Raw genomic sequence first — 56,574 nt, 5'->3', positions numbered from 1 at the left:
AATTTTCAGAACGGGTATGTGCTGCAATCAGCGAATATACCGGAAAAAATTTTGTTCCTGCACCAAATAAATTTCATTCTTTGACAAGCTATGATGAGGCAGTCTATGCCCACGGCGCCTTGAAAGCACTGGCGGCAGACATGATGAAGATTGCCAATGACGTCCGCTGGCTGGCGAGCGGTCCGCGCTGCGGAATTGGGGAAATTACGATTCCTGCCAATGAACCGGGAAGTTCCATCATGCCTGGAAAAGTAAATCCGACTCAAAGCGAAGCCGTTACAATGGTTGCTGCCCAGGTGATGGGAAATGATGCAACGATTGGCTTTGCAGCCAGTCAGGGAAACTTCGAACTGAACGTATTTAAGCCGGTTATCGCTTATAACTTCCTGCAATCTGCCCAATTGCTCGCTGACAGCATCGTATCTTTTGACGAGCGCTGTGCGAAGGGCATCGAGCCAAATCATGAACAAATTAAGAAAAACTTAAATGAATCTTTAATGCTCGTCACTGCATTAAATCCGCATATCGGCTATGAAAATGCAGCGAAAATTGCTAAAAAGGCGTATGCGGACAATTCGACGCTCAAGGAAGCAGCGGTCGAATTAGGCATTCTTACAGCCGAAGAGTTCGATCAATACGTAAAACCGGAAGAAATGACCCATCCAAAATAATACAATTCACAATGAACCCGCTAAATTTGGCGGGTTCATTTTTATTGGAGATATAGCTACAATTTACCAGCGATAATTTGTTATAAGATACAGCCTTCTTGAGGACAATAGGGAGTACAAAAGGAGGTGAATAACATGGCAACAAACAATTCGAACCAATTGTTAGTTCCTGGTGTTCAACAAGCAATCGACCAAATGAAAATGGAAATTGCGCAAGAATTTGGCGTAAATTTAGGTGCTGACACAACTTCCCGTGCAAACGGTTCTGTTGGCGGAGAAATTACGAAACGCCTTGTCCAAACAGCTCAACAGCAGTTAGGTGGAGGAAACTTTTAACAAATTCATATAGATGGAGAGTGGGGGAAAGCATGTCGCTTTCCCCCTTTGCATGCTGGTATAAGACAAAAGATTAATCGTTTCAGTATACTTTACATATTCTGTTTGTTATAGTTAAAAGAAATATTGAAGGAGGAAAATAAGTGACAAATATTCAGGAAAGTGCAGCCCAATTAGAACAAGCAATCCGGGAAAGCGAAGAATTTCAAAATTTAAAGCAGGCATATGAACTTGTCATGACGAATGCAGATGCAAAAGCCATGTTCGAGAATTTTCGCCGCATCCAATTTGAACTGCAGGAAAAACAAATGCAAGGTTTAGACATTACGGAAGAAGAAGTGACGAGAGCAAGGGAAATTGTTGAACAGGTGCAGAAGCATGAAAATATTACCCGGCTCATGGAAGAAGAACAGCGGGTTAATGGCGTCATCCAGCTGATCAGCCAAGTGATTATGAGACCGTTGGATGAACTGTATGGAAATCCAGATAGCATGTAAGGGAAAAAACTTCATTCAGCGGTGAATTCCGCCTGAATGAAGTTTTTTTATGAATGAAAAAGAATTAATTTAGCATCTGGTGATACGCAACGGTACGTTTTTTCCGTATAGCCTTTTTCTTCCAGCTTTTTCTGGCCAATCATTTTAGCTTCCTCGGCATTTTGAGCAGTGAATGTTTCATCGAGCAGCTTTTCTCCTGACTTTTCAAACACGGTTAATGTATATTCCTGCAACTTGCTTCCCCTCCAAAAAAACGAATTATTCTAAATTTATTATAAAATATATGACGGAAAAAGAAAATGATAAGGATAGTTTGTAATCACGGGCTTATCGTTTAGAAGCTGACATTCTTATTGCAATTGGATTTGATCTGCACAATATAGAACGTGCATTCTCATTTTATGTTTGCTACAATAAATCTATTATGAAATAAGAGGAAAGCGGGGGAATGGGGTGGAACAAATAACTTTTATCCACGCTGCTGATCTGCATTTGGACAGCCCATTTCAAGGATTTGGCAAAATGCCGGAGGAACTGTTTCAAGATGTAAAAGAAAGTACGTTTTCAGCCTTGGACAGACTCGTCCAAATTGCCATACAGAAGCAGGTGGATTTTGTCCTGCTTGTCGGGGATTTATTTGATAATGCAAAGCAAAGTTTAAAGGCGCAAATCCGATTGAAGCGGGCCTTTGAACAATTGGAGCAACATCGTATCAACGTCTACCTTTCCTATGGAAATCATGACTATATTCAAGGAAATATTCACCCGGTTACCTATCCGGACAATGTGTTTATTTTTCCCGAAGAAGGCGTATCCCATTTTACTTTTGAAAAAAACGGAAAACGGCTGGCAAATATATATGGCTTTAGTTATGAACAGCAGGCGGTAACAGAGAACAAAACACGGGAGTATTGCGTTCAAGATGAGAACATTCCCTTTCACATTGCTACCTTGCACGGGAGTGTTCAATCCAATACAGAGCATGATACATATGCTCCTTTCACGTTACGGGAACTATTGGAGAAACCTTTCCATTATTGGGCTTTAGGCCATATCCATAAACGGCAGACACTCCATTCGGACCCGCCTGTCGTCTATCCGGGGAATATCCAGGGAAGAAACCGGAAAGAAACTGGAGAAAAGGGCTGTTATTACGTGACCTTATCAGAAACCGGAGCAGAACTGGCGTTTATTCCGCTGCAAGCATTGGAGATTGTTCCTGCAGAAGTTGACGTTTCCCATTGTCGTGAAATTCAAGAATTGGAAAAGGTTGTTTTAAACAAATTACAGGAGAAGCAGCTTTCTTCTCCACAATTAATCGATTTGCAGATAAGAGGGAAACATCCTTTATTGACAGAATGGGAAAACAGTCATCGTTTGGAAGATATGATTGAGCTCGTCAATGAAATTTTAGCTGTACAGGTGCCTTGGCAGTATATTTTCCGTGTAACGACAAAAACAGAGCACGATTTTGAATCCGATTCAAACAATCCGTTTCTAAACGAAATGATGCAACATATGGAAGAGGCTGCCGTTTTACCGTATGTATCCGAATTATACCGACACCGGCATGGTAGAAAATTCCTTGCTACTTTGACCGAAAAAGATGAACAAGAAATTAAAATGAAAGCAAAAAAATTACTGCTCCATGGACTGTTGGAGGAATGACAGATGAAATTTATTAGCGGGAAAGTTATCGGATTTGGGAAGTGGCAGGACGTCACGTTTGATTTTACCGGCCGGTCCCTAATTTGCTTTTATGGGGAAAACGAGTCGGGAAAATCCACATTACGGAATTTCTTTTTATTTATGTTATTTGGTCTTCCGCCAAAACAGCGGGAATTTTACCGGCCGAAAACCGGGGGGAACATGGGCGGGAGGTTAACGATTTGGGAGGAAGAAACCGGCCTCTATACAGTGGAGCGGCTGGACCATGTGCAAAATGGCGCTGCCGTCTGTTATTTGGAAAATGGCATGACGATGTCAGAAGACTGGTTTAAGGAACGGTTGCGGGGAATGACGAGAAAACAATACGAAGCCATCTTCTCTTTTTCCGCAACGGAATTAAATGAATTGGATAAAGTGGATGAAAGGGACCTCGGTGAGATTTTGCTGAGCGTCAGCATTTCCGGCTCCCAACGGATTTATTTCCTCGAAAAAGAACTGGAAAAGAAAATGTCCGATCTTTTCAAGCCTTACGGGAAAAAGCCGGTTATTAATCAGCAATTGGAAAAGTTAGTCCAGCTTCATCATTCCTTAAAAAAAATGCAAAGCGAAGAAGCGGCTTACCGGGAAAAAGTCAATGCTTCCGAACAGACGGAGAAACAAATTCTTAAGCTAAAAGGAGACATTGAACAGAAAAAGCAAAAGCTTTATGAATTGGAAAAAGTAAAACAGTTGCTGCCGGTGTTGGAGGACTATCGTAATGCCGCCCTTCGATTAAAGGCAGACGAATGGCAAATTTCTTTTCCAGAACATGGACTGGAACGGCTGCAACATATCCGCTCTCAGCTTTTGCCGCTCTGCAGCGAATTAACAGTATTAAAGGAAAACGCCAAAAACATAAACAAAAAAATCGAAACGTTGGCAGCAAAAAGGCTGGAGGAAAATATTTACCAGAAAGCGCAGTCCCTCGGTCAGCGGATCCCGCTATTTCAGCAGCAGCAGGAGAAATATGCACAATTAAACGAAAAGGCAAAGGAAATAAAAGTACAGCTCGATACCGAATTGGAACGGTTAAATTTGCCGTTGACGCAAGAACAGCTGCTATCCGTCACCATGCCTTTTCACTTGGAACAGCAATGGAATCAGCTGAAGCAGGAACAAAGTCAGGTGCAGCTGGAAGAAAAACGGCTGCAGGAGGAAGAAATCAGCTGGAAACAGGAAAGGCAAGCTTTATCGGCGAAAATGGATGCGCTGGCAGAAGAAATGCAGTCTGACGAGGAGTACTTATCTTCAAAAAGGAAGCTGGAGGAAGAAAAAGAAAAACATTATATGCAAAAGCTCCAATCGGAGTGGCAGCGTCAGCAGGCAATGTGGAAAAAAAAGACGAAGAAAAAAGAAAAGCTGGCTAGAAATTTTTTATTCCTTAGTATCGTTATATCAGTATCGGCCGCTATTTTCGGCTTCTTCCAGGAAGAAACGGCATTTTATTTATTTAGTATATTTTTCTTTTTGACCGGCTTTATTCCATGGCTATTGCAAAAACAGGCTGCAAAAGAAATGGCAAATGTTTTTCAGCAGCCCCTGAATGCTCAAGGAAGAACCGATTTGAAGGAAGACAAAAGTCTGGCCGAGGAAGTCAGAAAACAGGAAAGCCTCCGGCAGGAATATCAAAAATTAAAGGATATGCTGCTGGAAAATGAATTAAGGCATCGGAGAATTAAGGAACAGCGAAAAGTGGTGCTGATGAAAAAGGAGGCAATAGCGGAACAGCTGCGGAAACAATATGTTGCATACCCTTTTCTCAAAGAAGTGGACGTTACATACTGGCCGGAGCTTTATCATGCGGTGAAACGGCTAATTGCAAAAGGTCAAGAGCTCCAATATGTGGAAGAACAAATAAGCTTCATCCAATCATCTCTCCTTGCATTTGAGAAAGAATTGCAGCAATTTTTCCAGTCGGAGGAAAAGGCATCTTCTCTATTAGAACGGCTCAATACATTATTAACAGCCGAGGAACGGTACGAAAAAGAAATCACCCATTATCGTGAGCTGTTAGCAGAGATTGAGCAAAAGCTGCAACAGCTGCAAAAGAAATTGGAAGTGTATGAAAATGAAAAGGACCAGCTGCTTCTTTCTGCCGGGGCAGAAACGGAAGATGATTTTTATGAGAAGGCGAAAAAGCTGGAAGAAAAGCAGGGCATGGTGAGGGAGATGCGGCAATGCAAGAGGCAATTGAACACGGTATTTCCTGAAGAAATTTGGCAATTATGGCTGAAGAGAAATGTCAATGAAGCATCGATAGAATATGAATTTAATTTGTTGTCCGAGGAAATCGACCGGCTGGAAAAGGAACTGGAACAATTACAGGAAAAAAATGCATTTTATCAGGCAGAGATTCAAAAGATGGAATCGTCAGAAACTTACTCAACCCTTCTCCATCAATTTACATTGGAAAAGGAAGAGCTGGAGCATTTGGCGAAGCAATGGTCCGTATATAAGACTGCGATTGAAACGTTAAACGAAACGAAACGGCAGTATCAGGAAAAGTATTTGGTGAAAGTAATTGAGAAACAATCCGAAATTTTCCGTTCCTTAACCGGCGGCAAATATATAAAAGTATACCCGCCGATGGAAGGGATGCCATTTCAAGTGGAAGATGAACAAGGAACAAGGTTTGTCCTTCCAGAATTATCCCAAGGAACGATACATCAGCTGTACATTGCATTAAGGCTGGCAATCAGCATCATGTTTCAGAAAACCTATCCATTCCCGTTTATTATTGACGATGCATTTCTTCATTTTGACTCTATCCGGCTGCACAGGATGATAACACAAATTCAGAAGCTTTCCGAAACACAGCAAGTATTATTGTTTACGTGCAAGGAAGAAATAGTGGCAAGTTTTAGTGATAATGATAAGATAATTTTGGAAAGCCAATTCGCATAATCAAAAAAATAGTGATAAACTATTTTCATATTACAGTAGGTGGAGGGACTAGCATTGTCAGAACGTATGGATGAAAAAAGCTGGGAAAAACATGAAGAAATCATCGAAAAATTTATCCAAGTCATTGCAAAAAATATGAACCTATATGGAATAACACCTTCTGTAGGGCGCTTATACGGTGTTTTATATTTCGCCAACGAACCGATGACACTGGATGATATGCGGGATGCATTATCGATGAGCAAAACGAGCATGTCTACAGGTGTCAGGGCTTTAGCTGATATGAAAATGGTGGAATCTACTTATAAAAAAGGAATTCGGAAAGACCTCTATCAGTCTGAAGAGGATTGGTATAAATCCTTTACTTCTTTATTTGGAATCCGCTGGAGAAAACAGACAGAAACAAATATAGAAGAGGCGGAAGAGACGATTGAAAAATTAGAAAAATTACGGCAGGCAACGAAAGATGCCCGGCTTATTGAACAGATTGAACAAGATTTAAACAAGCTCCATTACGCGAAAAATTATTATGAGTGGCTAATGAACTTTATTAAAGTAGTAGAATCGGGGGAAATTTTTAAGTTTATACCGAAAAAACAATAGGATTGGCTGTAAATTGTCAATCCTATATTTTTTTAGGAGAGGGGATAACAAGATGAAAAAAGGAATCGGCTATGCTGGTGTCGGCACGTCCTTTGACGATTTTTTGCTGATTAAAGAAGCGCGAAAAGGAATTACGAGTACGGGAAATCCATTTTTGACATTGATTCTCCGGGACCAGACGGGGGAAATCGAGGCAAAACTATGGGATGCGACGAAAGAAGACGAGCTTGCTTATGTAGAAGAAAAAATTGTCAAAGTGACAGGGGAAATTAATCAATTTCGGGGGAAAAACCAGTTGCGCATTTCATCGATAAGACTGGCAGATCCTTCGGATGGCGTTTCTATTTCCCAATTTATCGAAAATGCCCCGGTCGATAAGGATACGTTATGGAAGAAAATAACGGAAGCATTATTTGAAATCCAAAATCCATCCATTCAGCGTATGACAAGGGCCATATTAAAAAAATATCACGAACCGCTGCTCGATTATCCTGCAGCAGCAAAAAACCATCACGAGTACGCATCCGGTCTAGCCCACCATATTGTCAGCATGCTGCAAATTGCAGGCAAACTTTGCGAACTGTATCCGGAATTAAACAAAGATTTGCTGTATGCCGGAATTATGCTTCATGATTTAGGAAAGTTAAGGGAATTATCCGGCGTCGTATCGACAACATATACGCTCGATGGAAAACTGCTTGGCCATATTCCGATGATGGTAGAGGAAATCGGCATGACCGCCAAAGAACTGCAAATTGAAGGAGAAGAAGTGTTGATCCTTCAGCATCTCGTTCTTAGCCATCACGGAAAAGCGGAATGGGGAAGCCCGACTCCGCCGTTAGTCCGGGAAGCTGAAATCCTCCATCTAATCGATTTGTTGGATGCAAAGCTAAATATGCTTAATCGGGCACTGGATAAGGTGAACCCGGGAGAATTCACTGATCGGCTCTTTGCCATGGACAACCGGGCATTTTATAAGCCGACCTTTATGGAGTAATGATAGAAACGTATAATTTCCCCGCCTTGTTCATATAGATTGGATAGTATAACTATACTGGACAAGGGGTGTGATCGGAATTGGACATGCCGTTTTGGGTCGTCATCGTCATTGTACTAATCTTTTTTAGCGGATATATGGCCTTTCGGGCGATGCAGGCAGAACGCAAGCTGGAACAGGAATTTATTGAAAAAGAAGGCATGGTGTATATCCAGCGGATGCAGGAAGAAAGGGAAAAAAGGGAGAAAAGAAAAAGGGAATCTGAATAATTTGCAAAAGAAAAAGCATCAGTTTGCCAATGGGCAACTGATGCTAATATTTAGCCCTGAGCTTGATCCGCTGTAAATAAGTCTTTAAATTCTTTAATCTTAATATTTATGTCTGCTTCTTGGACCATTTGGTCAATTTTTTCCTGCAGTTTTGCCATATCTACTTTTTCCGAAGCCAATTGCCGGCGAAGCTCTTCTTTCACATCTTCAAATTCGCCGATATCTTCCTCTACTTCCCGTTTATCGTTTACTTTAATAATATGGAAGCCAAATTCGCTTTCTACCGGATCGCTAATATCTCCTGGTTCCATGCTGTAGACCGCATCTTCAAATTCTTTAACCATTTTTCCTGCGCTGAAGGTTCCTAAGTCACCGCCGCTCTCCGCTGAGCTGTCAACAGAATATTCTTTTGCCAATTCGGCAAAGTCTTCACCGTCGTCTAATTTTTGCTTCACTTCTTCAGCCGTTTCTAAATCTTCTACGAGGATGTGCTGGGCGTCAAATTCGTATTTGCTGCGCTCATATCTTTCTTTTATTTCTTCATCGGTAATTTCAACATCTTCCAATGCTGCTTGCTCTCTTAGGAGGGAAGTGCGTATTAGCTGGCGCAGAGATTCTTCATCGCCAAAATTTTGCTGGACGATTAAATCGTAGGAATCTCCGTATGTATCTTTCATAAATTCAATTTCGCTTTCCACATCTTCATCTGTTACTTCGTACTTTCCTTCAAGCACTTTGGTCATGACCATTTCTTCCAATACTTGTGCACCGTAGCGATCCTTTAATTCTTCATAAAACTCTTCCTTTGTAATATCGCCCGCATTCGTTTCTACAACTACTTCAGAATTATCGTTGCTGCAGGCAGCCAAGGTGAAAACAGTTGCAAGGGACACTAGTCCAATTGTTAATTTCTTCATTTAAACACTCCTAATCTTTTGCTGAATATTTTCCTTTACTAACTATACCATAAGTAATTGTGAAAAAAATAGTAGGAACGAGCAATTAGGAAAAAATCACTTGTTTCCCTTCGGAAAAAGACGCATTTTATTCTATGTCTTTAAGCCCTGGCAAGCAATCAGGCATGGATGACAAATTGAACAAAGAATAATATTAGTTGAAATCACGAGTACTTTTACACACAATAGAAAAAGTATACAACATCAAGATGCCGGAAAGAGGAATCCGCATCCCTTTGTCGAATATATGTTAATAAGCAAAACGGAGTAAAACAAACCATTTTCGAGAAAAATGATAATATGAAAGGGGTAAAATGATGGGCGAGAGGAACACAACCGATTTCTATGTCAGGCTATTGTCCGAAGTAATCGATATCCATCAATATCCCTTTATAAAACTAATTATTGATCATCGTATAACAGAAGAAGAGTATAACGAATTGTTCCGTTTGCTTGATGATTTGCAGAAGGAATATGAAATACAAAAAGAAGAAGGGTTAATTGATTTTTCTTCCCTGCTCGTTCATTTTGCCGGAATGCTAAATGAAAAGCTGCATCCGACGGAAGTAATTTTCGCATTAAAAAAAGAAGGATATTATCCTTCTTTAATGAATGAATTTATCCGGATTATGAATAAGGAAGGTATTTAATGCAAGTTGTGGTTCTTCATATCCGTATATAAATGCTCGATTTTTTCATGGAATTCGATCATCTCTTTAATGCGGGATTTTATTTCACGGAATTCGGAACGGTCCAAATCCGTTTTCTCTTTTTCCATGGAGGCATAAATTTCTTCCAGCGATGCTTTCTGTTGTTTCGCTGTATTTATCCATCCGCTCAAATAATGGTTCATGAACGTTTTGAACAATGGACTGTTTGCTTCGTATAAGTCCTTCCGCACCCCCTTTTTCCAGACCCGCTGCACAAGGTTTAACTCCAATAACCTGCGTATATTCGTACTAATGCTCGTCTTGCTCTTCCCTAAAGCGTCGCTCATTTCGTCTAATGTTAACGTGTTGTTCGTCATGTAGAGGTAGGCGAATAATCGGGCTTCCATTGTAGATAACCTAAATAACTCAAGCGTTTTGGCAAATTCTCCTATAGCTTTCTTTGTAATATCGTCCATTTCTTTTCGTTCCATTAAAAATACCAGTCCCCTCTGTTTGTTCAGCATATACTATAATTATTAAATTGGAAAATTACAGACTGGGGAGCATTTCCGAGGATATGGGAGGAAATGTTAGCATATGTAATGTATTCTTCGTACAGTTTAAACTGTATAAAAATTTTATTCAAATTTTCCCGTATTTAAAGTTTGTGCAAAACAAATTAAAAGTTTATAGTAGAAAAGTAACTTGATGAAGTCTTTTGGATTAGAAAGAGGTGAATTTTTTGCCGGTAATAGAAGTTAAAAACTTAACCAAAATATTTGGCAAAAATACGAAGCAGGCATTGAAGCTGCTCGAAGAAGGAGCTACAAAGGAAGAAATTTTAAAAAAGACTGGTTGTACCGTTGGGGTAAATCGAGCTGCCTTTTCGGTGGAACAAGGGGAAATTTTCGTTATTATGGGCTTGTCTGGCAGCGGAAAATCTACTCTTGTCCGTTTAATCAATAGACTGATAGAACCGACGGAAGGAGACATTTTGATCGATGGAGAAGATTTGGCAAAGATGGATAAACATCAGCTCCGTCAAGTGCGTCGGGAAAAATTAAGCATGGTTTTTCAGCAGTTTGCTTTATTTCCTCACCGCAGTATCCTCGAAAATGCAGAGTTTGGCTTAGAGATACAAAATATGCCGAAAGAAAAGAGAAAAGAAAAAGCAAAACAGGCATTAGAACTAGTCGGTCTGGGAAATTATCTTCAGCAAAAACCCGGACAACTATCAGGCGGAATGCAGCAGCGGGTAGGATTGGCAAGGGCATTGGCCAATGACCCGAAAATTTTGCTGATGGATGAAGCCTTCTCTGCCTTGGATCCGCTAATTCGCAAAGATATGCAAGACGAACTTATTGATTTGCAATCGTCTATGCAAAAAACCATCCTATTTATTACCCATGACTTAGATGAAGCGCTGCGTCTCGGCGATCGAATCGCCCTTATGAAGGACGGTTCCATCGTGCAAATTGGAACGCCGGAGGAAATATTAGTCAATCCTGCGAATGACTATGTGGAACGTTTCGTTGAAGATGTCGACCGTTCGAAAGTGTTAACTGCCAGCCATATTATGAAGCGCCCGGAAACGGTAAATATTGAAAAACACGGACCGCGGGTTGCATTGGAACGGATGCGGGAAGAAGGGATTTCCAGTATTTTCGTTATTGACGGCAAAAGGAAGTTGAAAGGCTATATTACAGCTGACGATGCATCCGAAGCCAGAAAGAAAAATATTACGTCCCTATCCGAAATACTAAGAACGGATATACCGACAGTAAGCAAAGATACTTCTTTACAGGAAATATTCTCTATCATTTATGATTCACCGATTCCTGTGGCGGTTGTTGATAATGATAGATTAGCCGGAATTATCGTGCGCGGCTCAGTTATTGCTGCGTTGGCCGGGAATGGTGAGGTGAATTTGGACAATGAATGATCCCGTATTAAATATTATTCCAGAAATTCCGATTGCGGAATGGATTGAATGGCTTACGGACAAAATAACGGACGTATTTTCCTTTATTTTTAATCCGATAAATACCCACTTTGGGAATTTTATGGAATTTATGGCAGAAGATATATTAATGAACATTCCGCCCTTTATTTTTATCTTGGCTATTGCCGTATTGGCATTCTTTATTTCAGGCAAAAGGTTTGGCTTAGCAATATTTTCGATTATCGGCTTATGGCTTATTTATAACCAGGGACATTGGGATGATTTAATGAATACCGTGACCCTCGTCTTGCTTGCCAGTCTGTTGTCTGTCTTGATCGGAATACCAATTGGAATTTGGATGTCAAAAAGCAAAGTGGCAAATGCAGCAATTACACCGATTCTCGACTTTATGCAGACGATGCCTGCATTCGTCTACTTGATTCCAGCTGTAGCGTTCTTTGGCATCGGCATGGTGCCTGGTGTGTTTGCGTCGTTAATTTTCGCAACGCCGCCTACGGTCAGATTTACGAATTTAGGAATCCGCCAAGTTTCCAAGGAATTGGTAGAGGCGGCAGATGCCTTTGGAAGTACCGGTGCCCAAAAGCTGTTTAAAGTAGAATTGCCGATGGCGAAACCGACGATTATGGCCGGGATTAACCAAACGGTAATGCTGGCATTATCAATGGTTGTCATCGCCTCGATGATTGGTGCCCGGGGACTCGGAAGGGAAGTGCTTTCCGCATTGCAGCGGGCAGAAGCCGGTACAGGTTTTGTTGCCGGGATTGCCATCGTTATTTTGGCGATTATTATGGACAGGATTACACAAAATTTCAATAAAAAGAAAGATGATTAAGGTTGGTATCTTTTCATACCTATGAAAAGTTTCCATATAAATTTTAAGAAGGGGAGTTTTGTTTTATGTCTTTATTTAATTGGAAGCGTCTTGGAGCAGTTGCAGGACTTTCCTTATCCTTGTTTGCAGCAGGCTGCGGTTCCGGGGAGGACAGTTCAGGATCTGGCAATTCCCAAGAAGGAGATAGTACCGGAGCCGATGGCGGCAAAGTAGAGCTAGTATACGTGGAATGGGATACGGAAATTGCCTCCACCCATGTTGTCGGAAAAGTGTTGGAAGATTTAGGATACGATGTGGAATTGACTCCATTGGATAATGCGGTCATGTGGGAAGCGGTAGCAACGGGTGAAGCAGACGGAATGGTTGCAGCCTGGCTGCCTGGTACCCACGGGGCTCAAATGGAGCAATACGGCGACCAAGTAGTGGATTTAGGCCCAAACCTTGAAGGTGCAAAAATTGGCTTAGTCGTACCAACCTACATGGATGTAAATTCCATTGCCGATCTTTCTGAGGAAGCTGGTCAAGTAATTACCGGTATCGAGCCTGGCGCCGGGGTTGTTGCAGCATCAGAAAGAGCACTGGACGAGTATGAAAATCTTGACGGCTGGGTAGTAGAAACATCCTCCAGCGGAGCGATGGCTACCGCACTGGGACAGGCGATTCAAAATGAAGAAGAGATTATCGTAACCGGCTGGTCCCCACATTGGAAGTTCCAAAAATACGATTTGAAATATTTGGAAGACCCGAATGGAACGTTTGGGGATGAAGAATACATCGGTACGATGGTTCGGGAAGGCCTAGAAGAAGATATGCCGGAAGTATATAAAGTTCTGGATAATTTCTACTGGGATACTGCTGACATGGAAGAAGTCATGCTAGCGATTCAAGACGGTGCCGATCCAGCGGATGCAGCTGCTGAATGGGTAGAAGCAAATCCGGATCTGGTTGCAGAATGGACCGAAGGAGCAGAATAAAAAATAAAGAGAAGCTGATACAAACGTATCAGCTTCTTCTATAAGGCTAATTGGTAGTCTATTTTAAATATTCGAAAGGATAACAAAAAAAGTGGATGGGAGAATTATATTTTAATGCTGAGAAAAACTGGATTTCTGTTGTTTGCAATTTTACTGGCAATGTTAGCAGCCTGTGGAGGAACTGAAGAAGAATTTGGCTCAGAAGGGGATGCGGAGGATTTTACTAATTATAGTGATGCAGTCAACTATACGATTACCGGCATTGAGCCCGGTGCAGGCATTACCGTGACAACAGAAAAGGCGATTGAAGAATATGACAATTTGGCAGGATGGGAATTGGAGCAGGGTTCTACAGGTGCGATGGTTACCGAGCTGGGGAAAGCCATCGATAATGAAGATCCGATCATCGTAACCGGCTGGAACCCGCATTGGAAATTTGCCAAATTTGATAACTTGAAATATTTGGATGATCCGAAGGGAATTTATGGCGGCGAGGAAGTCATTAAAACGATTGTACGGAAAGGTCTGAAACAAGAAAAGCCTAACGCTTACAAACTATTGGATCAATTCCAATGGGAAGTAGAAGATATGGAAAGTATTATGTATGAGTCGGCAGAAAATGATGTAGCGATTGAAGATGCAGCAATACAATGGGTACAAAATAATCCGGATAAAGTGGAGGCATGGACCGAAGGGGTGGAAGACGTAGATGGCGTGACCGTCGAATTAGTGTCCACGCCTTGGGATTCGGAACGGGCATCAGCCAATGTCGTTGCTGAAGTAATGCGGCAAAAAGGGTTTGATGTCACGATTACTGAGGTGGATGTAGCTGTAACCTTTGAAGCGATTGCCACAGGAGAAGGGGATGCTTCTCTTGCCCCGTGGATGCCGATTACCCACCAAAGTTTCTATGAAGCATATGAAGATGGTTTCGAAGATTTAGGAGAAAATTTAACAGGAGCTAAAATTGGGTTAGTCGTCCCGGATTATATGGACATTGATTCCATTGAAGATTTAAAGCCGAAACAGTAACGTAAAAGGAGGTTCCATTTTGGAACCTCCTATATTATTAATGATAAGGCTCCAATTTATCCATAGACATAAAAACTCCCATATTTCCATAATAGGGATTGGGAGTTGAGTGCTGTTGTATGAACGTTAATTGAGGGTTTTTACCTTTTCTTCCAGTTCTTTTAGACTGCTTTCAATTTGCTCTAAATAACTATGAATCGTCTCTTGGTGTGGTTCGATTGTTTCTTTCCATTCTTCGACAGACTTTTTAATATCGTCGGTCAGTTCTTTAATTAATACAGCGCTTTCTTTTGAGGTTTGCCTAATTTGTTTTTTTAGCCGGATGCCGTCCTCAAGCAAATTGGCTAAAACTTCTTTTACATCGGCAGCTTGTTCTCGCATGCGTCCGCGTAAATCTCTCCCGGAAACCGGAGCAGTTAATAAGGTGACAGCTGCAGCAATGCTGGAACCTAAAACAAGACCATATACTAACGATTTTGTTTTTGACATCAGTGGAGCCTCCTTATTCAACAAGTCTTAACCCCATTGTATACTAATTTAGGCAGGATGAAAAATAAAATTTGAAAAACCTCTAGCAGCAAACACTAGAGGTTTATTTTAAAATTTTTTATACGGTAATTGGTTTCATACGCTTTAATATCGCATTGACAATTGGATAGACGACAACCATAATTAACGTATTTACTGCAGCTGCAGGTAATACGGCGGTTAATATTAAAGCAATAAATCCGCCTTCTGGCAGGCTGGCAATGACGGATAACACGGCTACAAAGACAGTTCCGCTTACGAATGTTCCTACAAAAGTAAGGACTGGTGCGTTAATATTGTTGTTTAATTTGTTTTGCAACAGCAAAAATAGTCCTAATACAACAAACGCAGAAACCGGTTTGTCAATCATATTGGCAATTTGTCCTCCCGGAGCGGAAGTCGTTAATGCTGCAATAATTCCAGAGACAATCGATAATAGTAAAACATACTTTGCTTTCGGAAATAGAAAGATCCCCAAAAACATCATCGATAATAGCAAGTCAGGTTTTACTCCAGCAATTGTAAAACCTGGAATGGCAGCATGCAGCACCGTGCCGATTCCTACCAATAGCGATAAAATAATTAGTACGCGAATATTCATTTTTTATCCTCTCCTCTTCTCTGCTCTACTCGTCTTTCTTATTCTCAGCTGTACACTGTTGTCAGCTGCAGAATTTCCTTTATTATATCAGAGGTATGGAAAATTAAAAAGGATTAATTTTCTGATTTAAGAAATAACTAGAAAGAGGATAAATAAAAATAGCGGGAATCAATTCCCGCTATTTTATTTCTTTGGCAATGTCCGCAGCAATGTTTTGTAGATCTTCCGGAGTGTAATCGTCATTATGGGTCGTCCAATTTGGCGTATATCCGTCGCCTTCTCCGTATCTTGGAATTAAATGGATATGCAGATGGAAGACCGATTGTTCTGCTGCTCTTTCGTTATTATTTAACAAATTCATCCCTAAAGGCTGATAAGCGTCGCGAATTGCATTGGCAATAATCGGAACACGGGCAAATAATTCTTTCGCTACTTCCGGAGGCGTTTCAAAAATATTTTTCGTATGGACTTTCGGAATAACGAGCGTATGACCTTTTGTCACTTGGGAAATGTCTAAAAAGGCGTATACATGCTCATCCTCGTACACTTTCGCAGATGGTATTTCCCCGTTAATTATTTTACAAAAGATGCAATCTTCATGGCTCATCGATTTTCCCTCTCTTTCGTAACATTTATTATATTTATTTTATAAGGGAAGGAAGGGGAAAGTAAAGGAAAATGGGACCGCTGTATAGCGAAATTATCGGTGCTGTTTTCTCTCAATTGAAGAGGGTATCCTGTAAGATAGGCAGAAACGTTTAGTGTGTTTATAGACGATTACTATAGACACTTGGCAATTGATTTTCAGCTGAAAGTGCTTATCAGGATGTTCTAAAGCAGCTTTTCGACCGTTTATTCTGCAAAAAGTGTATAGAGAGGTTCTATACACCTTTTTTCATTTAAAAGGCTCCATAACGAAATTCTAAGTTCCAAATTATCTTTGCGTTTTATGCAGAAAGGAGCATATGTCAAAACAAGAAAACAGGCCAGCTCCATTTTCATGGGCCAGCCTGTATGTGAAGAAACAAGGATGCAACTTCTAATGTGTGGGGACTTTGTAATGCTAGTTAAATACATTGATTTAACTTTTTTACAAAAACCTACTTAAGAAGAGGAAGTAGGCGAAGCATTAGAAGGCCAACACAAACACCTCATTTATTGTGTTATTTGCCTAAAATTCAGATCAGTATCGTTTACTAACACCCCATTTGTGTTTATTTAAAACACATTTAAGACTGTAGTTTCCCGATCACTGACACCTCATTTAGCAACACACATTTTTGGCAGTGCTGGTACATCCTCGTTTCTTCACTACTATTTTGAACGGTTTTTGTCCGAATATACATCTTTTTGTCAAAAAATTTTCTGCAGTAATTTTTGGAATTCCATTTCGGAAGTGATAAAATCAAACATAAGAAAAGAGGAGGAAAGTTTGTGGAACCACTACTTGAAATTTCCGATTTATATGGGGGATATACACATAAAAATGTACTTCATGGAATTAGTTTCGACGTCTATCCGAAGGAAATTGTCGGGCTAATCGGGCTGAACGGAGCAGGGAAAAGTACAACAATTAAACATATTATCGGTCTGATGCAGGCGAAGAAGGGGACGATTCGTGTCAACGGCAAAACCTTTCAGGAAAACCCGTCAGAATACCGCAAATTTATGGCTTACATTCCAGAGATGCCAATATTGTATGACGAATTAACGTTATTGGAACATTTGCAGTTAATTGCCCAAGCTTACGGCCTCTCGAAAGATGCATTTGAAAAACGGCTGCCGCCATTACTGAAGGAGTTCCGCATGGAAAAGCGTCTTCATTGGTTCCCTGTCCATTTTTCTAAAGGAATGCGGCAAAAAGTGATGATTATGTGTGCCTTCCTTATCGAACCGCCGTTATATATTGTGGACGAGCCTTTCGTCGGCTTAGATCCTTTAGGGATTCATTCTTATTTGGAATGGATGGATCAAATGAAAGAAAAGGGGTCCGGCGTTTTGATGTCTACTCATATTTTAGCAACGGCAGAAAAATATTGTGACCGGTTTATCATTTTACATGAAGGTAAAATAAGGGCAATGGGAAATCTGGATGAACTGAGGGAACAATTTTCTATGCCAAAAGCTTCTTTAGATGATTTATATGTGCGCTTAACAAAGGAAGATGATCATGTTTAATTCCAGTGATTTTTTTAAAAAACGGTTCTCTTCCCATATGAAAGAACTGAGCCGGTATTTGCGCTACATTTTTAACGGCCATTTAATTATCGTTATGCTGTTTTTGGTTTCCGCCTTGGCCGTTTACTATCAGCAATGGCTGATGCAAATCCCTCAAAATTTCCCTGGTCCTTTTATTATTAGTATCGTTTTCGCATTCGTAATCAGCTACAGTCCGGTGCGCACTTTATTAAAAGAGCCGGATCTTTATTTCCTCATTGTGGCAGAAGATCGAATGAACGCTTACTTTCGCAATACTTTAGTTTATAGCTTTGTTATTCAGCTTTATCTCGTTTTTCTGGCAGCAGCAGTGATGGGACCTCTATATTTTGCTGTTTTTCCTGACCGGACTGGCCGCATCTATCTTTTAACGCTAATCATCATTTTCATCTTAAAGTTTGCCAATTTAATCGCCAATTGGTGGATGCTGAAGGTGAGAGACAGGAGCATTCGCACGGTTGATCTGACTGCCCGGTCGTTTTTAAATCTCGTATTAATGTACTTTCTCGTACGTGGTGAGATGCTGTTTGCTGCACTGGTTACGTTATTATTTGTTTCCATCTTTCTCTATGACTATCGCCTCAGCAAAAGACAACTTGGAATTCAGTGGGAACTTTTGCTGGAAAAGGATCAAAGCCGGATGCAATCTTTTTACAGAGCGGCAAATATGTTTGCTGAAGTTCCCCAAGTGAAATCGAAAGTGAAAGAACGGAAGTGGCTCGTATCATTGCTGACAAAAGGGATTCCATTTCACAATGAAAAAACCTATGATTACTTATACCGCATCACCTTTGTGCGGAGCAGCGATTACATTGGCATGTACTTGCGCTTATTAATTTTAGGTGGAGTCTGTATTCTCTTTGTTCCAAACATGTGGGTAAGGGTAGTATTTTCGGTGCTTTTCGTTTATTTAAGCTGTTTTCAAATGATGAGTTTATACCAGCATCATCGGCTCATTTTATGGATTGACTTATATCCGCTAGAAAGTCATTTCCGAAAAAATGCTTTGGTTAAATTGTTATATCAATTAAGTGTATTGCAAATCATCATTTACGGCGGCATTTTTCTTTTTATGCATGATGTCCGCGGAGCAGTCATTGCCCTTGCTGCCTGTTCCGTATTTATCCTTTTATTTATGAACGGTTATGTAAAACGAAAATTAGCGATGTAAAAAGCGGAAGGACTTTATCCTTCCGCTTTCACTTGCTGATAAGCAAAATAAACTTGAATTAACGTTTTTGCAGCAATCGGCATTGCCTTCTCGTTAAAATCAAATTTCGGATGATGATGCGGATATGGCGGGTCATCTTTCTGTGCACCGGTGAAAAAGAAAGCTCCCCGTTTTTCCAATAAATAATAGGCAAAATCTTCCCCGCCCATGGAAGGCCGAATTTCTTTAATGGTCTTTATTTCTTGTATGTGACTGGCAGTGTCCATTACTAGCTGTGCGTCTTCAGGGTGGTTTTTTAATGGAGGATAGCCCTTCTCATAATGGAATTTATATTCTGCCCCATAACTGATACATACTCCTTTTAATATACTTTCCATTTCAGCAATAATTTGTTCCTGTATTGCATTGTTCAAGTAACGGACGGTACCGGAAATTCTGGCTGTATCGGCAATGACATTGAAAGCTTTACCGGCCTGTAGCTGGCCGACCGTTATTACCGCCGTATCGAGCGGATTAATTTTTCGGCTTACGATTTGCTGGAAAAGGGAAACGACGTTCGCAGCAATTACGATCGCATCTTTTGTTTCGTGCGGGTAGGCACCGTGACCTCCTTTTCCTTGAATTGTAACGGAAAACCGATCCGTACCCGCCATTAAAATATCTTTGGAAATTTGCAATTCCCCTAATGGGGCTGTCGCCCATAAATGGGTGCCGAAAACGGCTTCGGCCTCATTTAAAGCACCGGATGCAAGAATCGGCTTTGCACCGCCCGGAACGGTCTCTTCGGCGTGCTGGTGCAAAAATATGATTGTTCCTGGAATCTGCTCCTGAAACTGTTTCATTACTTTGGCAAGAACGAGCAATGTTGCCGTATGGCCATCATGACCGCAGGCGTGCATAACCCCATCGATTTTTGATTTATACGGCACGTCTTTTTCATCTTGAATCGGCAATGCATCAAAATCAGCTCTAAGGGCTACTGTCCTTCCGGGTTTTCCTCCTTCTAACCGGGCAATGACCCCATTTCCGCCAATGTTTGCTTCATACGGAATACCAAGTTTATCATAATAGTTGGCGATAAATTGAGCCGTCTTCGTTTCTTGAAAGGAAAGTTCCGGATATTGGTGCAAATAACGCCGTATATCCACCATTTCCGGAAAAAGTTTGTCAATCTGCATCATAATCTGCTCGTGCATCCATTCCACCTCCTATTTTAAATTATATCATTTTAAAATAATTTGGACTTGTCTAACAATTGCGCATGCCGGGAATTGCCGGCTGATACGTTCCGATTGTGTTTCAGCTATCCCGCTTGTATAATAGGAGAAAAGAAAAATTAGCATCGATTTCTTTTTTATTCCCGTGATATACATGGAGAGGTTGCAAATAATGGATAAAAAATTTGGGGAAAATGCGCTGATTTTAATTTGGACTGTTGCTGTTGCAGCAACGGGAGGAAGTTTGTTTTATTCGGAAGTGATGGGATATATCCCGTGTCAGCTATGCTGGATTCAGCGAATACTCATGTATCCTTTAGTAATCATATACGGTGTGGCGTTATGGAAGAAAAATATCGATATCGCCCTTCCGGGGTTAATTTTGAGCGGAATTGGAATGGCAGTATCTGCCTATCATTATCTCGTGCAAAAGGTGCCATTTTTCCAGGAAGCTGGCGGAGCATGCAGCGGAGATGTTCCATGTAATGTTATTTATGTAAATTATTTTGGTTTTATTACCATTCCGTTTATGGCTGGAACTGCTTTTATCATAATTTTCGCAGCTCATGTCCTGTTGTTAAAATCGAAGAGGAAATAGAAGGAGGAAGAACCGTTGGGTAAAAAAATGCTCATCATCGTTGGTATTATTGCGGTGTTATTCATTGCGCTGATTTTTGTCGTTCAATATAAAAATAACCAGGCGCTGGAAGGTGCCAATAATCCGTATGGAACGAAGGATTTGCATCAGGCGACGATTGATCAGTTGAAGGACCCGAATTATGGCAACCAGATTTTGCCGGAGGAGCTTTCGGAGAAATTGGAAAAGGGAGAAGATGTTACCGTCTATTTTTATAGCCCTACTTGTGTTTATTGTCAGCAAACGACGCCGATTCTCGTTCCGTTGGCAGAGGAAAATAACGTCGATATGAAAAAATTTAATCTGCTGGAATTTGGAGAAGAGGGAACACCTTACGGAATTGAATCTACGCCGACGCTAGTTCATTTTGAAAATGGGGAAGAAGTGGCGCGGATTGTCGGACAGCGGACTGAAGAAGAATTTCAGGCATTTTTTGATAAATACGTGCTGGATGAATAAATAAAAAGATGGTGCCCAGATACGGGTACCATCTTTTTCATTCCATTGGCTGCTTAAAGTTCCCTGTTTTCTTTTTCCTTATACATCCAGTATGCCGTTGCAAAGGGACGTTCGGCAAAATAAGCTGGCTGTTTTACCGCTTGTTTATCATGGGCTTTCTGGAAGGCGCTGGATTTTTTCCAGTTCTCAAAATCGGTTTCTGTTGCCCATTGGGTCATCACAATATAAGTGTTCCCTTTTAATGGCCGAAGGAGACGGAAGGCAAGGAAGCCCGGCATTTGATCGACTTCCTGCCTCCGTTTTTTAAAATTGTCTTCAAATACCGGCTTTGAATCTTCTGCAACAGGAATATGATTCATCACCACATATCCAGCTTTCCTTAAATGGCCGCTTTCGGCGATGATTTCATAGCTTCTTCCCGCCTGAAAAATGCTTCTTTTTTTGTCGTGCTCGTAGTAGGCTAATGCTCCTTGACTGCCTGTCATCAGAAATAAATCAAGGTTCTTATATTTTTCTGCCAGCTTCTTTAAAAACATGATCGTTCCATTCGTCATATGTCCTTTCATCCATGCCACTCCTTTACTGTTCTAATCTTATTTTCATGTTTTTTTTTAATTCCGGCAACTACTTTAACTTAAAATTATTCTTATTTTATATAAAGTACATTTAAGTTTATCTCTTGCAAAATATGTCGTATAATGGAAAAGGATTGTCGATGGCTGCTGAAAAATTTCTTCTTATACATCGCATTACCTTCGATCTGGGGAATAATATCCTACAAAACTCCTAAGCGTATGACTATTTCCCCGGAAATAGTTATTTAGGATGGTTACTATACGATACGAAGAAGCAATCGTTATTATGTTCGAATATATGGCAAATGATCTAAAATGCGACGAAATGGTGACAATCCATTAAATTGCTCCACATTTGTCTTTAAAATCAGTATAGTAAAGATGGTATTGTTATTAGAATGAAAAAGGAATGAAATGAAATGGCAAAAAAAATCAATGATACAATTATTCGGGCATATCAGGGTGAACAAACTGACTATATTCCTGCATGGTATATGCGGCAGGCGGGACGTTCACAGCCGGAGTACCGGGAATTGAAAGAAAAATATTCCTTATTTGACATTACCCATCAGCCAGAATTATGTGCTTACGTGACACGGCTGCCGGTAGAAAATTATAACGTAGATGCAGCAATTCTTTACAAAGATATTATGAGCCCACTGCCTGCAATTGGGGTGGAAGTGGAAATTAAAGCAGGCGTTGGTCCGGTTATTTATAATCCGATCCGCAGTTATCAGGATGTGGAACGTTTAGGAGATATTGACCCGAAAAGGGACGTTCCTTATGTGCTGGACACGATTCGGCTGCTTACCGAAGAACAATTGGAAGTACCGCTCATCGGCTTCAGCGGCGCGCCGTTTACGCTAGCCAGCTATATGATTGAAGGCGGTCCGTCAAAAAATTACAGTAAAACGAAGGCGCTTATGTATCGGGAACCAGACACCTGGTTTTTATTAATGGAAAAGCTGGCTGACATGGTCATAACGTATGTGGAATCCCAAATTGAAGCTGGTGCCAAAGCGATTCAAATTTTTGATTCCTGGGTTGGGTCAATCAATGCATCAGACTATCGGATTTTTATTAAACCGGCGATGACGAGAATTTTTTCCGAATTGCGCAAGCATCAAGTTCCGCTCATTATTTTTGGGGTCGGGGCAAGACATTTGCTGTTAGAGTGGAATGACCTGCCGGTGGATGTAATTGGTTTAGATTGGCGTACTTCTGTCGCTGAAGCGAGGGAAATGGGAGTAACGAAAGTGCTGCAAGGCAATTTAGACCCGGCAATCTTGCTCACAGAATGGGAAACGATTGAGAAAAGGACAAAAGCTATTTTAGATGAAGGAATGAATAGCGGAAAATATGTGTTTAACTTAGGGCATGGGGTTACACCGGACGTCAAGCCTGAAACATTAAAGAAGCTTACCCAGTTTATCCATCAATATACTACAAATCAATAATTAAGAGGTGTTACACATGGAGAAAAAAAGATTAGGACTATTAGTAATGGCATACGGTACTCCGACGAAAGAGGAGGATATCGAACCGTATTACACTCACATTCGCCATGGGAGAAAACCTGCTCCGGAAGAATTGCAGGATTTAAAGGACCGCTATAAAGCGATTGGCGGCGTTTCGCCATTGGCAAAAATTACAGAAGAACAGACAAAAGCGCTGGAAGCAAAAGTTAACGAACTTCAGGACGAGTACGAATTTAAGGCATACATTGGCTTAAAGCATATTTCTCCGTTTATTGAAGATGCCGTTCAACAAATGGCTGAAGATGGAATAAAAGAGGCGGTTTCCATTGTCCTTGCACCCCATTATTCCACGTTCAGCATTAAATCGTATAATGAAAGAGCCCGGAAAGAGGCTGAAAAGCATGGCATTCAAATTACAAGTGTAGAAAGCTGGTATAAAGAGCCTGGATTTATTCAATTTTGGGCAGAAGGCATTCGGAAAATTTACGATGCGATGTCTGAAGAGGAAAGAAGCAAAGCAGTACTTATCGTTTCTGCCCATAGTCTGCCAGAAAAGATTTTGCAGCATGGAGACCCTTATGCAGACCAGCTGCAGGAAACAGCTGACCTAATTGCCGAAAAAGCCGGCATTGTCAACTATGAAGTAGGCTGGCAAAGTGAAGGGAATACTCCAGATCCATGGCTAGGTCCGGATGTACAGGATTTGACGAGGGATTTATACAAGGAGAAAGGGTACCGTTCCTTTGTGTATGCACCTGTTGGTTTCGTAGCTGATCACTTGGAAGTATTGTACGATAATGATTATGAATGTAAAGTCGTTTGTGACGAGTTAGGCGTTCCATATCACCGGCCGGAAATGCCAAATACAAATCCGCAATTTATTCAAACTCTTGCGGAAGTAGTACTGCGCAAAGTAAAGAGTGAAGCTTAATGGACAAGAAGCAAATCGTTGTCGTAGGCGGCGGGATAACAGGTTTATCTGCCGCCTACTACTTGCAGCAGCGAATAAAGAAAGAAAAGCTTCCTTATGAAGTTAAATTGGTCGAAGCAAGCGGCCGCCTCGGAGGAAAAATAAAAACCGTCAAAAAAGACGGCTATACAATTGAGCTTGGTCCCGACTCCTTACTTGCGAGGAAACCGGCTGCAATGAAATTGACGAGAGAACTGGGATTAGAAGAACAGATGGTATACAATGCAACGGGACAATCGTATATATTAGCGAATAATAAGCTCCATAAAATGCCTCTAGGTACGTTTATGGGAATCCCGAAGGATCGAACTGCCATCGTTTCAACGAAATTAATCTCCTTCAAAGGCAAAATAAGAGCACTGGGGGATTTAGTCATTCCGAAAAGTGAGCCGAAAGCAGACCAGTCATTAGGACATTTTATGCGGCGGCGCTTCGGCAATGAAATTGTTGACAATCTTATCTCGCCGCTTCTGTCGGGAATCCATTCCGGTGACATTGATAAGATGAGCTTAATGGCAACTTTTCCAAACTTTTACCATTTGGAACAGAAGTACGGCAGCATCATGAAAGGTTTACAAAAGTCCATGCCCGGGAATAAGAAGCAAAAGGGAAAAAGACCAGGGGGAATGTTTTTTTCCTTTGCCGATGGACTGGAATCCTTCGTTCACCGTTTGGAGGAAAACTTGGATGAAGGATCGGTTCTCATTAATACTGCTGTCGATCATATTGAGAGGAAAGCATCCCATTACCATGTACTGTTAAGCAACGGAAACGTATTAAAATCCGATGCAGTGGTCATTGCCACGCCCCATACGGCAGTGCCGAAAATGTTCAGTCAATACCCGTTTTTCCAGCTCCTTCACGATATTCCGATGACTTCTACTGCCAATGTCGTTCTTGCTTTTGATGAAAAGGCAATGAAGCAAACGGTGGAGGGTACCGGTTTTCAAGTTGCACGAAACAGCAACTATCGGATTACCGCCTGTACTTGGACGAATAAAAAATGGCCGACCACAACACCGGAAGGCAAAGTGCTGCTTCGCTGCTATGTCGGCAGACCGTCGGATCAGGAAATTGTGGAGCTTGGTGACGAAGAAATCGTCCGCATTGTGCTAGAAGATTTACAGAAGCAGATGGAAATTAAAGGTGATCCTGACTTTACGATCGTTACCAGATACATAAAGGAAAGACCCCAGTACAACGTTGGGCATTTGGATTTGGTAAATCGAGTACGTCAGGATGTGGCAGCAAATCTTCCGGGATTGTTTCTTATTGGAAGTTCCTATGATGGAGCAGGAATTCCTGATTGTATCCAGCATGGAGAGAATGTTGTCCAAGAAGTTTTCGATTATCTGCAATAAAGAGGATGAAACCGGCCCGGGGCTTTGCCGCCGGGTCTTTTTTATGCAGAATGCTTGAAACCCGACCTTCCCCCAAAAAAGAAACAGCTGTATAACAGCTGTCCAATAATATATTTTATCCCTATAAAAACTTTTAATAACAGCGAACCACTGTTATAATACAGCTATGGCAAAAAATAATTACCTTGCCGGATGATTACATTCATCGCAAAGATTGCCGTAGCAATCTGCCATTTCCTGAATGTCTTGGCCGCATTGCTGGCATTTTTTCTTCGGTAAGTTCCGGAAAAATTCAATAATGTTGATCATGATTTTCGTCCCCCTTGTATATGAAGTTAGTTATATTGTATTATAACACGATATTTTTTGTCAATACTGTTTTACAACAAAAATATAAGGAGTGAAATGGTAATGAAGGTAACGGTTATCGGGTGTTGGGGCGGCTTTCCGGCGAAAGACGGCGCCACTTCTTCCTATCTGTTCGAAAAAGACGGTTATTCCCTGTTAGTAGATGCAGGCAGCGGTGCATTATCAAAGTTGCAAAAATATACTTCTGTTGCCCAGCTTAATGCGGTGATACTATCCCATTATCATCATGATCATGTTGCCGATGTTGGCGTGTTGCAATATGCAAAAATCATTGAGCATTATGTAAAAGGAACTGACGATGTCCTTCCGATTTACGGACATACATTGGATGAACAGGGGTTTGCAGCTTTGACAGACGAATTTACGAAAGGAATTGCTTACGATCCGGAAAAGGAACTGGAGGCGGGGCCTTTTCGCATTTCATTCCTGAAGACGGAACATCCTGTACCTTGCTTTGGCATGCGGATTACCGATGGGAACGCCGCTGTCGTCTACACCGCTGATACGAGTTTTTCTGAAAGATGGATCCCTTTTAGCAGGGATGCAGATTTATTCATAGCCGACTGCAACTATTATGCGGGAATGGATGGAACAAAATCAGGACATATGAACAGTGAAGAAGCAGCAACGATTGCGGAAGAGGCGCAGGTGAAAAATGTCATGCTAAGCCATCTGCCCCAATACGGAGACATTCATCAGCTTGTGACGGAGGCGAAACGGATTTATAGCGGAAACGTTTTTCTCGCCCAAGAAGGGCTAGTGTGGAACGAAATTCTTTGAAATAACGACATAATTCTTATATCATAGTAATGATAATCAATAATTAGGAGGTCCGTTGCTGCAATGAAGTTTATAGACAATAAAGGCATTACCGATCCAATGATGAACCTTGCCATCGAGGAATATATTTTGGAAAACTTCGGTGAAAAGGATACATATTTGTTATTTTATATCAATAAGCCATCAATTATTATCGGCCGCAATCAAAATACGATTGAAGAAATTAATACAGATTATGTGGAAGAGAAAGGGATTAAAGTTGTCCGCCGACTGTCAGGAGGCGGTGCTGTATACCACGATGAGCAAAACTTGAATTTCAGCTTTATTACAAAGGATGACGGAGAAAGTTTCCAAAACTTTGCCAAATTCCTTCATCCAATTATTAAAGTGCTGAACAAACTCGGTGTTCCGGCGGAAATGCAAGGAAGGAACGATATTGTCGTAGAGGGACGAAAAATTTCCGGGAATGCTATGTTTTCGACGAAGGGGCGCATGTTCAGCCACGGTACGTTAATGCTCGATTCCCAATTGGAGGAACTGACGAAAGCGTTAAAAGTAAAGAAAGAAAAGATTGAATCGAAAGGCATTAAATCCATCCGCAGCCGGGTAGCAAACATATCCGAGTTTTTAGACGAGAAAATTACGATGGAACAGTTTAAAGAAGCCATTTTAAAAAATATTTTTGAAGTGGACGATGTGAAAGATGTTCCGCAATATGTTTTAACGGAAGAAGATTGGAAAAACATCGAGGAAATTTCCAAAAACAGATATCAAAAATGGGAATGGAATTACGGAAAATCTCCTGAATATAACGTAAAAGAAACGAAAAAATTCCCGGCCGGCCTAGTGGACGTCCGCTTGAACGTGCAAAAAGGAATTATTGAAAACTGTAAAATTTATGGCGACTTCTTCGGTATCGGAAATATTGCCGATTTGGAAAAAGCTTTAACTGGCGTGCGCCACGATCGTCAAGCCATTGAAGAGGCATTGAAGGACTTTGATGTGCCGCACTACCTTGGCAAAATCTCTAAAGAAGATTTTATTGATTTGCTCTATTAGACTGGAAAACTTGCGCAGTGCTTCTATCAGGAAGTGCTGCGTTTTTAGTTTCTATCATTACAAATAGGAGGAAGAGTAAAAATTATCAGGAATTTTGTAAAATAATGTATTTTTTATATCTTTTTTCCTAAAAATATGTTATATTTATAGTAAAAATGGGGCTACTTTCTTTCTTTTATTATATGGAAAGGAAGATGAAATTGAAGAAAGAAATGCGTTATCTCCCCTATTATGAAGTAACTCCGTGCACGATGGCAATCATCCACCAATTCGATGAGGAAACACGGGAACCGATTTCCCTTGTATTGGAAGAGGATATCGAATATGTCGTGCCTCTTTCGCCAAATAAAATTGTCGATGATGCTTGCAAGTTTTTTGGCTCAGATTTGAAGGGAAGATTGGATTGGACAAGAGATGTTTGCGGTCTGCACTATAAACTGCCGATAGCCATCAGTCATGAAAATAAAATGTATTTCTTCCCGACAGCCTCTCCTAAAAAGTCCCATTGTTCGTGGATTGCCCATTCCTTTATTAAACGAATAAGCAAGTTTTCGCCTCATCAAACGGAAGTGACGTTTATGAACGGCAGAAGCTATATTTTTGATATATCTTATGGCTCAATGCTCAATCAAATGAAGCGGACAGCCCTTTTGCGCTATTTGCTCGACCACCATTTGAAATCAATTAATGGACGGGAGAAAGTGGAAATGATTGCAGAGCCTTCTCCATCATTTCCTTTACAATAATTTCAACTTTTTTTCGAATAGCAGGGTTAAAAAAGTTGCGTTTTTCTTCTTTACCTTGACAAATAAACAGATAAGACGAGAAAGAATCATTTCTGTTCAGCAAAATCACTTGAATATTTTCATCATGCATCGTTTTCCGTAAATTTTTTCGTTCCTTCTTGGCGAGGAAAATCATCTTTTCCAGCAGTTCCAAATAAGGTTCTTTAATTTTGAACTTTCCATCTCGGATGTAGGCCATGTCTTGCTTCATTACGGTAATGGCCATGGAAAGAAACAGGAACCTTAACGCAGCTTGCAAATGTTCATCTTGTAAATAGCGCATGATATAACTCCTCTCAAACAAGAACGTATGTTCTAAGTCTATTTTAACCAAAAAAGGGATAAAAATTCAATATATAATTGTTTTTTAGTACAATAAGAAAGAAAGTAGCTTCATTAGACAAATTTTTATATAAAATTAGGAATTTCTTGCTATATCCTTTACAATGGTCTTAAGTTAATTGAAGCTGTAATTTAAGATGGATGAATGAGGAGTTTTTCTTTACATGTACATGATGAACATTACTTTTTCCAATTGGCAAATAATGTGGCAAAAAGAAGGAACGGAAGAATTTATTTTGCAGCTGCTGAATCAGTACGAAGGGCTGGGGCCATTGCCTGGATTCCTGTTTCCCTTTATTGAAGCGTTTTTACCGTTTTTACCTTTGATTGTATTTGTCCTCACGAATGCTGCAGCTTACGGTCTGTTAGAAGGGTTTCTGCTGTCATGGTTAGGGGCAAGTTCAGGGGCAATTACGGTATTTCTTGTTATACGCCGATTATCAAAAACGAAATGGGTAAAAAAAATAAAGCAAAACAGGCAAGTAAAGATCGTGACTTCGTGGGTGGAAAGAAGAGGATTTGGTCCGCTATTCCTCCTGCTAGTATTTCCTTTTTCTCCATCTTCTGTTATCAACGTAGTGGCAGGTCTTTCCAAAGTAAGCATACAGCAATTTGCCCTCGCTGTATTAATGGGGAAATCGGTTATGATATTTACCATCTCCTATGTCGGATCCAGCATTATGGAATTTGCCGAAAAACCTGTTCGCACGATTGTCGTCTTAATTATCATCGTCTTGTTTTGGATGTTCGGCAAACGGCTGGAAAAGAAACTGCAGGAGAAAGGCCAAAAGGAACTGGCGATGGCAGAAAAGGAAAAATACGAATAAATGGCATAAGCGAAACGGTTATAAGGAAGTCTCTGTCTTTGGTAAAATAGAAGGACAGAGATTTTTTTATGTAAGACAAGTGATGCATGCTTAAATATATAGAAAAGAGAGTGGGGGAAATACAATGGGATTACGGTTTATTATCGGACGGTCCGGAACAGATAAGAGCGGACTCGTGCTTCAGGAAATAAAAGAAAAGCTGCTGCAAGAACCGGCGGGAAAACCGATTTTTTATATCGTCCCGGAGCAAATGACGTTTCAGCAAGAATATGAACTGTTCACCGACCCGGAACTTGAAGGGAGCATCCGCGCCCAAGTTATGAGCTTTTCGCGCCTTGCCTGGCGCATCTTGCAGGAAACCGGCGGCATTACCCGGCAATTTATCAGTTCTGTTGGTATCCAAATGATGCTCAGGAAAATTATTGAGGAAAAAAAAGATGATTGGCTTACATTTCAAAAGGCGGCAGACAAACAAGGATTTTTGCAGCAAATGGAAGCGATGATTACCGAATTCAAACGGTACCAGGTCACACCGGATGATCTCCTATCATATATGGAGCATATAAAACAGTTCGTCCATAAAGAAGAAGGAGAAGAAATTTTATCGCGAAAATTATTCGACTTATATGAGATATATGAAAAACTGACGGTGATGCTGGAAGGAAAATATGTGGACAGTGAAGACCAGCTGCAATTGCTGGCAGCGAAAGTAAAGGAATCCAAGTTGCTTGATGGGGCGGAAGTGTACGTTGACGGATTTCATTCCTTTACTCCGATTGAACTGGAAGTATTGCTGGCATTGCTCAAAAAATGCAAGGCGATGACCGTTACCTTAACCCTCGATGAAGTAAACAAGGAAAGGCAAGAACTGGACTTATTTTATCAGACGAACAAAACTTTGGAAATCCTTACTCAAATTGCCGAAGAAAATGGAATTCCAATAGCGGAAACAAAAACATTGGATCCAATGACGGGAAGATTCCATGACCGTCCGTATTTTCTCCATTTAGAAGAAAACTTTGACAAAAGACCGGCGAAAGCATATGAAGGAGAAGCACCAATACAAATTTATGAGGCGGTCCATCCCCGGGCTGAAGTAGAAGGAGCGGCACAGGAAATTCTCCGATTAGTGCGGGAAGAACAGTATCGCTTTAAAGATGTGGCCGTGTTTATCCGTGAGCCGGACGTATACCATGATTTAATCGAAACGATTTTCCAAGATTACGGGATTCCGGTATTTATTGACCAAAAGCGGACGATGCTCAACCATCCGTTAATCGAATTTATTCGTTCCGGTTTAGAAATGGTGGAAGGAAACTGGAAGTATGATGCAGTTTTTCGGCTGTTAAAAACCGGATTTATCCCGCCAAGCGACAGGGAATATCCTCTCACCGACGATGCTATCGACGAACTGGAAAATTACGTCCTCGAATATGGAATTAAAACGAGAAAGCGATGGTTTGACGGGGAAGTATGGAAATACCAACGTTTCCGCGGCTTTGATCAAGCGGTGCAGACCGATGAAGAAATAAAAATCCAGCAACGGATTAACAAATATCGGGAGCAGGTCGTTACCAGCCTCGCCTTCTTTGACGAACAAATACGGAAGGCGAAAACGGTAAGGGAATATTGTCTTGCCATCTACACCCTGCTCGAAAAATTGCACGTACCGAAAAAACTGGAACAAATGCGGGACTATTATGACGAGCACGGGATGATTGAAAAGGGAAGGGAAGAAGACCAGGTATGGAATGCCGTCATCCAATTGTTGGACGAGATGGTTGAAATGGTCGGAGACGAGGAAATGCCGTTAAAATTATTCCGTACGACGCTGGAAGCTGGCCTGGAAACGCTCACCTTTTCCCATGTGCCGCCAAGCATGGATCATGTCATCGTCGGTACGATTGACCGTTCCCGTATTAGCGGAATCCGCTCCAGCTTTCTTCTCGGTGTCAATGATGGATCGTGGCCGATGAAACCGCCGCAAGATGGCATCATAAACGAAAAAGAAAGGGAGTTGCTGGAAAACCATGGACTGACCCTTGCCGACAGCTCAAAAAGGCAATTGCTCGATGATTGGTTTTACATGTATCTCGCATTTACGTCGGCAAAGGACAAGTTATGGGTCAGTTTTACGCTAAGCGATGAAGAAGGAAAAGGAAAGACTCCGTCCCAGCTCATCCACCGTATAGAAGAACTGTTTCCGTCCTGCAAGAATCATATATTGCTGCAAGATCCGGACGAATTGCAAGATGCGGAACGGTTCATAACGACGCCGAAAAAAACAAGGTCCGCTTTGACGGTCCAGCTGGCACGACTGAACCGGGGGTACCCTGTTAAGCCGGTCTGGTTCCACGTGTTGAACTGGTATATGGACCATGAAGATAAATATGGCAAGACGTATAACATTTTGCAAAGCTTATTCTACCAAAACAGACCGAAAAATTTGTCGAAAGAAACGGTAAAGGAAATTTATCCGAAGGAGCTGAAAGCGAGTGTAAGCCGCCTGGAAACGTATTTCCAATGCTCCTACCAGCATTTTGCCAAATATAGTCTGCATTTGGAAGAACGCCGCACTTATAAACTGGATGCCCCGGATATTGGAATGCTGTTCCATGAAGCATTGCGGATTATTACCGATTGGATTCGGGAAGAAAGAAAGGATTTTGCGGAAATCCGCAAACAGGATGCAGCTGCATATGCAAAGAGGGCAGTAGGAAATCTATCTCCAATATTGCAGCATCAAATTTTGCACAGTTCGAACCGATATCAATACATTCAAAAAAAATTGGAAGAAATCATTGCCCGGGCTACTTATATTTTGAGTGAACAAGCAAGGCTAACGGATTTCTCTCCGGTAGGGCTGGAGCTGGCATTCGGTTATCCGAATGGGCTGCCGCCGCTGAAGCTGGAACTGCCAAGCGGCTATCAGCTGCAGCTGAGAGGCCGAATCGACCGGGTTGATAAAGCGGTGAAAGAAGATGAGCTATATTTACGGATTATTGACTATAAATCGAGTGCAAGGGGCTTAAATTTAGTTGAAGTGTATTATGGACTCGCGCTGCAAATGCTTGCTTATTTGGATGTAGTCATCCGGCACTCGGAAACGTGGCTGAAACAGAAGGCAACGCCGGCCGGGGTATTATATTTCCACGTTCATAATCCGATGGTTACCGAAGAAAATAAACTGGCGGAAGATGAGATTGAAAGAGAAATATTTAAAAGCTACAAAATGAAAGGCCTGCTGCTTGCTGATGATGAGATTGTAAAAATGATGGATACGGCAACGGAAACCGGATATAGCGATATTGTTCCTGTTGCCTTTAAAAAAGGCGGGGGATTTTACTCCAATTCAAAGGTGGCAACCGAAGACGCTTTTCATCACTTGCAGCAATATATCCGTCTGCTGATGAAAAGGGCAGGAGAAGATATGGTTTCCGGAAAAGTCCGTTTAAATCCATATCAATATAAAAACAGAACTGCATGCACTTTCTGTCCTTTCCATGCCGTCTGTCAATTCGATCCGATGCTAGAGGATCATCACTATCATAAATTGAAAGAAATGAAGGAAGAGGAAGTGTTCGGAAAAATCGCAAGCGAGGTGGAACAGGATGGTTAAATGGACGAAGGAGCAGGAGGATGCCATTTATACAGAGGGAAGGGATATTCTCGTTGCTGCCGCAGCCGGTTCAGGGAAAACCGCTGTCCTGGTGGAACGAATTATTCAGAAACTGTTAAGAGAGGAAAATCCCCTCAATATCGATGAATTGTTAGTCGTAACTTTTACGAACGCGGCAGCCCAGGAAATGCGGAACAGGGTCGGCCTTGCTTTGGATAAAGCGCTAAAGGAAAATCCCGGCTCGCTTCATCTGAAAAAGCAATTGTCCCTCCTGCAGCGGGCATCCATATCAACACTGCATTCCTTTTGTTTAGATATCGTCAGACAATATTCCTATTTGCTCGATATTGATCCGGCTTTCCGTATTGCTGATGATATGGAAACAGATTTAATTAGACAGGAAGTGATGGATGAATTATTTGAAGAATGGTATGGCAGGGAAGGGGAGGAGCAGGAGCAATTTTTTGCTGTAGTAGACCGTTTTTCCAGCGACCGCAGCGATGAAGAGGTGGAAAAGTTAATCCTCGCCCTTCACAACTTTGCCATTCAAAATCCATGGCCGGAGGAGTGGCTAAAAAGCTTGGCCGATCGTTACGTCGTTCCGGACGAGTGGGAAGAAGCCGATTTATCTTGGCTTCCGATTATGAAGCGGGAAGTACAGCACCAGCTGGAAGCGATGCGCCAGGAAATCGTGCTTGCTTATGAAATAACGAAGGAGCCGGACGGGCCATACGCCTATGCGGAAACAGTGGAAGCGGATCTCGCACTCGTTGAAGAGGCGGAAAAACATGTGACATCTTGGAGCACGCTCCAACACATTATTTCTACAAGCAAATTCCCGGCTTTATCACGAAAAAAACAAGATTGTAATGAAGAGAAAAAGGAGCAAGTAAAAAACTTAAGAAATAGCTATAAAGACCGCTGGAGCAATATGAAAGCAAAATGGTTTGCCAGAAGTCTGGAGGGCCATGTGGAAGATTTAAAAACGATGGCTCCCGTCGTTCGACACGTGACGAAAATGGTAATGGAATTTCATGACCGTTTCGTTGCAGCGAAAAAGGAAAAGGCGATTGTGGATTTTTCCGACTTGGAACATTATTGTCTCCAGCTTTTGCTGGATGAATTGGCAACGAAGGATCATCTCCTTCCTTCCAAAGTAGCTGTCCAGCTGCAGGAGCAATTTAAAGAAGTGCTCGTCGATGAATACCAGGACACGAACCTTGTACAGGAAACGATCCTTTCGTTAGTGAGCGACCAGAAAGGACCGGGCAACCGTTTTATGGTCGGGGACGTCAAGCAAAGCATATACCGTTTTCGCCATGCGGAACCTTTTTTGTTTATTGAAAAATATAAGCAATTTTCTGGGGAAAACAGCAAAGGACAGCGGATTGACCTGGCGAGCAATTTCCGCAGCCGGGAACTGGTGCTGACAGGAGCAAATTATATTTTCCGGCAAATTTTGGACGAAACCGTCGGTGAAATTAATTATGATGAAAAAGCTGAGCTCATTTACGGAAATAAAATGTATGACGAATACACTTTTTCTTCTCCTGATCCGGAATTAGTCATTATTGACAGGGACAGTGAAGAGGAAGAAGAGGAGGAAACGGAAGGGGAAAGTGTAGCCGATCTGGAAAAAGCCCAAATCGAAGCAAGGGCCTATGCAGACCGAATCCACACGTGGATCGGCAAAAAAGGAAAAGAGCCATTACAAGTATTTGATAAAGAAAAAGGAATCCAGCGGGATATCCAGTATCGGGACATTGTCATTCTTTTGCGGTCGATGAACTGGGCGCCGACGATCGTTGATGAATTGAAGAAACAAGGAATTCCCGTGTATGCGGAACTGGATACGGGGTATTTTGAAGCAATCGAAATAAAAATTATGATTAGTCTTTTGAAAGTGATTGACAATCCAAGACAAGACATTCCGTTAGCCTCTGTCCTGAAATCCCCAATTGTCGGACTTTCGGAAGATGAATTGGTACGCATCCGGTTAGCGGACAAGCACGGTACGTATTATGACGCACTGGAAAAGTATACAAATGCCCATCATGACGGAATTGCCCAAAGGCTGAAACGCTTCCTTCGCCAGTTGGAGGAATTTCGACTCCAAGCTAGAAACGGCGCTCTTTCTGAGCTAATTTGGAACATTTATCAGGAAACAGGCTATTACGATTTTGTCGGCGGGATTCCTGGCGGCAGACAGCGGCAGGCAAATTTGCGGGCATTATACGACCGGGCACGGGCGTATGAATCGACCAGTTTCCGCGGCCTGTTCCGTTTCTTGCGCTTTATCGACAAGATGAGAGAGAAGGGCGATGACTTAGGTGCGGCCCGGGCTTTAAGCGAACAGGAAGACGTCGTCCGCATTATGACGATCCATAAGAGCAAGGGGCTGGAGTTTCCGGTCGTTATTATTGGAGCAATGGATAAACAATTCAATATGCAAGATTTGTCGCGTAAGTATTTGCTTCATAAAGATTTAGGTTTTGCCAGTAAATACATTGACCCGGAAAAACGAATCACCTATCCGACGCTGTTTTATCATGCGCTGAAAGGGGAAAAGAAGAGGGAACTGCTGGCGGAGGAAATGCGGGTTTTATACGTTGCTGTTACCCGGGCAAAAGAAAAGCTGGTCATGATTGCCAATGTGAATTCCTTTGCGAAAAAAATCGAGAAATGGCAAAAAATGATCGATCATTCGGAATGGGTTTTGCCAGCCTATTTCCGGATGGAAGCGAAGTCCTACCTCGATTGGATCGGCCCCGCATTAATGCGGCATGAAAACAATGCTGCATTGAGGAAGAAGGAATTATCCGATCGGGTGCTTGAACCGATCCGTCTTGACCCTTCCAAATGGGAAATTGCCGTCGAGAACGCAACGAAATATACGGATATGGAAAACGATACCGGAAAAGAACAGGAACAATTAAAAGAACATATTAATCAATGGAAACCGGTGACCACGGAGGATGAAGCACTGGCAAAACAGGTGGATGAACGGCTGTCCTACCGCTATCCCCATGAAGTTGCCGCAAAAACCCGGGCAAAACAAACAGTTACTGAAATAAAACGCCAGCGGGAAATCCGGGATGAATATAGCAGTGACCAATTAGTCCAGCCGTACCGCGCTCCAATTGTCAGACGGCCAAATTTTATTCAGAAAGAAAAAATGCTTACTGCAGCGGAAATTGGTACCGCCATGCATACAGTCATGCAGCATTTGCCGATGGATAAGCCGTTAAACGAGGAGCAGCTGGAAGAACAGCTGGAATTATTCGTGGCAAAAGAAATTTTAACGACGGAAGAAGCGCGAGCGATTGACCGGAATGCTATTATTCGTTTTTTTGAAACGGACATTGCCCGCCTAATGATGGAAAAGGCATCCTCCCTCGAGAGGGAAGTGCCGTTCAGCTTCACCCTGTCTGCGAATGAAGTATATTCCCGCTGGCAAGGAGGAGAGGAACGGGTGCTTATTCAAGGGGTAATCGACTGTTTAATTCCGAAAGAGGACGGCTGGATTATTCTTGATTATAAAACCGATGCCATTCCGGATGAAGTGACGGACGAAACAATCGCGATGCTAAAGAAACGTTACGAAGTGCAGCTAAACCTGTACCGGAAGGCGTTGGAACGTATCTGGAAACAGCCGATCAAACAGACGTATGTATACTATTTCCAAAAGCAATTGTTATTGGAAGTTCCGCAAAAATAGAGGAAGGGTTTCCCTTCCTCTGTTTTCTTATTATGCGTTGGCGGTAACATTTTGGTCATTCACATCCGGATCCAATGTTCTTGTCGCATTGACCCCGGTATTCGTATTAATAAAATCTCCTGTATTTAACGAGCCGGAACCGGTATTTGTTTTTGATGTGCTTTTCGGGGCTAAATAGAAAGAATCGCCAAAATTGATTACCCCTCCGCCAACACTGTTTATTTTAATTGGCCCGACGATTGAGGGCATATTCCCACACCTTCTTTTATCAATAAAATTGACATGGAATTATTTTAATATCCGGATATGTTTAATCCGGCTTTCCCCGTCCAATTTCGCTATATTTCCGATATGAACCATCGATGAACTGATGACAGAAATGATGTCCGCCTGCCGTACTTTAATACTGGAATGATAGTTAAATGCCTTGAACATCCTTTCTCGATGAACTTCTTTTGGCTGCTTCGCCTTTCGGGAAAAAAGGGGAAAATCTCGAAATTCATAATCATATTCTGTCAATTTTTCTTCATCTTCGATTTGCATGGCAATCGCTTTTGAATGAAGCCGGGATTTTGTCGTATCTCCGATTTGGACAATTGAGCTGAATTCTACGGAAGTGGCATGAATATTATCTACTTCTGCTATCCGTTTATCCACTTGATTCGTCCCTTTCGCCGGCTAAAGGAACGAAACTTTCAATGGTGTAGCTGCTCGGAGGAGTGTCAAAAAAAGATGTTAAAGTGAGCTGTTCATTATCCCCGACTAAAAAGGCCGACGAACTGCTGATGATATCAATTTGTACTTGCTGGACTTCCAATCCCAAATTATGCACTTCTAACTTCATCACTTTCACCTTACTCTTTCGGATTTTTTAAGAACACTTTAAGGGAACGGTGAATTTCCTCTTTAATTTTATTCATAATATAATCGTTATAAGCTTCACCTGATAAGGAAGGGTGATGCTCGTTCGCAGTTTCCTGATAGTAGCGAATTCGGTCAGGAAGCTGTTTTTCCAGATCCTGGATGAGCATTTCCATCAAGCCGTCATCTACTTTTCGGTTTTCGATTTGTGCCAACTGCTGAATGATGGTTGGTCCTTCCGTTCGCAAATAAGATTGCAAGTTGTTGTAGAGCGGCTGGAGATTATCATTTCCATACATGTTATCAGATGACGGCAATGTTAAATCATCCAATTTTTTTAGTTCTTCAGGGGATAGGCCGATGTGCAAGGAACCGGATAATGTTTCAATCTTTAGCTGATCAAATTTATATTCGATTTTTTCAATCGTAGTTGGTACTTTTCTTCTCAGTTCTGTTTCTACCTCTGTTAATTTTCTTTCTAAATATCTGATTTTTTCTTCCTGCTGTCTTAATTGCTGCTGAATCTCTGCCATATACTGGTTCCAATCGGTAGAATACATTCGGAATCCCCCCTTCAGCATAAGCGGCTATGGAAATTTTTTTGTCCGGGATGATATATTTATTGCAACAGTATCCCCATGTTATTGTATGCTAAGGCACAGATTGCGTGCCCTAAGTTGGCAATAATGGAATAATCGGCGGTGCTGCTGCTCCGCTGGCTACAGCCTCTTGTGCAGGTTTGGTAAATCCGCCCGAATTTTGAATGTCTGCTTGGGCTTGTATCGTTCCGCTTGCTCCGATTTGCACAAAAGATGAATTGGTAACCGAGCCAATTTTAAATAAATGGATTTGAATTGTTTGATGTACGGTAATATTCATTAGCGTCCCTCCACCGTAGTGACGTTCTGGTCTAATTTATCTACATCCATCACCTTCGTGTTGGAATGGGCCAAATTAATCCGGATTCCATTTCCTGTATTAAAAGAACCGCCGCCGGCATACGTTTTTGCCGAACTTTGGGGTGACATGGAGTAAACGTCTCCGATATTAAAAATGCCGGAAGAAGAGATGTTAGTGATTTTTACTGCACCGACTTTTGCAGGCATAAAGAATCCTCCTTCACTTGCCATTTTATGTTGGACGCAGGGAAATGTTGAAAAGATAAAAGGAATGGACGTGTACTTTGTCGAACTTGAGAATGAAGAAAAAAGAAGAAAGGCGGGTACAGCTTGCAGCAAGTCGCACCGATTTCAGAAAAACACCGTTTGCCCTGGATTGATGCTGCCAGGGGGATTGCCATTTTCGGCATTTTTATTGTAAATATTGGGGCTTTTAGTGCTCCTTATTTTTTATATGGCGGGGAAAACGAAGCATGGACTCGTCCGATTGACAATGGGACGCTGGCAATCATCGATATGTTTTTTCAGGCATCCTTTTATACGCAGTTTTCCCTCTTATTTGGCTTTGGCGTACAGATTATGAAGGAGCGGCTGGCAGAAAAAGAGCGGAACGTATATCGTCTGCTAATTCGGCGTTTCCTATTGCTTGCTGTTTTTGGAATCATCCACGCTTTTATGTTGTGGCATGGGGATATATTGTTAACATATGGCATCATAGGCATCATTCTACTATTGTTGTTGCCGTTACATACCCGAACTTTAATCCGCATCGCCGCCGTCATTTTAGGAGGGAATGTCCTAATCATATCCATGCTTTACTATTCAGCAAGAGAGTATTTGCACTTTAGCAATACATATATGATTAACGATGCGATTGTGAATTACAGGAGCAATGATTTGCGGAATATTTTGGCCCAGAACTATACGGACTGGCAATTTGCCAATGGCAGCATCTCTTTCTTGTTGATTATACTGATTGTACTGCCATTATTTCTATTCGGCGTCAGCCTTGCCAGAAAAGGCTGGCTGCACAATCCAATAAAATATGGACGGATTTTGCGCAAATGGTGGTTCATCAGCTTTGTCGGCTTTATCGCATTTAAAATCATACCTTACTTGTTTGGCAATCCTTTATGGTTTTCCTATATCCAGGATAATGTTGGGGGAAGCTTTTCTGCCTTATTTTATATCATTTCGGTAACGCTTTTCGCCAACACCCCAATTGGGAGAAAAATGTTAAAACCTTTTATTTATGTTGGCAGAATGTCTCTGTCAAATTATATTTTCCAATCCCTTTTCGGTTTCTTTTTCTTTTACGGAATCGGGTTTGGCTTTTATCATGCTATATCTCCGTTGCCGCTGGCAGCCGTTGCCATCGTTGTATTTACCGCCCAAGCATTTTTCAGCAAATGGTGGCTTTCCCGATTTTATTATGGGCCATTGGAGTGGGTATGGCGCACATTTACATATATGAAAAAACAGCCGTTCATAAGAAGCTGAATAATATTGACAAAAAAATGAATTTCTTTCCGGATAAACGTTTGGAAGTGAATTATTTATTTGTCCGTGATATGATAATGGAGAAAATTAACGTTTTTACTATCGGCATAGTGAAATGAGGAGGTTAAACAAATGACCCATATGCACATAACGTCATGGCTGTTAGGTTTCATACTCTTTGCCATTGTTCTTATATTGATGAAGCAAGGAAAAGAGAAACCTGCGAAAATAACCCAAATGATATTACGTCTTGATTACTTGTTTATATTATATACTGGCGGCGATCTGTTGGCGTTATATCTCGGTTCGAATATGGGAATATTAGGCGAGGTCATTGTGAAAAGCCTGGCAGGAGTTTGGCTGATTGCAGCGATGGAAATGGTATTGGCAAAAACGAAGAAAAACGAACCGGCAAAAGGCGGCTGGATTCAGTTTGTTATTGCCCTTCTTCTCGTCTTGATTCTCGGTTTCGTACGTTTGGAAATGGGAATACATTTATAAAAGACTGTCTCCAATGACAGTCTTTTTAAAAAGGAAAAAAGGAAATATTCGATATAAACCTAGTAGGGTGGGAGCATAATGAAAAAAAGAGTGGCAGCTGCCTTAGCCTTGTTTCTATTTGTATTTTCATTTATAGGGCAGCAGGCATTTGCGGAAGAAAGAACGATTGAACAGGAAATTATTTATCATATTTTAGTAGACCGGTTTAACAATGGGGATTATGCACGGGATGAAGCAATTGACATCGAAGACCCGTTCGCCTATCATGGCGGCGATATTCAAGGCATTATCAAAAAACTGGACAAATTGCAGGAAATCGGTGTGACCGCCATTTCCCTCTCCCCGATTATGGCTAATAGCGAAAAAGGATATCACGGCTATTGGATTGAAGACTTTTTTAGCGTGGAAGAACAGTTTGGCACAATGGAAGACGTGCAGCAGCTAGTGGAAGAGGCTCACAAACGGGACATGAAAGTGCTGCTTGAATTTGTCATCAATTATGTATCCGTAAGCCATCCGTGGGTAGACGATGCAGACAAGCAGGACTATTTTACAGCACAGGACAAAACGGAACCGGAATGGATGAATCAAACGGCGAAGTTGAATTTGGAAAATCCGGAAGTGGAAGCATATTTAATTGAAGCAGCAAATTTCTGGATAGATGAAACGGGGATAGACGGATTTTTGCTTCAGGCTGCCGATGAAGCACCGTTATCTTTTTTGAAAAATTTTACTGAAAAGATAAAAGCAACAAATCCAAACTTTTATGTCCTCGGCGATTTGTTGTTTTCTGATGAAAACCGGGAGGAAATGATAGCAACCGTTCCATTGGATGCTGTTGATCAGTTGGCAGTGCAAAAGGCATTGACAAAAGTATTTACCGAACCGGGAAAACCGGTGGAGGAGATTTTTTCTATAGTCCAAAGCAACAGAGGCGATAAGGGACTCCTTTTTGTAGATGATATGTACACGAAACGCTTTACCCATTCCTTTGCCGAAAATGGCCGGAACGCGTTAACCGTTTGGCAGCTCGCATTAACGACTATGTTCACTTCGCCTGGGGTGCCTGTGCTTTTCCAAGGTTCAGAAATCCCAATGCTTGGTGAAACCCCGGAAGACATTCAGAAATTAGTCGAATTTAATAGCGGGGAACCGGATTTGAAGGAATTTTACACCCGCATTTCTGCCTTGCGCTCTACATTTCCTGTCCTTCAATATGGAGATTTTGAGCTTGTCGGCACATCCGGGGCGATGAGCGTCTTTAAACGGACATATAACGGGGAAACGATGTATATTGCGATTAATAACGATGAAACGAGCAGACAGCTGGATATTACGGATATCGAATCGGGAATGCAGCTGGTCGGCTATTTGGGGGATCATATCTTCCGGGAAATTGAAGACGGGGTGTATCGGATTGGCTTGCCGAGGGAATCGGCGGAAGTCTTTTCCATCCAGCCGGATCAAGGGATGAACTGGGAAATAATCCTGTTCGCCGGCGGTATCTTTATATTATTTGTCGTTTCCGTTATCGTATTAAGCTTGAAACAGAAAAAACAGGAGCAGCAAGGGTAAAAAATCTGGATGGCATCAAAACCATCCTGATTTTTCGTTCCTTGTTAACCATTTTTACGCGGGTTATTGGAGAAAAACAATGCAATTGTGCCCGGTCCGGCATGGGCGCCGATGACAGCACCGACCATTTCGATAATAATCTGGTCTTCTTTGACGCCAAATTTATCCTGAATCATTTGCGCCAGCTGTTTTGCTCTTTCTTCATCATCCCCGTGGCTAATGCCAATCATTTGCTGCTGAAAGTCTTTACCCCGCTCTTCCATTACTTCCAGCATCCGGCCAAGCACTCTTTTTCTGCCCCGGATTTTTTCGATTGGAATCAGTTTTCCGTCTTCTACGTTTAAAAGGGGTTTAATTTTCAATAACGATCCGACGAATGCTGCTGATTTGCTTACCCGGCCGCCCCGATACAAATATTCCAGGTCGTCAACGGTAAAGATGTGTTCCATATGTTTTGCCTGGTATTGAGCTTCATCGATAAGTTCTTCCATGCTTGCCCCGGACTGTGCCAATTTTGCTGCCAGCAAGACGACGAGGCCGTATCCGATGGAAGCGCATTTTGAATCAAAAACGTGAATTTGCGCGTCCGGATACTCTTCTTTCACTTCCTGTTCCATCATTTTCGCCGTTTGATACGTGCCCGACAGCTGGGAGGAAAAGGCGATGTATAACAAAGGCTGATTTGTTTCAGCATAGGATGTAAAGATGGATTTAAACGTTTGCGGTGATACTTGGGATGTGGTAGGGGCTTTTCCTTCGCGCATCGCATCATAGACTACTTTTGGCTCAATGCCCTTTCCATCTTCATATTCCTTTCCGTCCAAATGTACGGTTAAAGGCACAATTTCCAAATCATATTGTTTGACATATTTCTCTGTGAGGTCACAAGCAGAGTCAGCAAGAATTTTTACTGGCATTTCATCACCTACAATCTAAATCATATCATTAATCTTTAGTTTATAATCTTATTAACTTTTCGTCAAAATTTAACCAAGGAGCGAGCCCATGTTTATCATAGAATTGAAGCGGATTTTTATCGTCATTATTGGTGCCTTTTTCAATGCTTTGTCGTTAAACTTTTTTCTAATTGGAGCAAATGTATATGCCAGCGGATTTACTGGGGCTGCCCAGCTCATTTCCAGCATATTTTCCGACTTTTTAGGCATTGGTCTTTCTACCGGCATTTTGCTTTTTCTGCTCAATATTCCAGTATTGCTTTTAGGATGGTTTAAAGTAGGAAGAGGTTTTACGATATACAGTATTGTTTCGGTATTTTTCTCCTCACTTTTTCTCCAGGTCATACCGATTCTTCGGCTTTCCGATGATATTTTCCTCAATGCAGTATTTGGCGGGGTCATTGCAGGAATCGGCGTTGGCCTGACGTTGAAACATGGAGCGTCGACCGGAGGCCTGGATATTATTGCCATGGTCCTTTCCCGATTGAAAGACAAGCCGATTGGCAACTACTTTTTAATCATGAATGGTATAATTATTTTGCTGGCGGGAATGTTGTATGAACCAGAAAATGCCCTGTACACGATGGTAGCACTTTATGTAACAACGAGGGTCATCGATGCCATCCATACCCGTCATGCAAAAGTGACGGCAATGATTATCACCCATAAGGCGGAAGAACTGCAGAAGGCCATCCATGAAAAATTAGTTCGCGGCATCACGATTTTGCCCGCCGTTGGTGCATATACGAAAACAGATAAACATATGCTCTATCTCGTCATTACCCGCTATGAGCTGTATGACTTGAAGAAAATAATTAACGACGTCGATCCGCAAGCATTTGCCAACATAGTAGAGACAGCTGGAATTTATGGCTTTTTCCGCAAAGAATAATTGAAAGGAGAGAGGAAATGAAGTATTGTCGTATCTTTACCTTCCTTATCCTTCTTCTTATCCTTGCAGCTTGCAATGAGGAAAGTAAATCGATAGAGGAAGGGCTGGAATTACATAATATTAACGTCCAACTGAAAGGAAATGAAATTCAATTAACCGCCGAAGCGGATACAGCATTGTCGGAAATTTATTATGTAATTGAACAAGGGGAAGAGATGGTCCAGGATGAAACGGTGATTACTCTTCCGGATGGGGAGGGCGTCAAGGAGATTTCCCTCAGCTATATATTGCCGGATGGAATGAAAGAAAAGGATGAACCCCCGGTTATTGTCATATACGGTAAAAGCGGGGACGGAGAACAAATTCAGCCTAATTACATTCCTGTAGACCTTTGAACAAAATGAAGCAAGCGGAAAACCGCTTGCTTCTTTAATTTTATGCATATCCGTGTTCTGCAAAAACCTTTTTTACATTATCAATAATGTCATCCCACTCGGCATCAAATTTTTTATTTACTGTAATAAAATTTTGGTATCCGAACACGTTGTCTACCCCGTCTAATTTCATAAGGTCGTTTAAAATCGCATGTTCGCTCGTATCTCCCGGCATTACAGAAATACTGTTGTCCCCTTCAAAGATTGCTACATCAGCAGAAAACTTTTTCGCATTTGGATTCGGTGTTGACTCGACACGTACTCCCATACTCATAATCCTCCTTTTTCTATTTGCAATTATGTATCTTTCCAGTATAAAATGAAAAAATTTGTTAAAACATGCGGTTGCGTTACTTCTATATTAGCAAAAAAAAGCGCTTTTACAAAGGAAAAGAAAACTCCCTTAGACATCAGGGAGTTTTCTGTAGTTGGGAAGAAACACACTAGCGGTTATTTAATCTGGTTATGCTGCTGCAATTGATTTTCCAGCTGCTGCAAATGTTGCTTTTCTTCAGGAGTAGCTTCATTATAGGCAGCTTGAATCGCATTTTTGGCGGCCTGTTTTTCGGCTTCAGTGGCATTTCCGTTTAAAAAATTCGTCACTGCATCTTTAGCTTGCTGAAATAAATTGTTCGGCAATTAAAACCCTCCTAGCGTATTTTCTTCATCCCGGTTTCGTTCAGCTTCTTCCAAGGTAGAGCGATATGGGAAACGTTCAGCATGCTTTTTTATCGAATCTGCTGACTGTTGCGTAAATCTTCTTGATTTACTTCGCTTTCCCAACAGAACTCCTCCTTTAATGTGTGTTAGAAACTAAACGGTTCAGCGTGCATAAATTACAATAAACAAAAAGTGAACGTTTCGAACGTTCACTACTAGTATGGATTATGGACAAAAATATAGGCATGGAAATATACGGGAGATGAATTACTTTGTCGTTTCTTTTAGTTGCAAATATTCCTCCAGAAATTCGGCAATACCGTCCTCTTCATTCGTCTTCGTCACGTGATTAGCAATATTTTTTAGCGGTTCAATGGCATTTCCCATCGCTACTCCGACACCGGCAAAATCAATCATTTCCATATCATTGTCCTCGTCTCCGAAGGCGATGATTCTTTCTTTCGGAATATTATAATGCTGAGCGACTTTTTTCAGACCAACTGCCTTATTCATTCCTTTTTTGACGATTTCAATAATATTCCACGGAGCTGCCCATACGCGATGTTCAATTAGTTCAGCATGGTATTCGGTCAAATGATTTCTTAACGTTTGTACATGGCTTTCTTCCGGAAAAATAAGCATGGATGTTGGGTCTTCTTTTAATTGATGTTTCAAGTTTCCGACGGTATAGGTGGAGTTTTTGTCCATTTGGTGGAAAATATCGATGAGTTTTTGATCAAACTGGTCAATAAAAACGTCGTCCTGGACCTCGGCAACTATATTTGGAACTTCCAGATCGTAACAGGCATCAATAATTTGTTTTGCTGTACCGATTGGCATCGGGTTATGCAGTACGTCCCACTTTTTGTCAGTCGGATGGTGGATTAACGCGCCGTTAAAATTAACCATCGGGGTGTCTAACCCAAGCTGGTGATAATAAGTGATGCTTGAACGGTGGGGTCTTCCGGTTGCAATGACGACAACGTGTCCGTCGGCAATCGCTTTTTTTACCGTTTTTAACGTTCGTGCACTTATTTTTTTGTCGTCCGTCAATAAAGTCCCGTCTAAATCAAGGGCAATTAAATGTTTCTTTATCATTCCATTCACCTCATTGACTTCTAGTTTATAAAGGAAACGTACCGATGTAAAGTAATTGTCCTCAAAATTCCAAATTCGCCCGGTAAGGGGACAAAATTGAAAGATAACAGCCGGACCATTACAATATAGATAGAAGGCAAACGTAAGGAGAGAATACGTATGATCGGCATATATAAACAAAATATACGGCATATACCATGCCTGTTTGTCGTTGATGAAAAAAGAGAAAAGGACCCGCTTCCACTCGTCATTTATTTTCATGGATTTACGAGTGCGAAGGAACATAATTTGGATACAGCCTATTTGCTGGCAGAGAAAGGTTTTCGTGTCGTCCTTCCCGACAGTCTCCACCATGGAGAAAGGGAAAAAGGGATTTCTGCGGAAGACAGAATGCTGTCCTTCTGGGATATTGTGATGGAAAACGTGAAAGAATTAGAATTGATGAAACATACGCTCGATGAAAAAGGATTGATTTTGTCCGGTAACATTGCTGTTGCAGGAACTAGCATGGGAGGAATTACCACTGCTGCGGCATTAACCAAATATTCCTGGATAAAAGGAGCGGCGATAATGATGGGAACACCAAAGTTAACCGCTTATTTCCGTTTCCTTATTGATCAGGTGCAAAAAACGCGAAAAATTCCCCTTACGGAAAAGGAAATTGCGGCAGCGGAAGAAAAAATCCAGCAATATGATCTGTCCCAAAAGATGGATAATTTGTACGGACGCCCTCTCTTTCTCTGGCATGGAGAACAGGATACGACGATTCCGATTCATTTTACCGAACCCTTTGTGGAAGATGCGAAAGGATTTTATGAAAATAAAGACCGGATCCAATGGATTAAGGAAAGGGAACAGGGGCACAAAGTGAGCCGAAAGGCAAAATTAGCGTTAGCGGACTGGCTTGGAAACTATAGTGATGCAAATCATTTTAAAATTGGATAAAGTATGGTTAAATAAAAGAAAGGAAGAAAAGGGAGGTTGATTCGATGGACGAGGCATTGAAAGAGAATTTAATGGGTGCCCTTGAAAACGTAATTGACCCTGAGTTAGGGATAGATATTGTTAACTTAGGTTTGATATATGATGTCGATTTAGATGAAAACGGACTATGTACCGTAACGATGACATTAACAGCAATGGGCTGTCCATTGTCTGCCCATATTGAAAGAGACATCCAGTTTGTTTTATCCGATATTCCAGAAGTAAAAGAAACTAAAGTAAATATCGTCTGGGATCCGCCGTGGTCGAAGGACAAAATGTCCCGTTACGCGAAAATCGCATTAGGAATTCCGGATTAATACTAAAAAACCACTTGCAATCATTGCAAGTGGTTTTTTCATTTGTCTTACAGAAAGATAATCACGAGTATTCCAACAACGAGACAGTAGTAGGAAAAATATTTTAAATTTCCTCTTGCCATAATGTTCATAAACCATTTAAGGGCAAAATAGGTTGCAATAAAGGCAGCTATGAACGCGACAATATTCGGAATGAGCAAGGATTGAAACTCTGCGCTCTCAACGAGTTCCGGAACTTCTAAAATCGTCGTCCCTAAACTCACCGGAATATAAAGCAAAAAGGAAAAACGCAACGCTGTTTCCTGTTTCATCCCTAACAGCATCGAGGCAACAATGGTAGCACCGGAACGGCTGATACCTGGGGTAACGGCAATAGCCTGGGCTAGTCCGACAATTACTGCATCTTTTGTTGTCAAGTCCCCGTCCGCTTTCCGTCCGCGCAAATTACGGATTGTCCAGACCGCTGCAGCCGTAATTAATAGCGTATACCCGACAACTACCGGGTCGTCGCTCAAAGCTTCACCAAGTGCATCTCCGAATAATACTCCGACTACCCCGACGGGAATCGTTGCAATAATTAAATAAATAATAAATTGAAAGTCGCTTTTCGCGTCCGGATCCTTTTTAACAATATATAAGAAACCATTTTTTATTAATCGAACAATGTCTTTCCAATAGATGATAATAATCGCAAGCAGGGAGGCGAAATTGACAAAGATTTCAAAAGATAGCCCCTTCGTTTCAATTCCAAACAATTCACGAAAAATGACGATATGACCGCTGGAGGAAATTGGTATCGGTTCAGTGACACCTTGTACAATTCCAAGGATTAAGAATTGGATAATTGTTATAAACTTCTCCATAATGGTTATTCTCCTTTAATGCTCGGTTTAGACTTTTGCGAATGAATATGCACCTTCCCATAGGCCAATGAATAGCTTAAATGGTGAGGAGGTCTGTGCAAATGAAAGCGAAAAATGATCATCAACATGTATATGATTTATGCAAACAGCATATGCATGCATACGTTTTAGCAGAAACTACAGATGGCACACAATTTGATGGTATTATTACCGGGTTAGATGATGAATATGTTTATTTTGCCGTACCGGTAGATCCTTACAGCGATGCAGCCTATCAAGGGAACGATTACCGGAAGTTCGGCTACGGCTATGGTTTTGGCAATCCATGGTACGGACCAGGATACTATCCAGGATACGGCTTTTGCTACGGATTTGGCCGTCCGCCGCGGAGATTTACCAGGCTTATTCTTCCGCTTGCAGCACTGGCTGCCATTAGTACATTGCCTTGGTACTAATAATAAACCCTTGCCATACCATTCTGGCAAGGGTTTTCAACTACCGCTTATTTTCTTTTAAAATACCGTCACCTAACCAAAATACTGCAATGGCAATAATTCCAGCCAGAATGAGGGTATCAAATAAAGCAAATGTTTCTCCACCCATGCTCGTTAATACATAGGCAATGGCACAGCTGATTAAAACCGCCCAAATGATAGATGCGATATACCGCACAAAAAACACCTCACATTTATTCGTATCTTTATGTATGACATCCTTATTTAGTTTATCAAAATCTGAAAGAAAGGAAAAGGTTTTTATTATATTCTTTCAAAGGGGAGAAAGGAATGTTCGTCATCAATTGCAACCATTGGATTGGCTATCACGTTATTAACGAGCTGCTGGAAAATGACTATCCGGTAAAAGGAATCGTTCAGCCGGATTATCCTGATGACTTGCTCATGTTTTTTGGCAGAAACAGTTCATTTTCGATAACGGATTCTATTGCAGATAGTACGAAGCCGGTCATTATTATCGGAAAATATAACGAAAAAATTCCGGAGGGAAATATTTATTGGATCAATCCGCCCGAGCTTGAAAAGGCGCCCCATATGAACATCATTCGGGTTCCAATGTTGTTTGGGGAATGGATGCCGATGAATGAAAATGGCTGTTATATAGGAAAAGAATTTATTTCCTTTCAGAAGTTAAAGAAAGAGGAAAATGCTCTTTATGTAAAAGAATTTGCAAAAATGCTGCTGCCCTTTATACAAGGGAAGAGCAAAGAAAATCTTTTCCAAAAAGAGGAACCCTTTCGAATTGCCCCCAGCAAGCTGGAGAAACAAATCGAAAACGTCATCAAACATTATCAGCTATTTAAATCCTTTTATATTTATCCGAAAGAGTAAAGAAAAGCTTGTATGAATTGTTTACCAAATATAGAATATCGACTAAAATATGAGTAAGAAGTTCTAAATATAAGATGTTTGACCTAATTTCTTGAATGGAGTGCCGTATTTTGAAAAAGATGTCGATATTATTTTTACTTATATTTACAAGTTTTATTCTTACCGGATGCCATACGTTCGCAGGAAGTGGCAATATCCAAAATGTTGGCTTACTCCTAGATGGTTCCATTGACGATAACTCATGGAATAAAAAGGGTTATGAAGGCTTGCTGCAAATTGAAAAACAGTTCCGTACGAACATATTTGTCAAAGAAAATATGGAGGCAAAAGAAGACATTCAGCGGGCAGTGGATGAACTTGTGCAGCAAGGTGTCAATTTAATTTACGGCCATAGCAGCATATATGGAAATATTTTTGAAGACATCGCAAAAGTCTATCCGGATGTACATTTTGTCTACTTTAACGGCGGAATTTACGACGATAATTTAACGAGTCTTAATTTTAATTCTCATGCGATGGGTTTTTTTGGCGGGATGATTGCCGGCAAAATGACACGGACCGACCAGGTGGGAATTATCGCTGCCTTTAACTGGCAGCCGGAAATTGAAGGCTTTTATGAAGGGGTAAAATTTGAAAATCCCGCCGCTGTCGTACAAATGGATTTTGTCAACAGCTGGGAAGACAAACAACGGGCATTGGAAATGTATGAAGTGATGAAAAGTAAAGGTGTAGATATATTTTACCCCGCCGGTGACTATTTTAGTGCCGAAATTCTGCAACGGGCAGAACGGGACCGATTGTATGCTGTTGGCTATGTATCTGACCAAATGGATGTAGCCCCGGAGGCAGTTTTAACGAGTACAATCCAAAACGTCGATAAACTGTATGAATTAAGTGCCGAACTCTTTCATAAAGGAGAACTTCAAGGGGGCATTTTAACATTTGATTTTGAGGATGAAGTAATTGAGCTTGGGGAATATAATAATAAGGTGCCAAAAACATATCAGCGCTATATGAATGATATTATAAAGGAATATAAGAAGTCGAAATTACTGCCGAATGAATATAGTGAATAATGGGAACTTGATTATACCCTTTTTTTGTATTAGAATTAGTACCAAGTCATAATAATTGATATTATACCCATATGTTAATCATATGTTGAAAATAAGGAGAGGATCATCAATGGCCGTTGGATTTATTGGAACGGGGCATTATGTCCCGCCAAAAATATTAACAAACCATGATTTGGAAAAAATGGTCGATACGAATGATGAATGGATTCGCACTAGAACAGGAATTGAGGAAAGGCGAATTGCCGATGACAACATAAATACATCGGACATGGCATATTATGCTGCGTTGGCCGCGCTGGAAGATGCAGACGTAAAGCCGGAAGAATTGGATCTCATCCTTGTAGCCACTGTGACGCCGGATACACCCTTTCCATCGGTGGCATGTATGCTGCAGGAGAAGTTAGGGGCAACGAAAGCGGCAGCAATGGATGTTAGTGCTGCTTGTGCCGGATATATGTACGGAGTTATTACGGCGAAACAATTTATTGAAACGAAAGCCTATGAAAAGGTGCTCGTTATTGGGGTAGAAAAGCTATCGAAAATCGTCGATTGGAATGACCGTTCTACTTGTGTTCTATTTGGCGATGGTGCAGGAGCGGCCGTTTTAGGAGAGGTTTCTGAGGGAAGGGGAATTCTGTCCTTTGAACTCGGATCAGACGGTACTGGCGGAAAATATTTGTATCAGAACCCGAATGAATATATTTTTATGAACGGCAGAGAAGTATTTAAGTTTGCTGTACGGAAAATGCCGGAAGCCTCGGTTAATGTAATTGAAAAAATTGGGTTAAATAAGGAAGATGTCGATTATTTAATTCCCCACCAGGCAAATATCCGCATTATGGAAGCGGCAAGGGAACGGCTCGGCATCCCGGAGGAACGGATGAACACGTCCATCCGCAAGTATGGAAATACATCTGCTGCATCCATCGGCATCGCTTTATCTGAATCAGCAAAGGACGGCTCGATTAAAGACGATGACCTCATTGTCATGGTCGGCTTTGGCGGCGGCTTAACATGGGGAGCAGTCGCAGTCCGCTGGGGAAAATAACTCGATAGGAGGGAACCAAAATGGAAAGAAGACGGGTAGTCGTGACAGGAATCGGTGCAGTTACACCGGTTGGTAACGATGTAAATACAATGTGGGAAAACTTAATCGCAGGAAATTCAGGCATCGATTTTGTAACAAAAGTAAACAAAGACGATTTTCCGGCGAAGGCCGCTGCGGAAGTGAAAGATTTTGACCCTGTTTTATATATGGAGAAGAAAGACGCAAGAAAAATGGACCCTTTCACCCAATACGCCGTGGCTGCTTCAAAAATGGCAGTGGAGGATGCTAAATTGGAAATTAATGATGAAAATCGCTATCGGGTCGGCGTTTGGATTGGTTCGGGAATCGGCGGAATGCAGACGTACGAAGACCAGCATAATAACTTCCTGAAAAAAGGATATAAAAGGGTCAGCCCCTTTTTCGTGCCGATGATGATTCCTGATATGGCAGCAGGCCAAGTATCGATTCAGCTCGGCGCAAAAGGAATTAACTCCTGTACCGTTACAGCTTGTGCCTCAGGTGCCAATTCCATTGGCGATGCGTATAAAGTCATTGCAAGGGGCGATGCAGATTATATGATTGCCGGTGGTGCAGAAGCTCCAATTACGAATATGTCCTTTGCCGGATTTTCCTCTAATAAAGCATTGTCGGTTCATCCGGATCCGAAAAAAGCGAGCAGGCCATTCGACAAGGACCGGGACGGCTTTGTCATGGGAGAAGGAGCGGGCATTTTAATTTTGGAGGCACTGGAAACAGCCCTGGAACGGGGAGCCCATATTTACGGGGAAATAGTCGGGTACGGAGCAACGGGAGACGCATACCACATTACCGCACCGGCAGAACATGGTGAAGGAGCGGCCCGGGCGATGACGGAAGCGTTAAAAGACGCTGGACTTGCTCCGGAAGAAGTGGATTACATTAATGCCCATGGGACAAGCACGGCGCTCAATGATAAATACGAAACCGAAGCGATAAAACGTGTCTTTGGAGACCATGCATATAAGCTTGCAGTATCTTCGACGAAATCGATGACCGGCCACTTGCTCGGTGCTGCCGGCGGAGTGGAAGCAGTCATTTCTATTTTGACATTGAAAAACCAGGTCATTCCGCCAACGATTAATTATGAAACCCCTGATGAAGATTGCGACTTGGATTATGTGCCGAATAAAGCAAGAGAACAAGCGGTAGACGTTGTTTTAAGCAATTCATTAGGATTTGGCGGCCATAACGTAAGCCTCATCTTTAAAAAATATAAAGCCTAAGCAAAAAACCCGAATGTTAACGTTCGGGGTTTTTGTGCTTTTTATACTGATGAACAGCCCGCATTTTCCAATGGAAGCAAGCATAGAATGAATTAATCATTTGGACAAGTCGGGTGAAGAAAATGGGATATTTGTTTTTCTTTTTGATTGGATTTGGACTAGCAGTCACCGGGGGCGTATCCTTAATAATTTATTTAAATTTAATTCCCGCTGGCGTATCCTGGTCTGATTATTTTATTTTTGTCGCCGGACGTATTGAATGTTATTTCCTTCCCCTCGGAATCATCATTATGGCATTTGTTATCAATCGTTTGCCAAACAACCCATATTCCAACAAGTAAAGAATATTTTTCTAAATGATGGTCATAATGTATGGTAAGTTAACATGTTCAGCTGAACGGAAACTTTGATGTATGTTAATAAAGAGAGGGTTGTTTATGTTATATTTGCATGATGTTTGGGTTAACTGGTTTGAGGGAGAAGAAAACGGATATAATGTTTGTTATTTTCACGAATGGCGGAAAGATGACGGAATCGAATTATTGGACCAAGTGCCGCTTTTATACATAACATCAGGATTGTACGATTACATTGAAAATGATATGCACGATTTGCCGAAAGCGCTTCTGGATACGATATATAAGCGGACATATATTCGCAAAGGACATGAGCGGAATGTCGTCGAATATGCGGCGATTGTGACTGACGGGCAGGAAATTATCGCCTTTGATACGAATGGATATCAAATTCCAATACGGAAGAGCCGTCTCATTCCAAGGCAGGAACAGCTTGTGTACGACATGATTAAAAAGGCAAAGCCTCAATCTTATGGATTTGTTGAAGGTGGCTATGAAAAGGAATACCATATGCTTTCGATGGAACCGAAATATATTATCGGCTTGACCCGAAGAGAGCGGCAATTGAAACAGTTGCTCATGATCGCCTTGGATCAGCTGCGCACGAGCAATAATCTGGAAGAACTGAGGTACTGGCTGACAGAATGGGATCCGAAACAATATCCGTATATTCGCTATATGGACCAGGAAAAGGCGTGGGAACTGCTTTATAACGGGGTAAAAGAAGGCTGGAGCGAACAGCATGAAGAACTTTGCTCTAAATTAATCAAAGGCCAGCCGTTCCTTGAAAAAATGTGGGAAGTGGAGAACGGTCAAAAACAGAACACATCCAACTAAATCAATCACCTGCAATGGCAGCCTTCATTGCAGGTGATTTTTTCAGTACTTGGAACTCTTAGAGCTCTGGTTACCTACTGCGTTCCAATGTGAACAGTCTATTTTTTTTTCTTCTTGACTCTTCCCAATCCCATTGCTTTTTTTGCTTTGCGCAATGTTTTGTTGGCAACGTAGGCAGCCTTCTCTGCTCCCTCATCTAAAATGTCATCGAGCATATCAGAGTCAATTAGCTCTTTATATCGTTCCTGAATTGGCTGAAGCACTTGGATTACCGCATTGGCCACATCCTGCTTAAATTCGCCATAACCTTTTCCTTCATATTTTGCTTCCAGTGACTCGATAGACTCTCCCGTACAGCTGGAATAAATGGTGAGCAAGTTTGAAATGCCCGGTTTATTTTCTTTGTCGTATTTTACGACCCCATCAGAATCTGTCACTGCACTCTTGATTTTCTTTTCGATTCTTTTCGGCTCATCCAGCATGGATATAAATCCTCTTTCATTCGTATCGGATTTGCTCATTTTTTTCGTCGGATCTTGTAAGGACATAATCCTTGCACCGACTTTCGGAATGCGGATTTCCGGGATGGTAAACACTTCGTTATAGCGATTGTTAAACCGCTGTGCCAAATCTCGCGTTAATTCCAAATGCTGTTTTTGGTCATCTCCGACGGGGACGATATTTGTCTGATAAAGCAAAATATCTGCAGCCATTAACGGCGGATAGGTCAGCAATGCTGATGATACTGCTTCTTTTCCCTGTGACTTATCTTTAAATTGGGTCATCCTTTCCAGTTCCCCGATGTAACTGATCGACTGCATAATCCATCCGAGCTGGGTATGGGCAGGAACTTCCGACTGGATAAATAACGTCGCTTTTTTCGGATCGATTCCGCTTGCAAGATACAGCGCAGCGAGGGAACGAATATTTTTCCTTAGTTCCAGCCGGTTTTGGGGAACAGTGATCGCATGTTCATCGACGATACAAAAATAGCATTCGTAATCATCCTGCAGTTCGACAAATTGTTTTAATGCACCCAGATAATTTCCAAGGGTTAATGTTCCGCTCGGCTGAATCCCTGAAAAGATAACTTCCATGATATTCACTCCATTTCTTTTTTTCCATTAAAAAAAGCCCATTCATTCCTAATAAGTAGGGACGAATGAACCCCCGTGTGCCACCGTACCACTAAACTTTGGGTATGCCCATTCCTCATTCGTCCCGTTAAATTCCTCTAAAGCCTCAATTATAAACTTTATTATGCTAGCCTCATCTTTCCCAATTTTATTAGGATCTTTATCCTACAAGGTAGATAATAGGCTAAATAGGACTATTTGATTTTGTTCTTTTACTTTCTTTTTACTTACTCTGCCTTTTTCAGTTTTGAGTTCTTCTTTTAAATGATTAAATTTTTCGGTAGGTACGGTGGTGATACTCATTGCCTTTTTAGCAAACTTTAAATTAATTACCATTTCCTTATTTGGCTTATACTCAATTGATTCTATCACATGTTTTAAATAAATTCTTACTTGCTTAGTTGTTTGATTTTTATAAAAGGTTTCAGGCTGAAGTAATAATCCTACAACTTCCTGCAATTCAACTTTTTTCATACTTTGTTCTTCTTGTTCTTCATTTAATTGGTTTTTTTGCTTTCTTAATGTCCTAATCTCTTTAGTTAATTCCTCACCTTGTTTTATTAAATCCATTTTAAACTCCGGATCAGTTACTTGACCAATGCTAGAGATAATTCCTTGCTTAGACTCTTCTGCTTTTTTAATTTTGTTATCTAGGCCATTTATCTTCTCAAGGTAGGCAGTATTATTTTCTAACGCATCTTTTTGATAACTATATAATGTTTTCAGTACATTAAGCAATACAGTTGCATTACCAAACAGCTGTGAAGAGTAAATTTTATTAAATCTCTTCCAATCAATAAAAAAGGTTGAGTCATTTACAGAATATTCAATAAATTATTTTCACCCAATTTTTGCTAAAAAGCCAAGCC

At 41.4% G+C, this 56,574-nt stretch carries 65 protein-coding genes (1 of these 65 only partly in view); 40 read left to right on the top strand and 25 right to left on the bottom strand.

All coding sequences use genetic code 11. The features are described from left to right. From fumC to IEV18_RS05520, 3 genes are all read left to right on the top strand, one after another. Positions 1–671, top strand: the 3' portion of a protein-coding gene (gene fumC / locus IEV18_RS05530; protein WP_188391385.1) for a class II fumarate hydratase. Its footprint begins 715 nt before the window's first position; 671 of the gene's 1,386 nt are visible here — the last part of the coding sequence; its start codon lies off the left edge, out of view; its stop codon occupies positions 669–671. Between the two features lie 135 nt (positions 672–806). Next, positions 807–1,007, top strand: a complete 201-nt coding sequence (locus IEV18_RS05525) for an alpha/beta-type small acid-soluble spore protein (RefSeq protein ID WP_188391384.1) — start codon at positions 807–809, stop codon at positions 1,005–1,007. A 143-nt stretch (positions 1,008–1,150) separates the two neighbouring features. Beyond that, a complete protein-coding gene (locus tag IEV18_RS05520) occupies positions 1,151–1,504 on the top strand; it encodes a YlbF/YmcA family competence regulator (protein ID WP_188391383.1) in 354 nt (117 codons plus the stop codon). Between the two features lie 47 nt (positions 1,505–1,551). Here IEV18_RS05520 and IEV18_RS05515 read toward each other — a convergent pair whose 3' ends face one another. Continuing rightward, positions 1,552–1,737: a YhzD family protein gene (locus IEV18_RS05515; protein WP_188391382.1), complete on the bottom strand. Its 186-nt coding sequence runs from the start codon at positions 1,735–1,737 to the stop codon at positions 1,552–1,554. A 220-nt stretch (positions 1,738–1,957) separates the two neighbouring features. Between IEV18_RS05515 and IEV18_RS05510 the strand changes: the two genes are divergently transcribed. The 5 genes from IEV18_RS05510 (at position 1,958) to IEV18_RS05490 (ending at position 7,984) form a co-directional block, all read left to right on the top strand. Further along, positions 1,958–3,172, top strand: a complete 1,215-nt coding sequence (locus IEV18_RS05510; protein ID WP_188391381.1) for a metallophosphoesterase family protein — start codon at positions 1,958–1,960, stop codon at positions 3,170–3,172. Positions 3,173–3,175: 3 nt separating this feature from the next. Then, positions 3,176–6,115, top strand: coding sequence for an AAA family ATPase (locus IEV18_RS05505; protein ID WP_188391380.1), 2,940 nt, complete (start codon positions 3,176–3,178; stop codon positions 6,113–6,115). Positions 6,116–6,181: 66 nt separating this feature from the next. Continuing rightward, complete coding sequence (locus IEV18_RS05500) at positions 6,182–6,718, top strand: GbsR/MarR family transcriptional regulator (RefSeq protein WP_188391388.1); 537 nt, start codon at positions 6,182–6,184, stop codon at positions 6,716–6,718. 52 nt (positions 6,719–6,770) lie between these two features. Next, positions 6,771–7,715 (top strand): 3'-5' exoribonuclease YhaM, encoded by a 945-nt coding sequence (gene yhaM, locus IEV18_RS05495; protein ID WP_188391379.1) that lies wholly within the window; start codon positions 6,771–6,773, stop codon positions 7,713–7,715. A gap of 86 nt (positions 7,716–7,801) precedes the next feature. Continuing rightward, entirely contained in the window at positions 7,802–7,984 is a 183-nt protein-coding gene (locus IEV18_RS05490; protein ID WP_188391387.1) for a sporulation YhaL family protein, read from the top strand. A gap of 50 nt (positions 7,985–8,034) precedes the next feature. Here the strand turns inward: IEV18_RS05490 and IEV18_RS05485 are convergent, their stop codons facing one another. Continuing rightward, on the bottom strand, positions 8,035–8,901 hold the full coding sequence (locus IEV18_RS05485) for a peptidylprolyl isomerase (protein WP_188391378.1): 867 nt from the start codon (positions 8,899–8,901) through the stop codon (positions 8,035–8,037). Between the two features lie 356 nt (positions 8,902–9,257). On the opposite strand from IEV18_RS05485, the gene IEV18_RS05480 reads away from it, so the two are divergent. Next, positions 9,258–9,590, top strand: a complete 333-nt coding sequence (locus IEV18_RS05480; RefSeq protein ID WP_229733555.1) for a DUF1878 family protein — start codon at positions 9,258–9,260, stop codon at positions 9,588–9,590. On the opposite strand, the gene IEV18_RS05475 is transcribed toward IEV18_RS05480, so the two are convergent. Beyond that, positions 9,587–10,081 (bottom strand): GbsR/MarR family transcriptional regulator, encoded by a 495-nt coding sequence (locus IEV18_RS05475; protein ID WP_188391376.1) that lies wholly within the window; start codon positions 10,079–10,081, stop codon positions 9,587–9,589. The genes IEV18_RS05480 and IEV18_RS05475 overlap by 4 nt on opposite strands. A 251-nt stretch (positions 10,082–10,332) precedes the next feature. Between IEV18_RS05475 and IEV18_RS05470 the strand changes: the two genes are divergently transcribed. From IEV18_RS05470 to IEV18_RS05455, 4 genes are all read left to right on the top strand, one after another. Beyond that, positions 10,333–11,532, top strand: a complete 1,200-nt coding sequence (locus IEV18_RS05470; RefSeq protein ID WP_188391375.1) for a quaternary amine ABC transporter ATP-binding protein — start codon at positions 10,333–10,335, stop codon at positions 11,530–11,532. After that, complete coding sequence (locus IEV18_RS05465; RefSeq protein WP_188391374.1) at positions 11,525–12,385, top strand: ABC transporter permease; 861 nt, start codon at positions 11,525–11,527, stop codon at positions 12,383–12,385. Before IEV18_RS05470 ends, IEV18_RS05465 begins: the two co-directional genes overlap by 8 nt. Before the next feature lie 65 nt (positions 12,386–12,450). Then, the gene (locus tag IEV18_RS05460; protein WP_188391373.1) at positions 12,451–13,359 is read left to right on the top strand and encodes a glycine betaine ABC transporter substrate-binding protein; all 909 of its coding nucleotides are present in this window, start codon (positions 12,451–12,453) and stop codon (positions 13,357–13,359) included. Between the two features lie 114 nt (positions 13,360–13,473). Next, the gene (locus tag IEV18_RS05455) at positions 13,474–14,391 is read left to right on the top strand and encodes a glycine betaine ABC transporter substrate-binding protein (protein WP_188391372.1); all 918 of its coding nucleotides are present in this window, start codon (positions 13,474–13,476) and stop codon (positions 14,389–14,391) included. A gap of 126 nt (positions 14,392–14,517) precedes the next feature. Here IEV18_RS05455 and IEV18_RS05450 read toward each other — a convergent pair whose 3' ends face one another. From IEV18_RS05450 to IEV18_RS05440, 3 genes are all read right to left on the bottom strand, one after another. Then, positions 14,518–14,880, bottom strand: coding sequence for a YtxH domain-containing protein (locus IEV18_RS05450; protein WP_188391371.1), 363 nt, complete (start codon positions 14,878–14,880; stop codon positions 14,518–14,520). 118 nt (positions 14,881–14,998) lie between these two features. Next, positions 14,999–15,520 carry a tryptophan transporter gene (locus IEV18_RS05445; RefSeq protein WP_188391370.1) on the bottom strand — a complete coding sequence of 174 codons (522 nt, stop codon included), beginning with the start codon at positions 15,518–15,520 and terminating at the stop codon, positions 14,999–15,001. Between the two features lie 178 nt (positions 15,521–15,698). Next, positions 15,699–16,127 carry an HIT family protein gene (locus IEV18_RS05440; protein ID WP_188391369.1) on the bottom strand — a complete coding sequence of 143 codons (429 nt, stop codon included), beginning with the start codon at positions 16,125–16,127 and terminating at the stop codon, positions 15,699–15,701. A gap of 827 nt (positions 16,128–16,954) precedes the next feature. Here IEV18_RS05440 and IEV18_RS05435 point away from each other — a divergent pair. Then, positions 16,955–17,698 carry an ABC transporter ATP-binding protein gene (locus IEV18_RS05435; protein ID WP_188391368.1) on the top strand — a complete coding sequence of 248 codons (744 nt, stop codon included), beginning with the start codon at positions 16,955–16,957 and terminating at the stop codon, positions 17,696–17,698. After that, positions 17,691–18,908 carry an ABC transporter permease gene (locus tag IEV18_RS05430; protein ID WP_188391367.1) on the top strand — a complete coding sequence of 406 codons (1,218 nt, stop codon included), beginning with the start codon at positions 17,691–17,693 and terminating at the stop codon, positions 18,906–18,908. Before IEV18_RS05435 ends, IEV18_RS05430 begins: the two co-directional genes overlap by 8 nt. A 14-nt stretch (positions 18,909–18,922) precedes the next feature. Here the strand turns inward: IEV18_RS05430 and IEV18_RS05425 are convergent, their stop codons facing one another. Next, positions 18,923–20,104 carry a M20 metallopeptidase family protein gene (locus tag IEV18_RS05425; protein ID WP_188391366.1) on the bottom strand — a complete coding sequence of 394 codons (1,182 nt, stop codon included), beginning with the start codon at positions 20,102–20,104 and terminating at the stop codon, positions 18,923–18,925. A gap of 193 nt (positions 20,105–20,297) precedes the next feature. Between IEV18_RS05425 and IEV18_RS05420 the strand changes: the two genes are divergently transcribed. Next, positions 20,298–20,723, top strand: a complete 426-nt coding sequence (locus IEV18_RS05420; RefSeq protein ID WP_188391365.1) for a disulfide oxidoreductase — start codon at positions 20,298–20,300, stop codon at positions 20,721–20,723. 15 nt (positions 20,724–20,738) lie between these two features. Then, positions 20,739–21,221 carry a thioredoxin family protein gene (locus IEV18_RS05415; protein ID WP_188391364.1) on the top strand — a complete coding sequence of 161 codons (483 nt, stop codon included), beginning with the start codon at positions 20,739–20,741 and terminating at the stop codon, positions 21,219–21,221. A 53-nt stretch (positions 21,222–21,274) separates the two neighbouring features. On the opposite strand, the gene IEV18_RS05410 is transcribed toward IEV18_RS05415, so the two are convergent. Then, entirely contained in the window at positions 21,275–21,787 is a 513-nt protein-coding gene (locus IEV18_RS05410) for an antibiotic biosynthesis monooxygenase family protein (RefSeq protein WP_188391363.1), read from the bottom strand. Positions 21,788–22,215: 428 nt separating this feature from the next. Between IEV18_RS05410 and hemE the strand changes: the two genes are divergently transcribed. The 3 genes from hemE to hemY are packed head-to-tail and all read left to right on the top strand — an operon-like array spanning position 22,216 to position 25,605. Beyond that, on the top strand, positions 22,216–23,253 hold the full coding sequence (gene hemE, locus IEV18_RS05405; RefSeq protein WP_188391362.1) for a uroporphyrinogen decarboxylase: 1,038 nt from the start codon (positions 22,216–22,218) through the stop codon (positions 23,251–23,253). A gap of 16 nt (positions 23,254–23,269) precedes the next feature. Next, positions 23,270–24,205 carry a ferrochelatase gene (gene hemH / locus IEV18_RS05400; RefSeq protein ID WP_188391361.1) on the top strand — a complete coding sequence of 312 codons (936 nt, stop codon included), beginning with the start codon at positions 23,270–23,272 and terminating at the stop codon, positions 24,203–24,205. Then, positions 24,205–25,605: a protoporphyrinogen oxidase gene (hemY, locus tag IEV18_RS05395; protein WP_188391360.1), complete on the top strand. Its 1,401-nt coding sequence runs from the start codon at positions 24,205–24,207 to the stop codon at positions 25,603–25,605. Before hemH ends, hemY begins: the two co-directional genes overlap by 1 nt. A gap of 180 nt (positions 25,606–25,785) precedes the next feature. Here the strand turns inward: hemY and yhfH are convergent, their stop codons facing one another. Then, the gene (yhfH, locus tag IEV18_RS05390; protein WP_188391359.1) at positions 25,786–25,914 is read right to left on the bottom strand and encodes a protein YhfH; all 129 of its coding nucleotides are present in this window, start codon (positions 25,912–25,914) and stop codon (positions 25,786–25,788) included. Between the two features lie 102 nt (positions 25,915–26,016). Here yhfH and IEV18_RS05385 point away from each other — a divergent pair, with 102 nt between their 5' ends. The 3 genes from IEV18_RS05385 (at position 26,017) to IEV18_RS05375 (ending at position 28,559) form a co-directional block, all read left to right on the top strand. Continuing rightward, complete coding sequence (locus tag IEV18_RS05385; protein WP_188391358.1) at positions 26,017–26,754, top strand: MBL fold metallo-hydrolase; 738 nt, start codon at positions 26,017–26,019, stop codon at positions 26,752–26,754. A gap of 63 nt (positions 26,755–26,817) precedes the next feature. Then, on the top strand, positions 26,818–27,813 hold the full coding sequence (gene lplA, locus IEV18_RS05380) for a lipoate--protein ligase (protein ID WP_188391357.1): 996 nt from the start codon (positions 26,818–26,820) through the stop codon (positions 27,811–27,813). Positions 27,814–28,013: 200 nt separating this feature from the next. After that, the gene (locus IEV18_RS05375) at positions 28,014–28,559 is read left to right on the top strand and encodes a competence protein ComK (RefSeq protein WP_229733554.1); all 546 of its coding nucleotides are present in this window, start codon (positions 28,014–28,016) and stop codon (positions 28,557–28,559) included. Here IEV18_RS05375 and IEV18_RS05370 read toward each other — a convergent pair. Then, entirely contained in the window at positions 28,498–28,881 is a 384-nt protein-coding gene (locus IEV18_RS05370) for a YhjD family protein (RefSeq protein WP_188391356.1), read from the bottom strand. The genes IEV18_RS05375 and IEV18_RS05370 overlap by 62 nt on opposite strands. Positions 28,882–29,104: 223 nt before the next feature. On the opposite strand from IEV18_RS05370, the gene IEV18_RS05365 reads away from it, so the two are divergent. From IEV18_RS05365 to addA, 3 genes are all read left to right on the top strand, one after another. Beyond that, positions 29,105–29,767 (top strand): TVP38/TMEM64 family protein, encoded by a 663-nt coding sequence (locus IEV18_RS05365; protein WP_188391355.1) that lies wholly within the window; start codon positions 29,105–29,107, stop codon positions 29,765–29,767. 124 nt (positions 29,768–29,891) lie between these two features. Continuing rightward, positions 29,892–33,386 carry a helicase-exonuclease AddAB subunit AddB gene (addB, locus tag IEV18_RS05360; protein WP_188391354.1) on the top strand — a complete coding sequence of 1,165 codons (3,495 nt, stop codon included), beginning with the start codon at positions 29,892–29,894 and terminating at the stop codon, positions 33,384–33,386. After that, positions 33,379–37,104: a helicase-exonuclease AddAB subunit AddA gene (gene addA, locus IEV18_RS05355; protein ID WP_188391353.1), complete on the top strand. Its 3,726-nt coding sequence runs from the start codon at positions 33,379–33,381 to the stop codon at positions 37,102–37,104. Before addB ends, addA begins: the two co-directional genes overlap by 8 nt. Before the next feature lie 30 nt (positions 37,105–37,134). On the opposite strand, the gene IEV18_RS05350 is transcribed toward addA, so the two are convergent. The 6 genes from IEV18_RS05350 to IEV18_RS05325 form a co-directional block, all read right to left on the bottom strand. After that, positions 37,135–37,353: a spore germination protein gene (locus IEV18_RS05350; RefSeq protein ID WP_188391352.1), complete on the bottom strand. Its 219-nt coding sequence runs from the start codon at positions 37,351–37,353 to the stop codon at positions 37,135–37,137. Between the two features lie 39 nt (positions 37,354–37,392). Further along, positions 37,393–37,761: a spore germination protein GerPE gene (locus IEV18_RS05345; RefSeq protein ID WP_188391351.1), complete on the bottom strand. Its 369-nt coding sequence runs from the start codon at positions 37,759–37,761 to the stop codon at positions 37,393–37,395. Then, positions 37,754–37,948: a spore germination protein GerPD gene (locus IEV18_RS05340; RefSeq protein ID WP_188391350.1), complete on the bottom strand. Its 195-nt coding sequence runs from the start codon at positions 37,946–37,948 to the stop codon at positions 37,754–37,756. Before IEV18_RS05340 ends, IEV18_RS05345 begins: the two co-directional genes overlap by 8 nt. 10 nt (positions 37,949–37,958) lie before the next feature. Continuing rightward, positions 37,959–38,525 (bottom strand): spore germination protein GerPC, encoded by a 567-nt coding sequence (gene gerPC / locus IEV18_RS05335; RefSeq protein ID WP_188391349.1) that lies wholly within the window; start codon positions 38,523–38,525, stop codon positions 37,959–37,961. Between the two features lie 112 nt (positions 38,526–38,637). Next, complete coding sequence (locus IEV18_RS05330) at positions 38,638–38,844, bottom strand: spore germination protein GerPB (RefSeq protein WP_188391348.1); 207 nt, start codon at positions 38,842–38,844, stop codon at positions 38,638–38,640. Beyond that, positions 38,844–39,071: a spore germination protein gene (locus tag IEV18_RS05325; protein WP_188391347.1), complete on the bottom strand. Its 228-nt coding sequence runs from the start codon at positions 39,069–39,071 to the stop codon at positions 38,844–38,846. Before IEV18_RS05325 ends, IEV18_RS05330 begins: the two co-directional genes overlap by 1 nt. Positions 39,072–39,194: 123 nt before the next feature. Here IEV18_RS05325 and IEV18_RS05320 point away from each other — a divergent pair, with 123 nt between their 5' ends. From IEV18_RS05320 to IEV18_RS05310, 3 genes are all read left to right on the top strand, one after another. Then, positions 39,195–40,364, top strand: a complete 1,170-nt coding sequence (locus tag IEV18_RS05320; RefSeq protein WP_188391346.1) for a DUF418 domain-containing protein — start codon at positions 39,195–39,197, stop codon at positions 40,362–40,364. Positions 40,365–40,496: 132 nt separating this feature from the next. Then, positions 40,497–40,865: a YisL family protein gene (locus tag IEV18_RS05315; RefSeq protein ID WP_188391345.1), complete on the top strand. Its 369-nt coding sequence runs from the start codon at positions 40,497–40,499 to the stop codon at positions 40,863–40,865. A 78-nt stretch (positions 40,866–40,943) separates the two neighbouring features. Further along, positions 40,944–42,440 (top strand): alpha-amylase family glycosyl hydrolase, encoded by a 1,497-nt coding sequence (locus IEV18_RS05310; RefSeq protein ID WP_188391344.1) that lies wholly within the window; start codon positions 40,944–40,946, stop codon positions 42,438–42,440. A 44-nt stretch (positions 42,441–42,484) separates the two neighbouring features. Here IEV18_RS05310 and fakB read toward each other — a convergent pair whose 3' ends face one another. Beyond that, complete coding sequence (gene fakB, locus IEV18_RS05305; protein ID WP_188391343.1) at positions 42,485–43,357, bottom strand: DegV family protein; 873 nt, start codon at positions 43,355–43,357, stop codon at positions 42,485–42,487. Positions 43,358–43,445: 88 nt separating this feature from the next. Here fakB and IEV18_RS05300 point away from each other — a divergent pair, with 88 nt between their 5' ends. After that, positions 43,446–44,288, top strand: a complete 843-nt coding sequence (locus tag IEV18_RS05300) for a YitT family protein (RefSeq protein ID WP_188391342.1) — start codon at positions 43,446–43,448, stop codon at positions 44,286–44,288. A 17-nt stretch (positions 44,289–44,305) separates the two neighbouring features. Further along, positions 44,306–44,683 carry a hypothetical protein gene (locus IEV18_RS05295; protein WP_188391341.1) on the top strand — a complete coding sequence of 126 codons (378 nt, stop codon included), beginning with the start codon at positions 44,306–44,308 and terminating at the stop codon, positions 44,681–44,683. 40 nt (positions 44,684–44,723) lie between these two features. Here IEV18_RS05295 and IEV18_RS05290 read toward each other — a convergent pair whose 3' ends face one another. From IEV18_RS05290 to IEV18_RS05275, 4 genes are all read right to left on the bottom strand, one after another. Then, positions 44,724–44,990, bottom strand: coding sequence for a NifU N-terminal domain-containing protein (locus tag IEV18_RS05290; RefSeq protein ID WP_188391340.1), 267 nt, complete (start codon positions 44,988–44,990; stop codon positions 44,724–44,726). Positions 44,991–45,172: 182 nt separating this feature from the next. Further along, positions 45,173–45,361, bottom strand: coding sequence for a DUF3813 domain-containing protein (locus tag IEV18_RS05285; protein ID WP_188391339.1), 189 nt, complete (start codon positions 45,359–45,361; stop codon positions 45,173–45,175). Then, a complete protein-coding gene (locus IEV18_RS05280; RefSeq protein WP_188391338.1) occupies positions 45,362–45,505 on the bottom strand; it encodes a hypothetical protein in 144 nt (47 codons plus the stop codon). It lies immediately after the preceding gene. A gap of 144 nt (positions 45,506–45,649) precedes the next feature. Then, entirely contained in the window at positions 45,650–46,480 is an 831-nt protein-coding gene (locus tag IEV18_RS05275; protein WP_188391337.1) for a Cof-type HAD-IIB family hydrolase, read from the bottom strand. A 159-nt stretch (positions 46,481–46,639) separates the two neighbouring features. On the opposite strand from IEV18_RS05275, the gene IEV18_RS05270 reads away from it, so the two are divergent. After that, entirely contained in the window at positions 46,640–47,425 is a 786-nt protein-coding gene (locus IEV18_RS05270) for an alpha/beta fold hydrolase (RefSeq protein ID WP_188391336.1), read from the top strand. A gap of 44 nt (positions 47,426–47,469) precedes the next feature. Then, positions 47,470–47,781, top strand: coding sequence for a metal-sulfur cluster assembly factor (locus IEV18_RS05265; RefSeq protein WP_188391335.1), 312 nt, complete (start codon positions 47,470–47,472; stop codon positions 47,779–47,781). A gap of 47 nt (positions 47,782–47,828) precedes the next feature. On the opposite strand, the gene IEV18_RS05260 is transcribed toward IEV18_RS05265, so the two are convergent. Beyond that, positions 47,829–48,644 (bottom strand): undecaprenyl-diphosphate phosphatase, encoded by an 816-nt coding sequence (locus tag IEV18_RS05260; RefSeq protein ID WP_188391334.1) that lies wholly within the window; start codon positions 48,642–48,644, stop codon positions 47,829–47,831. A 101-nt stretch (positions 48,645–48,745) separates the two neighbouring features. On the opposite strand from IEV18_RS05260, the gene IEV18_RS05255 reads away from it, so the two are divergent. Continuing rightward, positions 48,746–49,099 carry a hypothetical protein gene (locus IEV18_RS05255; RefSeq protein WP_188391333.1) on the top strand — a complete coding sequence of 118 codons (354 nt, stop codon included), beginning with the start codon at positions 48,746–48,748 and terminating at the stop codon, positions 49,097–49,099. A gap of 40 nt (positions 49,100–49,139) precedes the next feature. On the opposite strand, the gene IEV18_RS05250 is transcribed toward IEV18_RS05255, so the two are convergent. Beyond that, the gene (locus IEV18_RS05250; RefSeq protein ID WP_188391332.1) at positions 49,140–49,316 is read right to left on the bottom strand and encodes a DUF2929 family protein; all 177 of its coding nucleotides are present in this window, start codon (positions 49,314–49,316) and stop codon (positions 49,140–49,142) included. A gap of 113 nt (positions 49,317–49,429) precedes the next feature. Between IEV18_RS05250 and IEV18_RS05245 the strand changes: the two genes are divergently transcribed. The 6 genes from IEV18_RS05245 (at position 49,430) to IEV18_RS05220 (ending at position 54,569) form a co-directional block, all read left to right on the top strand. After that, positions 49,430–49,990: a hypothetical protein gene (locus IEV18_RS05245; protein WP_188391331.1), complete on the top strand. Its 561-nt coding sequence runs from the start codon at positions 49,430–49,432 to the stop codon at positions 49,988–49,990. A gap of 119 nt (positions 49,991–50,109) precedes the next feature. Continuing rightward, positions 50,110–51,066: a BMP family ABC transporter substrate-binding protein gene (locus tag IEV18_RS05240; RefSeq protein WP_229733556.1), complete on the top strand. Its 957-nt coding sequence runs from the start codon at positions 50,110–50,112 to the stop codon at positions 51,064–51,066. A gap of 109 nt (positions 51,067–51,175) precedes the next feature. Beyond that, positions 51,176–52,114 (top strand): beta-ketoacyl-ACP synthase III, encoded by a 939-nt coding sequence (locus IEV18_RS05235; protein ID WP_188391329.1) that lies wholly within the window; start codon positions 51,176–51,178, stop codon positions 52,112–52,114. A gap of 20 nt (positions 52,115–52,134) precedes the next feature. Beyond that, positions 52,135–53,376: a beta-ketoacyl-ACP synthase II gene (gene fabF, locus IEV18_RS05230; protein WP_188391328.1), complete on the top strand. Its 1,242-nt coding sequence runs from the start codon at positions 52,135–52,137 to the stop codon at positions 53,374–53,376. A 122-nt stretch (positions 53,377–53,498) separates the two neighbouring features. After that, positions 53,499–53,717 (top strand): YuzI family membrane protein, encoded by a 219-nt coding sequence (locus IEV18_RS05225; protein ID WP_188391327.1) that lies wholly within the window; start codon positions 53,499–53,501, stop codon positions 53,715–53,717. A gap of 96 nt (positions 53,718–53,813) precedes the next feature. After that, the gene (locus tag IEV18_RS05220; protein ID WP_188391326.1) at positions 53,814–54,569 is read left to right on the top strand and encodes a YjbA family protein; all 756 of its coding nucleotides are present in this window, start codon (positions 53,814–53,816) and stop codon (positions 54,567–54,569) included. A 98-nt stretch (positions 54,570–54,667) separates the two neighbouring features. On the opposite strand, the gene trpS is transcribed toward IEV18_RS05220, so the two are convergent. Together trpS and IEV18_RS05210 are read right to left on the bottom strand one after the other, a co-directional pair. Then, complete coding sequence (gene trpS, locus IEV18_RS05215; protein ID WP_188391325.1) at positions 54,668–55,666, bottom strand: tryptophan--tRNA ligase; 999 nt, start codon at positions 55,664–55,666, stop codon at positions 54,668–54,670. 204 nt (positions 55,667–55,870) lie between these two features. Then, positions 55,871–56,443, bottom strand: a complete 573-nt coding sequence (locus IEV18_RS05210) for a hypothetical protein (protein ID WP_188391324.1) — start codon at positions 56,441–56,443, stop codon at positions 55,871–55,873. Positions 56,444–56,574: the final 131 nt, after the last annotated feature.

The organism is Compostibacillus humi (assembly GCF_014637175.1).
GTDB classification, from domain to species: domain Bacteria; phylum Bacillota; class Bacilli; order Bacillales; family Amphibacillaceae; genus Oceanobacillus; species Oceanobacillus humi.
The sequence above is the reverse complement of the archived record's forward strand: the minus strand, read 5'-3'. Positions and strand labels throughout refer to the sequence as shown.

Bases quoted from the DNA above. Each gene is read 5' to 3' on its own strand.
- IEV18_RS05485 (WP_188391378.1), bottom strand. From the start codon at position 8,901: ATGAAGAAATTAACAATTGGACTAGTGTCCCTTGCAACTGTTTTCACC.
- hemY (WP_188391360.1), top strand. From the start codon at position 24,205: ATGGACAAGAAGCAAATCGTTGTCGTAGGCGGCGGGATAACAGGTTTA.
- IEV18_RS05270 (WP_188391336.1), top strand. From the start codon at position 46,640: ATGATCGGCATATATAAACAAAATATACGGCATATACCATGCCTGTTT.
- IEV18_RS05365 (WP_188391355.1), top strand. From the start codon at position 29,105: ATGTACATGATGAACATTACTTTTTCCAATTGGCAAATAATGTGGCAA.
- IEV18_RS05490 (WP_188391387.1), top strand. From the start codon at position 7,802: ATGCCGTTTTGGGTCGTCATCGTCATTGTACTAATCTTTTTTAGCGGA.
- IEV18_RS05295 (WP_188391341.1), top strand. From the start codon at position 44,306: ATGAAGTATTGTCGTATCTTTACCTTCCTTATCCTTCTTCTTATCCTT.
- IEV18_RS05385 (WP_188391358.1), top strand. From the start codon at position 26,017: ATGAAGGTAACGGTTATCGGGTGTTGGGGCGGCTTTCCGGCGAAAGAC.
- IEV18_RS05275 (WP_188391337.1), bottom strand. From the start codon at position 46,480: ATGATAAAGAAACATTTAATTGCCCTTGATTTAGACGGGACTTTATTG.
- addB (WP_188391354.1), top strand. From the start codon at position 29,892: ATGGGATTACGGTTTATTATCGGACGGTCCGGAACAGATAAGAGCGGA.
- IEV18_RS05455 (WP_188391372.1), top strand. From the start codon at position 13,474: ATGCTGAGAAAAACTGGATTTCTGTTGTTTGCAATTTTACTGGCAATG.
- yhaM (WP_188391379.1), top strand. From the start codon at position 6,771: ATGAAAAAAGGAATCGGCTATGCTGGTGTCGGCACGTCCTTTGACGAT.
- IEV18_RS05260 (WP_188391334.1), bottom strand. From the start codon at position 48,644: ATGGAGAAGTTTATAACAATTATCCAATTCTTAATCCTTGGAATTGTA.
- addA (WP_188391353.1), top strand. From the start codon at position 33,379: ATGGTTAAATGGACGAAGGAGCAGGAGGATGCCATTTATACAGAGGGA.
- trpS (WP_188391325.1), bottom strand. From the start codon at position 55,666: ATGGAAGTTATCTTTTCAGGGATTCAGCCGAGCGGAACATTAACCCTT.
- fabF (WP_188391328.1), top strand. From the start codon at position 52,135: ATGGAAAGAAGACGGGTAGTCGTGACAGGAATCGGTGCAGTTACACCG.
- IEV18_RS05430 (WP_188391367.1), top strand. From the start codon at position 17,691: ATGTTTAATTCCAGTGATTTTTTTAAAAAACGGTTCTCTTCCCATATG.
- IEV18_RS05225 (WP_188391327.1), top strand. From the start codon at position 53,499: ATGGGATATTTGTTTTTCTTTTTGATTGGATTTGGACTAGCAGTCACC.
- IEV18_RS05340 (WP_188391350.1), bottom strand. From the start codon at position 37,948: ATGAAGTTAGAAGTGCATAATTTGGGATTGGAAGTCCAGCAAGTACAA.
- IEV18_RS05445 (WP_188391370.1), bottom strand. From the start codon at position 15,520: ATGAATATTCGCGTACTAATTATTTTATCGCTATTGGTAGGAATCGGC.
- IEV18_RS05450 (WP_188391371.1), bottom strand. From the start codon at position 14,880: ATGTCAAAAACAAAATCGTTAGTATATGGTCTTGTTTTAGGTTCCAGC.
- IEV18_RS05245 (WP_188391331.1), top strand. From the start codon at position 49,430: ATGTTCGTCATCAATTGCAACCATTGGATTGGCTATCACGTTATTAAC.
- IEV18_RS05290 (WP_188391340.1), bottom strand. From the start codon at position 44,990: ATGGGAGTACGTGTCGAGTCAACACCGAATCCAAATGCGAAAAAGTTT.
- IEV18_RS05475 (WP_188391376.1), bottom strand. From the start codon at position 10,081: ATGGAACGAAAAGAAATGGACGATATTACAAAGAAAGCTATAGGAGAA.
- yhfH (WP_188391359.1), bottom strand. From the start codon at position 25,914: ATGATCAACATTATTGAATTTTTCCGGAACTTACCGAAGAAAAAATGC.
- IEV18_RS05410 (WP_188391363.1), bottom strand. From the start codon at position 21,787: ATGAAAGGACATATGACGAATGGAACGATCATGTTTTTAAAGAAGCTG.
- IEV18_RS05500 (WP_188391388.1), top strand. From the start codon at position 6,182: ATGGATGAAAAAAGCTGGGAAAAACATGAAGAAATCATCGAAAAATTT.
- IEV18_RS05255 (WP_188391333.1), top strand. From the start codon at position 48,746: ATGAAAGCGAAAAATGATCATCAACATGTATATGATTTATGCAAACAG.
- hemE (WP_188391362.1), top strand. From the start codon at position 22,216: ATGGCAAAAAAAATCAATGATACAATTATTCGGGCATATCAGGGTGAA.
- IEV18_RS05310 (WP_188391344.1), top strand. From the start codon at position 40,944: ATGAAAAAAAGAGTGGCAGCTGCCTTAGCCTTGTTTCTATTTGTATTT.
- gerPC (WP_188391349.1), bottom strand. From the start codon at position 38,525: ATGTATTCTACCGATTGGAACCAGTATATGGCAGAGATTCAGCAGCAA.
- IEV18_RS05505 (WP_188391380.1), top strand. From the start codon at position 3,176: ATGAAATTTATTAGCGGGAAAGTTATCGGATTTGGGAAGTGGCAGGAC.
- IEV18_RS05425 (WP_188391366.1), bottom strand. From the start codon at position 20,104: ATGCACGAGCAGATTATGATGCAGATTGACAAACTTTTTCCGGAAATG.
- IEV18_RS05240 (WP_229733556.1), top strand. From the start codon at position 50,110: ATGTCGATATTATTTTTACTTATATTTACAAGTTTTATTCTTACCGGA.
- IEV18_RS05315 (WP_188391345.1), top strand. From the start codon at position 40,497: ATGACCCATATGCACATAACGTCATGGCTGTTAGGTTTCATACTCTTT.
- IEV18_RS05300 (WP_188391342.1), top strand. From the start codon at position 43,446: ATGTTTATCATAGAATTGAAGCGGATTTTTATCGTCATTATTGGTGCC.
- IEV18_RS05350 (WP_188391352.1), bottom strand. From the start codon at position 37,353: ATGCCCTCAATCGTCGGGCCAATTAAAATAAACAGTGTTGGCGGAGGG.
- IEV18_RS05480 (WP_229733555.1), top strand. From the start codon at position 9,258: ATGGGCGAGAGGAACACAACCGATTTCTATGTCAGGCTATTGTCCGAA.
- IEV18_RS05235 (WP_188391329.1), top strand. From the start codon at position 51,176: ATGGCCGTTGGATTTATTGGAACGGGGCATTATGTCCCGCCAAAAATA.
- IEV18_RS05325 (WP_188391347.1), bottom strand. From the start codon at position 39,071: ATGCCTGCAAAAGTCGGTGCAGTAAAAATCACTAACATCTCTTCTTCC.
- IEV18_RS05370 (WP_188391356.1), bottom strand. From the start codon at position 28,881: ATGCGCTATTTACAAGATGAACATTTGCAAGCTGCGTTAAGGTTCCTG.
- IEV18_RS05440 (WP_188391369.1), bottom strand. From the start codon at position 16,127: ATGAGCCATGAAGATTGCATCTTTTGTAAAATAATTAACGGGGAAATA.
- IEV18_RS05525 (WP_188391384.1), top strand. From the start codon at position 807: ATGGCAACAAACAATTCGAACCAATTGTTAGTTCCTGGTGTTCAACAA.
- IEV18_RS05330 (WP_188391348.1), bottom strand. From the start codon at position 38,844: ATGAATATTACCGTACATCAAACAATTCAAATCCATTTATTTAAAATT.
- fakB (WP_188391343.1), bottom strand. From the start codon at position 43,357: ATGCCAGTAAAAATTCTTGCTGACTCTGCTTGTGACCTCACAGAGAAA.
- IEV18_RS05460 (WP_188391373.1), top strand. From the start codon at position 12,451: ATGTCTTTATTTAATTGGAAGCGTCTTGGAGCAGTTGCAGGACTTTCC.
- lplA (WP_188391357.1), top strand. From the start codon at position 26,818: ATGAAGTTTATAGACAATAAAGGCATTACCGATCCAATGATGAACCTT.
- hemH (WP_188391361.1), top strand. From the start codon at position 23,270: ATGGAGAAAAAAAGATTAGGACTATTAGTAATGGCATACGGTACTCCG.
- IEV18_RS05420 (WP_188391365.1), top strand. From the start codon at position 20,298: ATGGATAAAAAATTTGGGGAAAATGCGCTGATTTTAATTTGGACTGTT.
- IEV18_RS05465 (WP_188391374.1), top strand. From the start codon at position 11,525: ATGAATGATCCCGTATTAAATATTATTCCAGAAATTCCGATTGCGGAA.
- IEV18_RS05220 (WP_188391326.1), top strand. From the start codon at position 53,814: ATGTTATATTTGCATGATGTTTGGGTTAACTGGTTTGAGGGAGAAGAA.
- IEV18_RS05265 (WP_188391335.1), top strand. From the start codon at position 47,470: ATGGACGAGGCATTGAAAGAGAATTTAATGGGTGCCCTTGAAAACGTA.